This is a genomic window from Sphingobacterium chuzhouense (genome assembly GCF_014692525.1).
GTDB classification, from domain to species: Bacteria; Bacteroidota; Bacteroidia; order Sphingobacteriales; family Sphingobacteriaceae; genus Sphingobacterium; species Sphingobacterium chuzhouense.
Window position 1 is genome coordinate 173,015 of sequence record NZ_JACNYL010000006.1, and the last position, 57,671, is coordinate 230,685.

48 protein-coding genes (1 of these 48 cut by a window edge) are annotated in these 57,671 nt (G+C 41.5%); 15 read left to right on the forward strand and 33 right to left on the reverse strand.

Going from position 1 to position 57,671, the window contains the following annotated elements:
* The 18 genes from H8B21_RS19725 to H8B21_RS19810 form a co-directional block, all read right to left on the reverse strand.
* On the reverse strand, positions 1–83 hold the 5' end (the start) of the coding sequence (locus tag H8B21_RS19725) for a prenyltransferase/squalene oxidase repeat-containing protein (RefSeq protein WP_190315573.1). Its footprint begins 1,102 nt before the window's first position; 83 of the gene's 1,185 nt are visible here — the first part of the coding sequence; the start codon lies at positions 81–83; its stop codon lies beyond the left edge, outside the window.
* Positions 76–1,131 (reverse strand): glycosyltransferase family 4 protein, encoded by a 1,056-nt coding sequence (locus H8B21_RS19730; protein WP_190315574.1) that lies wholly within the window; start codon positions 1,129–1,131, stop codon positions 76–78. The genes H8B21_RS19725 and H8B21_RS19730 overlap by 8 nt, the downstream gene beginning before the upstream one ends.
* Complete coding sequence (locus tag H8B21_RS19735; RefSeq protein WP_190315575.1) at positions 1,124–2,236, reverse strand: ATP-grasp domain-containing protein; 1,113 nt, start codon at positions 2,234–2,236, stop codon at positions 1,124–1,126. The genes H8B21_RS19730 and H8B21_RS19735 overlap by 8 nt, the downstream gene beginning before the upstream one ends.
* Positions 2,229–3,446, reverse strand: coding sequence for an O-antigen ligase family protein (locus tag H8B21_RS20845; protein ID WP_190315576.1), 1,218 nt, complete (start codon positions 3,444–3,446; stop codon positions 2,229–2,231). The genes H8B21_RS19735 and H8B21_RS20845 overlap by 8 nt, the downstream gene beginning before the upstream one ends.
* Before the next feature lie 7 nt (positions 3,447–3,453).
* Positions 3,454–4,590 carry a hypothetical protein gene (locus H8B21_RS19745; protein WP_190315577.1) on the reverse strand — a complete coding sequence of 379 codons (1,137 nt, stop codon included), beginning with the start codon at positions 4,588–4,590 and terminating at the stop codon, positions 3,454–3,456.
* A gap of 12 nt (positions 4,591–4,602) precedes the next feature.
* Positions 4,603–5,265 carry a hypothetical protein gene (locus H8B21_RS19750; RefSeq protein WP_190315578.1) on the reverse strand — a complete coding sequence of 221 codons (663 nt, stop codon included), beginning with the start codon at positions 5,263–5,265 and terminating at the stop codon, positions 4,603–4,605.
* 1 nt (position 5,266) lies between these two features.
* Complete coding sequence (locus tag H8B21_RS19755) at positions 5,267–6,355, reverse strand: GNAT family N-acetyltransferase (protein ID WP_190315579.1); 1,089 nt, start codon at positions 6,353–6,355, stop codon at positions 5,267–5,269.
* A gap of 4 nt (positions 6,356–6,359) precedes the next feature.
* A complete protein-coding gene (locus H8B21_RS19760) occupies positions 6,360–7,289 on the reverse strand; it encodes a glycosyltransferase family 2 protein (RefSeq protein ID WP_190315580.1) in 930 nt (309 codons plus the stop codon).
* A complete protein-coding gene (locus H8B21_RS19765) occupies positions 7,286–8,764 on the reverse strand; it encodes a lipopolysaccharide biosynthesis protein (protein WP_190315581.1) in 1,479 nt (492 codons plus the stop codon). Before H8B21_RS19765 ends, H8B21_RS19760 begins: the two co-directional genes overlap by 4 nt.
* Positions 8,740–10,935 (reverse strand): GumC family protein, encoded by a 2,196-nt coding sequence (locus tag H8B21_RS20850; protein WP_190315582.1) that lies wholly within the window; start codon positions 10,933–10,935, stop codon positions 8,740–8,742. Before H8B21_RS20850 ends, H8B21_RS19765 begins: the two co-directional genes overlap by 25 nt.
* A gap of 248 nt (positions 10,936–11,183) precedes the next feature.
* Positions 11,184–11,990, reverse strand: a complete 807-nt coding sequence (locus tag H8B21_RS19775; RefSeq protein WP_190315583.1) for a polysaccharide biosynthesis/export family protein — start codon at positions 11,988–11,990, stop codon at positions 11,184–11,186.
* Positions 11,991–12,040: 50 nt separating this feature from the next.
* Entirely contained in the window at positions 12,041–12,787 is a 747-nt protein-coding gene (locus H8B21_RS19780; protein ID WP_190315584.1) for a tyrosine-protein phosphatase, read from the reverse strand.
* A gap of 135 nt (positions 12,788–12,922) precedes the next feature.
* Entirely contained in the window at positions 12,923–14,542 is a 1,620-nt protein-coding gene (locus tag H8B21_RS19785) for a hypothetical protein (protein WP_190315585.1), read from the reverse strand.
* Between the two features lie 24 nt (positions 14,543–14,566).
* Positions 14,567–15,304, reverse strand: coding sequence for a hypothetical protein (locus H8B21_RS19790; protein WP_190315586.1), 738 nt, complete (start codon positions 15,302–15,304; stop codon positions 14,567–14,569).
* Positions 15,305–15,336: 32 nt separating this feature from the next.
* A complete protein-coding gene (locus tag H8B21_RS19795; RefSeq protein WP_190315587.1) occupies positions 15,337–16,755 on the reverse strand; it encodes an exopolysaccharide biosynthesis polyprenyl glycosylphosphotransferase in 1,419 nt (472 codons plus the stop codon).
* A 543-nt stretch (positions 16,756–17,298) separates the two neighbouring features.
* Positions 17,299–18,489, reverse strand: a complete 1,191-nt coding sequence (gene egtB, locus H8B21_RS19800) for an ergothioneine biosynthesis protein EgtB (RefSeq protein WP_190315588.1) — start codon at positions 18,487–18,489, stop codon at positions 17,299–17,301.
* A gap of 11 nt (positions 18,490–18,500) precedes the next feature.
* On the reverse strand, positions 18,501–19,448 hold the full coding sequence (locus H8B21_RS19805) for an L-histidine N(alpha)-methyltransferase (RefSeq protein ID WP_190315589.1): 948 nt from the start codon (positions 19,446–19,448) through the stop codon (positions 18,501–18,503).
* Between the two features lie 9 nt (positions 19,449–19,457).
* On the reverse strand, positions 19,458–19,634 hold the full coding sequence (locus tag H8B21_RS19810; RefSeq protein WP_190315590.1) for a hypothetical protein: 177 nt from the start codon (positions 19,632–19,634) through the stop codon (positions 19,458–19,460).
* Between the two features lie 173 nt (positions 19,635–19,807).
* On the opposite strand from H8B21_RS19810, the gene H8B21_RS19815 reads away from it, so the two are divergent.
* From H8B21_RS19815 to H8B21_RS19830, 4 genes are all read left to right on the forward strand, one after another.
* Complete coding sequence (locus tag H8B21_RS19815) at positions 19,808–20,380, forward strand: RNA polymerase sigma factor (protein ID WP_190315591.1); 573 nt, start codon at positions 19,808–19,810, stop codon at positions 20,378–20,380.
* 54 nt (positions 20,381–20,434) lie between these two features.
* Positions 20,435–21,655 carry a FecR family protein gene (locus H8B21_RS19820; protein WP_190315592.1) on the forward strand — a complete coding sequence of 407 codons (1,221 nt, stop codon included), beginning with the start codon at positions 20,435–20,437 and terminating at the stop codon, positions 21,653–21,655.
* A 66-nt stretch (positions 21,656–21,721) separates the two neighbouring features.
* The gene (locus H8B21_RS19825) at positions 21,722–25,069 is read left to right on the forward strand and encodes a TonB-dependent receptor (RefSeq protein ID WP_190315593.1); all 3,348 of its coding nucleotides are present in this window, start codon (positions 21,722–21,724) and stop codon (positions 25,067–25,069) included.
* A gap of 9 nt (positions 25,070–25,078) precedes the next feature.
* Positions 25,079–26,758: a RagB/SusD family nutrient uptake outer membrane protein gene (locus H8B21_RS19830; protein ID WP_190315594.1), complete on the forward strand. Its 1,680-nt coding sequence runs from the start codon at positions 25,079–25,081 to the stop codon at positions 26,756–26,758.
* A 53-nt stretch (positions 26,759–26,811) separates the two neighbouring features.
* On the opposite strand, the gene rfbA is transcribed toward H8B21_RS19830, so the two are convergent.
* From rfbA to rsgA, 13 genes are all read right to left on the reverse strand, one after another.
* Entirely contained in the window at positions 26,812–27,678 is an 867-nt protein-coding gene (gene rfbA, locus H8B21_RS19835; protein ID WP_190315595.1) for a glucose-1-phosphate thymidylyltransferase RfbA, read from the reverse strand.
* Positions 27,679–27,705: 27 nt separating this feature from the next.
* A complete protein-coding gene (gene rfbD, locus H8B21_RS19840; RefSeq protein ID WP_190315596.1) occupies positions 27,706–28,566 on the reverse strand; it encodes a dTDP-4-dehydrorhamnose reductase in 861 nt (286 codons plus the stop codon).
* Positions 28,567–28,568: 2 nt separating this feature from the next.
* Positions 28,569–29,114: a dTDP-4-dehydrorhamnose 3,5-epimerase gene (rfbC, locus tag H8B21_RS19845; RefSeq protein WP_190315597.1), complete on the reverse strand. Its 546-nt coding sequence runs from the start codon at positions 29,112–29,114 to the stop codon at positions 28,569–28,571.
* Positions 29,115–29,123: 9 nt separating this feature from the next.
* On the reverse strand, positions 29,124–30,176 hold the full coding sequence (gene rfbB, locus H8B21_RS19850; protein WP_190315598.1) for a dTDP-glucose 4,6-dehydratase: 1,053 nt from the start codon (positions 30,174–30,176) through the stop codon (positions 29,124–29,126).
* A gap of 374 nt (positions 30,177–30,550) precedes the next feature.
* Positions 30,551–31,330 carry a tyrosine-protein phosphatase gene (locus tag H8B21_RS19855; RefSeq protein WP_190315599.1) on the reverse strand — a complete coding sequence of 260 codons (780 nt, stop codon included), beginning with the start codon at positions 31,328–31,330 and terminating at the stop codon, positions 30,551–30,553.
* 144 nt (positions 31,331–31,474) lie between these two features.
* Positions 31,475–32,467: a mannose-1-phosphate guanylyltransferase gene (locus H8B21_RS19860; protein ID WP_190315600.1), complete on the reverse strand. Its 993-nt coding sequence runs from the start codon at positions 32,465–32,467 to the stop codon at positions 31,475–31,477.
* Positions 32,468–32,471: 4 nt separating this feature from the next.
* A complete protein-coding gene (locus H8B21_RS19865) occupies positions 32,472–33,020 on the reverse strand; it encodes an exonuclease domain-containing protein (protein WP_190315601.1) in 549 nt (182 codons plus the stop codon).
* Between the two features lie 472 nt (positions 33,021–33,492).
* Positions 33,493–34,773: a replication-associated recombination protein A gene (locus tag H8B21_RS19870; RefSeq protein ID WP_190315602.1), complete on the reverse strand. Its 1,281-nt coding sequence runs from the start codon at positions 34,771–34,773 to the stop codon at positions 33,493–33,495.
* 25 nt (positions 34,774–34,798) lie between these two features.
* Entirely contained in the window at positions 34,799–37,255 is a 2,457-nt protein-coding gene (locus tag H8B21_RS19875) for a YfhO family protein (RefSeq protein WP_190315603.1), read from the reverse strand.
* Positions 37,256–37,348: 93 nt separating this feature from the next.
* Positions 37,349–38,035 (reverse strand): potassium channel family protein, encoded by a 687-nt coding sequence (locus H8B21_RS19880; protein ID WP_190315604.1) that lies wholly within the window; start codon positions 38,033–38,035, stop codon positions 37,349–37,351.
* 88 nt (positions 38,036–38,123) lie between these two features.
* Complete coding sequence (locus tag H8B21_RS19885; protein ID WP_223815155.1) at positions 38,124–39,902, reverse strand: TrkH family potassium uptake protein; 1,779 nt, start codon at positions 39,900–39,902, stop codon at positions 38,124–38,126.
* Between the two features lie 36 nt (positions 39,903–39,938).
* The gene (locus H8B21_RS19890; protein ID WP_190315605.1) at positions 39,939–41,726 is read right to left on the reverse strand and encodes an AsmA family protein; all 1,788 of its coding nucleotides are present in this window, start codon (positions 41,724–41,726) and stop codon (positions 39,939–39,941) included.
* 91 nt (positions 41,727–41,817) lie between these two features.
* A complete protein-coding gene (gene rsgA, locus H8B21_RS19895) occupies positions 41,818–42,738 on the reverse strand; it encodes a ribosome small subunit-dependent GTPase A (RefSeq protein WP_190315606.1) in 921 nt (306 codons plus the stop codon).
* Between the two features lie 426 nt (positions 42,739–43,164).
* Here rsgA and polA point away from each other — a divergent pair, with 426 nt between their 5' ends.
* From polA to H8B21_RS19950, 11 genes are all read left to right on the forward strand, one after another.
* A complete protein-coding gene (gene polA, locus H8B21_RS19900) occupies positions 43,165–45,966 on the forward strand; it encodes a DNA polymerase I (protein ID WP_190315628.1) in 2,802 nt (933 codons plus the stop codon).
* Between the two features lie 4 nt (positions 45,967–45,970).
* A complete protein-coding gene (locus H8B21_RS19905) occupies positions 45,971–47,089 on the forward strand; it encodes a toxin-antitoxin system YwqK family antitoxin (RefSeq protein WP_190315607.1) in 1,119 nt (372 codons plus the stop codon).
* Between the two features lie 51 nt (positions 47,090–47,140).
* Entirely contained in the window at positions 47,141–47,794 is a 654-nt protein-coding gene (locus H8B21_RS19910; RefSeq protein WP_190315608.1) for a phosphatidylserine decarboxylase family protein, read from the forward strand.
* Positions 47,795–47,855: 61 nt separating this feature from the next.
* On the forward strand, positions 47,856–48,890 hold the full coding sequence (locus tag H8B21_RS19915; RefSeq protein WP_190315609.1) for a sensor histidine kinase: 1,035 nt from the start codon (positions 47,856–47,858) through the stop codon (positions 48,888–48,890).
* A 71-nt stretch (positions 48,891–48,961) separates the two neighbouring features.
* Positions 48,962–49,609 carry a DUF47 domain-containing protein gene (locus H8B21_RS19920; protein WP_190315610.1) on the forward strand — a complete coding sequence of 216 codons (648 nt, stop codon included), beginning with the start codon at positions 48,962–48,964 and terminating at the stop codon, positions 49,607–49,609.
* Positions 49,610–49,642: 33 nt separating this feature from the next.
* Complete coding sequence (locus H8B21_RS19925) at positions 49,643–50,653, forward strand: inorganic phosphate transporter (RefSeq protein ID WP_190315629.1); 1,011 nt, start codon at positions 49,643–49,645, stop codon at positions 50,651–50,653.
* A 245-nt stretch (positions 50,654–50,898) separates the two neighbouring features.
* Positions 50,899–52,299, forward strand: a complete 1,401-nt coding sequence (locus H8B21_RS19930; RefSeq protein WP_190315611.1) for an OmpA family protein — start codon at positions 50,899–50,901, stop codon at positions 52,297–52,299.
* A 215-nt stretch (positions 52,300–52,514) separates the two neighbouring features.
* Positions 52,515–53,924 carry a tetratricopeptide repeat protein gene (locus H8B21_RS19935; protein WP_190315612.1) on the forward strand — a complete coding sequence of 470 codons (1,410 nt, stop codon included), beginning with the start codon at positions 52,515–52,517 and terminating at the stop codon, positions 53,922–53,924.
* On the forward strand, positions 53,921–54,670 hold the full coding sequence (locus H8B21_RS19940) for a shikimate dehydrogenase family protein (RefSeq protein WP_190315613.1): 750 nt from the start codon (positions 53,921–53,923) through the stop codon (positions 54,668–54,670). The genes H8B21_RS19935 and H8B21_RS19940 overlap by 4 nt, the downstream gene beginning before the upstream one ends.
* 24 nt (positions 54,671–54,694) lie before the next feature.
* On the forward strand, positions 54,695–55,336 hold the full coding sequence (locus H8B21_RS19945; protein WP_190315614.1) for an MBL fold metallo-hydrolase: 642 nt from the start codon (positions 54,695–54,697) through the stop codon (positions 55,334–55,336).
* 5 nt (positions 55,337–55,341) lie between these two features.
* Positions 55,342–56,580 carry an FtsX-like permease family protein gene (locus tag H8B21_RS19950; RefSeq protein ID WP_190315615.1) on the forward strand — a complete coding sequence of 413 codons (1,239 nt, stop codon included), beginning with the start codon at positions 55,342–55,344 and terminating at the stop codon, positions 56,578–56,580.
* Here H8B21_RS19950 and H8B21_RS19955 read toward each other — a convergent pair whose 3' ends face one another.
* Together H8B21_RS19955 and H8B21_RS19960 are read right to left on the reverse strand one after the other, a co-directional pair.
* On the reverse strand, positions 56,581–57,228 hold the full coding sequence (locus H8B21_RS19955) for a peptidase associated/transthyretin-like domain-containing protein (protein ID WP_190315616.1): 648 nt from the start codon (positions 57,226–57,228) through the stop codon (positions 56,581–56,583).
* Between the two features lie 58 nt (positions 57,229–57,286).
* Entirely contained in the window at positions 57,287–57,556 is a 270-nt protein-coding gene (locus H8B21_RS19960) for a NifU family protein (protein ID WP_130142817.1), read from the reverse strand.
* Between the last annotated feature and the right edge of the window lie 115 nt (positions 57,557–57,671).

Consider the following 57,671-nt stretch of genomic DNA (forward strand, 5'->3'; position numbering starts at 1 on the left):
TACGGATCCCATCCTCTAAACTGCTGTGATTCGCAATACGATTTAAGCCTTAAAAAGGCATCCACAATTATCAACTTATTCATGGAAAATTTTTTCTAACTTTTTAATCGTTTTTGACGCACGGAAATATTCATTGGCATATATTTTATTGAATTCGCTTATTTCGTTTCTTAGCTTTGGGTCATTCAATAAACAAAGGCAAGCATCTTTCAGCGTATGTGGAGACACTGGATGTTCAAACACATAACCCATTTTCTGATTTTCAAAGAAATCACCTATAGCTCCCACATTTGTTCCTACAATTGGCAATCCATTCGCCATTGCCTCAAGAACACTATTTGGCATCCCCTCACTGTAAGATGGGAACACATAGCAATACGCACTTTTATATACCTCTTTCTTTTTACTTCCTGATACATACCCCAGAAATTTCACATTGTTAATACGGTGGGTAATTACGTATTCTTTCACCCTATCAAGTTCACAACCAGTACCTGCTATATGAAGCTCAACATCCTTCCTCTCCTTTAATTGCTCGAACATTTTCAACGTTTCATATATGCCCTTATATTTTTCAATCCGGGTCAAAAAAAGAATAATTTTTTTTGACCCGAGAATACTTTTTTCGTCCTCAAAATAACTGTCATCCACAATTGTATTTGAGGTAAGGATTGCCTGAGGTCGTATATCAAGGAATTCCAGTTTTTCCCTCACATATCGGTTTAACACAATATGTTTGTGTGCTTTAAGAAAAGTATGTCTAAAAAATCGGATTCCAAACCAACCTGTAAAAAGACATTCATTATTCGGGTTCCAACCTCTCCAAAAAATGAAAACTTTTTTCCCTCTAAATTTTCCGATCCAAGCTAACACCCCATCCCGCCAATAAGCATTTTTCGTTAAGGAAGGATTTAGTACTAACGTCGGATGCCGTGTAAAACAAATCTTTAATATGTTCCTTATTAATAACAGACCATTCAAGAACGTTTTGATAACTGGGGTTTTAATAGAAGAACTCACGTATATATACTTGATGCTGGATGAAAAATATTTTCTTCCCTCTTTGTAAAAGTTAGCCACTCCTCCTGGTAACCGTAAATGAGGTGTCATAACTAAAATTGTTTTATTCATAACAACTCCCGTTATCTACGTCTTCTACTAGCGAACGACTCTTGTATTCCTTAATAAATTCGCTAATACGCAAATTGCATAAGTTATTTTGACAAAATTGTCCTTCTTCAAATTTCCACTCGCCTGTATTGTAAAATAAACGTCCACTGCGCCCCTCCACTAATAAAAGTTCTCGGTCGTCTTTTTGCCCGAAATACGGCTGTATCTCGTTTACATATAGCTTATTATGCTGATCAATAAAGATATCAATCGCGACATATTTAAAGTCATAGGTATTACCAAGATCTCGAACCAATTCCAAACAATCCAACGGAGGCATCCCATACCCAAATTTTTGTGACCCACTATGGTATTCACCTTCTGCTATTTTTTGAAAAGCAAAATAATAATCTCCGATACGGATAATACGCCATTCTCGAACTTTAGGAATGAATTCTTGTAATATGATGTAACCGTGTTCTTTATCCAGTAGATTCTTTTTATATGTCCTTATTCCCTTCGAAAAGGATTTATCAATCATTTTCGAAAGCGAATGTCTATTTTTAAGAATCTTTACCCCCGAAGCCCCTGACCCCATACTAGATTTATAAACAATTGGGAAAGAAATTTCACCGATATTATTCAACAGTTCATTTTTGTCATAATATATATACGTCGTAGGATAAGAAACCTTGTGAATAGCTAGCCATTCTAATGTTCTCAACTTATTTTCCCATAACCATGTGGAAGTTGGTGAGGGGAAGACGGGAGTTGTTTTGTTAGAGGCAAATAAACGAATACGGTTATCGAACATATCCTTCCAAGGTGAATATTGTACCGAGGGACGATAAACGATAAAGTCGAGCTCTTTGTCGTATATCCCCTCTCTCCAGTTCACTGAGAAAATATCGATAACCTTGAAAGAGATTCTCTGCTCTAAACAAGCTTTAACGTATAAAGCATGAAGCCCCCACTTCTCTTTTAGTATCCCGATCATTACAGGTGATTCATCAAAATGTTGCTCTTTATAAGCAAGGACGTCTCTATACTTCTGTATATTTTTCTTCTCCCGAAGTGAGAAAAAACTAAAATAATAACCCAAAAATATTTTTAACGATTTATTCATATACGTTTGTTTGATTGTTTTTTTGCCGGCGTGATGCGCCGTTGTTTCTACTATGAGATTTTATTTTACTACCTTGTTGGAGCATTTGGAATGAGAAAAAAGCCAAACCAATCCCAAGTAATATGGCTTTAGGAGTATTTAGGATAAAGGAATAGATCGTGGTAAACGAAAAAATAACATAGAACATTAAAAAAACGGGAAAAAACCCGCTCTTCTCTTTATAAAGAAAGTATAGAAGACGTAGTTGGAGGATATGTAAAAATATCATAAACAATATGCCGAAAATCCCAAAGTCATATGCGTATTGCAACCACTCACTGTGAGCCGTAACTCCAATGCTGTGACGGTCGTTAGAAAGATAAATAGCGGTAAATTTTTGTACTGAATTGATTCCGTTTCCGAAAACAAAATTTTCAAAATCACTGTTGAGATAACTATTAACAATTCCCTCGTACATTACATCTCTACCCGAAGCTCCGGTGTCCTGTAAACGATTTTCTATAATGTCCCATCGCGCATACATCGCCAGAACCACAAATAGCGCGATTAATAGCCCTGGTAATATAAGCTGTCCCTTATTTTTCGTTTTAGATGAGGTTAAACTCGCGAAATAAAATGCGAAAAAAGAAGCTAGCATAGCAATAATAGCTCCTCTTTTTATAGTGAAAATAATTGCTATGACACAAATCGCTAACACAACTTGAATTCTTCTGTCTTTTCTAAACATCATGAGCAACGGAATACACCATAAGAGCAAATAAGCACTGGCTGTGTTATAGTCTCCCTCTTCTAGCTGTCGGACGCGCAAAAAAGTAAATGCTGCTGCGATAATCACCGTTAGAATCAACATCTTTTTCAATTGCTCAGGTTTAATTAATCCATATTGAAAAAAAGAATAAAACACCAGCGTTCCCAATATCCAATAAGCGACACGAACGCTGAAATAGAGATTAATAAGAACAGAATCCGAGAATAAAGAATAAATTAGAAACAGACCTAAAAAGTAAAGCAAGATTGTCTTAAACAAAAACCTACTAGATTTTAAGGTTAGTAAGACATAGAGAAATAGCCCCAAGCTAGCCCCTTTCATATATAAACCTGCTTGGAAATTTGTAATTTCAAATTCAAACAACCAATCTGCCAGTACCGTCGCAGGAATGGAAAAAACAATAATGTTTACGAGATTTTTATAGTCTGATCTTTGTTCCACTCTACTATTAGTCTTGATAAATCATATCTCCCAATTGTGTACTATTGAGATAGATTATATTTGGCCATTTGCGTTCTATTTCTGTTAATAGTTTATTGAGCTGTTTCAAGCTATTTTCACGCATTTCTGCTTTTATCGAACCAACATAATTTACTCTGTGCGTCGAAATAATTGCAGGTATATTGAGTTGTAAAGCTCTTTCAACCTCGTTAAAAGTTGAATGCCAATAGTTTTCCTTTGTAGACTTAGCTGGTTCAAACGTACAGTTTCTGACCAAATAAAGCATTTGTCCGTTTTTAGATTTTTCACCTAAAAAGTGAGGAATATACTTAACTCTGTCTTCCCAATGGTGTTCTTGTAGAAAGCCCCCCTGAATGTATTTTACGCCGAGGCTAGCCCAAATCTTTTCGGTAGTATCCGTCCATCCACAGTTAGGTGCGATGGAAGATTTAGACTTAAATCCTAAAAGTTTTTCGAAAAGCTCAAAAGCCTCCGTAATTAATAAATTTTGATCTATACCTCGTTTCATCAGCTCCTCGTGATCCATATATATAGGGCTGTAATAACTAGTTCCTCTCTTTGATACCAATTTTGGTACCCCACACATTCCCAAAGCGTATGTTTCTAATGCCTCTTTTACTTCGCTACGTAAATCTTGCATCCATTTCCAATATTTTACATGCTCCCGAGCATGCACTTGAGGAATAAATAACCGTTCGTTATAGCCTAATTTCCATAGATCCAATAGCCGCGCACTGTCAACATGTTTTAACAGAGTCTTTTCTAAAGTTTCATAGTGATATTCTCCGTATTCACTTTCCTTTATTAAATCAAAATTAGGATTTGCGAGAATAACGTTAGCTGTAAAACATGGGGCATTTCCCAGAGAATCTCTATGAGACTGTAATACGTTAAATAACTCTTCTAGGTCTTGATTAGACTCTAGTGCATCAAAAGAGTAGGGGGATTGACCTAGGTCATAACCTTTCCGTTCTAAGTAATTGATAGCTGTCCGATTAGAACTTCGTATCGCTCCCCAATCGTCACTTTCAAAAACAACAATTTTAGGTTGCAATCGGCGCGCTCGATAATACATCAACATTCTCGCCCTAACCGAATTTAAATTTCTCCTTAATTTATTCACGTTATAGAATGTTTAATTTATAAGTTGTTTTTGACTAAAGCCTAGCATTATCATATCAGTAACTTCCCTTTTGCGTATTAGCTTAATCTTCCTATTGGACCATTTACCAAACCACGTAGCGTGTCGTACCAGCAGGGCTTCTTCAAAGCCGTACATCTTTAGATTTCTTATAGCATATCGGTTTTCGCGAATAACAAAAACTATAGCAAGATGTCCTAAAGGAATTTCTGCGATTCTAACTTGGTTAATTATCTTACCTAACGATTCTCCTCTATATTCGGATTTCACAAATAAATTTTTAAGTATATGCACCCCATTTGGCAGTAAATACTCATAATCGCTATAAGTATACGTTCCATTGGTTTGGGTAAAGCCCCAAGCGGCTAGTTTCTGATTTCTTTCAATATAATAGCCCTTTGTATTGCTCTCCAGAAATTTCTTGAAAACTGTGAACTCTTTGCTTGTTATATCTCCATTTGCTTTCCATTTCTGTAAATCGTCTTCGTTAAATCTCTTTACATCTTCATGATTATCAATAGCTTTATCTCGTTTTGGCAAAGCGAGGATGATATATTTTTGAGATCGATATACAAAGCCCACTAGTTTTTTTATGCCCGATTTTAATGTCTGCAATAGTCCAAATTGTTTGACATGGTCGACAATTTTATTTCCCATACTATTTTCTTCCCTTTTTGTAGTATTTGTGATAATATGTTTTTAACATTTCTCTATACTTTACACGATACAACAAGTAAATATTAGCTAGGGGGGAGCTTGAGGAAGCAAAAAATTCGTAATTTGGTTTGACCCGATTATCTAGTGTCCAATCCCTCTTATAGGAGTAATCTCCGGCTCCATGATTAATCATGCTAAACCCCATCGGTATGAGTATTTCGATTAACTTTCCTGTCATAATAGAACCGAGACCAAATTTTGCAAAATCAACATCAAAACATATTTTCCAATCGTAATAACATTGTTGATGTAAAAAACCAATTCTATATCCTATTATTCTACCATCTAAACGAAGAATCGCCATCAGGGCTTTCTTCTTTTCTAAACAAGCAGTATATGCTTCCTCTCGGCACCTATATACCAATTCATCGGGCAGCTTCGTGTCAACATTTTGCCATCTCCGTTCATATATTTCTCTGAACAGAGATTGATTATGCTTATAAAATTCCGGGTCCTGACTAACTTCAAAAGACAAGCTTCCCAATTCCTCTAATCGCCGTTGTCTTCTACGATAATCACTTCTGACCTTACCATCAATACGTTTTAAATATGTATCGAAATTTACATTTGAAAAGTCGGAGAGAGGACATCCTATTAAGTATTTATCGCGATAATTGATACTTTTTAAAAAGTAATATAATTCAGACTCTTTTTGTACGTTGGTAATCTTTACAAAATTAAAATCCTGGAATTTGCTAATATGTTTAAACATAATTTGCAAAATTTCACGTTGAGAATAAGCCCCGTCAATTATTATTTCAAATTTGTCTCCATAGTGAATCGGAATAGATGCTAATACTGTTATTCCCAATCGTTTTTCCAAACAAAAGGGAGCAATTGCAATCGCCCTATTTTCATCATACAGCACGATTACATGTAATTTTTTTCCCTCTACTCGAAGACGCCACCAAGGTTCAATCCATTCATAATACATTTGAGGGAATACATCAGATTCCTCTCCTAACCTTATCCAAGCTTCCTTTAATTCCCGATTATGGATATCTTTAAATATTTTTATTTCCATACTCATCTCATTATCCAATTTTTATCTGTTTTATAATCTTTATTAAAACCGGAAATGTGGTAATTAACAACAGTAAACTACGATATTCGATGCCAAGAACATTTAAATACCCTCGTCTTATTGCGTGTAAAGCTTCAGTATCGTCATGTGTAATCGAGGTTCTTATTCGTCTCTCTAACCAAAATCTAATACGTGGTTGAGCTCTTTTTACATATAAATCTCCTAACTTTCTAGCTGTGTCTTGACATTGCTCAATCCACCGAATAAATCTATTGAAATCTCTCTTTTTTGTGAATGAAATCGATTTGTCTCTTCGATATATTTTCGCGCCCGCGGCGTGCGTGTAACCAACTTCAGGATAATGCAATCCTATTCGGAACCACATGTCCAGATCCTGTCCGTTCTTCATGCTTTCATCAAACAGACCGACTTTTTCAAATACTTGTCTGTGAATAATAAACGTATCTGTTGTAAAAAAACCGTAAGGAGGAACAGTGTTCAAATAATCGCTGAAATAACAATTATCAATTAGCAGGTCTTTAGAGCATTTTTTATATTTATGAATTAGTTTTCCTGAACGTTCATTGTAGCTGTCAGCAGGTGCTCCATACCACATCAAGGTTTGCCTTTTTGCTATTGTTAATACAAAGTTTTCCAAATGTCCTTCTATCCATTCATCATCCGAATCTAAAAAAGCGACCCAATCGCCTTTTGCCTGAGTAACACCCAAGTTTCTAGCACTACTTGCTCCTCCATTTTTCTTATGTAGATAGATTACATTATCTCCATAAGCTTGAATAAGCTCGGCCGTATTATCTGTCGAACCATCATCGACAACTATAATCTCATATGGTTTAAAGGTTTGACTAAGTACACTATTGATGCTGCGATTAATATATTTTTCTACATTATATGCTGTAATTATTGTCGTTATTTTCATATTGTTCTATTTTTTATTAGCTTTTCAAGCATTATATCTTTGATATATAAATATCCTCTTACTCTAAAGATTGCTGATAATAACACTGTAAACGCTAAAGAAATAAAAATGCCCGCAACAAGATATTCCCATCTGTTAACAGATAATATTTGAACGTATCCCCAAACTCCAATTCCTACGCTTAACGCTAAACAAATATTAGGGAAAATATCTTTCAACAATTCTGAAATACTATAGGATATATATTTGCCAGAAAAATAACTGTTTATGAAAAACTCGAATGTGGTTAACAGTATTAAACTGATTAACAATTCTTTTACTCCTAAATACACACCAACTATGATAATCGGGACTGATATAATTCTTTTTGCAATTTCTAACTTTAGGATTACAGAAGGTTTATTCAAAATTTTTAGTATAGTGAGATTATAATCACATAATGGATATAACAAACCAATAATACTCAGCAGCTGCAGAAGTTCAATAGATGGTCTCCATTTTTCCCCGATTAAAATAATGATTAAAGGTTCAGCAAGGGCTGCCAAAATCAACATACAAACAGACGTGATATAAACTAACGTGACCAATATTTTTCGGTAAGCTTTTTTCAGTTCGCTGATATCGTTCTGTAATTCACTTAATACCGGATAACTGACGCTATTGATTATCTTATTAATTTTAGTTGATGGGAGATTGGAGTATTGTTCTGCTCTTGTATAATACCCTAATTGAGAAGTGGAAAAGTATTTACCTATCACTACATAATAAATATTATTAAATACAGTGTAAATCAATCCTCTTAACATAAGTTTATATCCAAAACCGAATAATTCATTAAAAGACGTTTTTGAAAACATTAACGCTGGTCTCCACTTACTGGAAAACCAGAGTAATACTGAGTTAATTAAACTTTCTATCAGCACTTTAAATATCAAACTCCATACTCCCAATCCCTCGTAAGCCATAACTATCGCAGCAATACCAGCTAGTAAGGAAGCTATTATTGAAATCTTACTTTGCAATTTAAAATTCAGGTTTTTTGTTCTTTGAGTTCTTTGAACTATCGTTAGCGCGGTAATGATAATACTTAACCCTAAAACCTTAATCAGCTGCTCCAATATTGGCTCATCAAAGAAGTTACCGATTAATGGTGATGCCAAAAATATTATAAAATATAAAATACAACCAGATACAACGTTAAATATAAAAACAGTCGAATAATCTTCTTTTGTACAGTTCTGTTTCCTGATAAGAGCTTGTCCGAACCCACTACTTACAAACCATTGCGAAATAGAGATAAAAACAGTCATCATACCGATCAAACCAAAATCTCGAGGAGTCAATAGTCTAGCTAATATAATTCCTACGACAAAAGACGTACCTTGGGAGGCAAAACTGTCTATAAAGCTCCACAAAAGACCAGAAACAGCACGATGTTTAAGATCCTTACCTAAGATTTCTTTCTTCTTTTCCAAAATTTGCTTCTCTGTGTATTACTTTGTTGCTCGTAACTTCCATAGCCATAACCGTAACCATAACCATAACCGTATTTTCCGTAATAGCTTTTCTTAATTTTAACATCGTTTACGATTAATTGAATCGATTTAATCTTATCATTATTGATGAGGTCATTTGGAATGGCAAGTTGTTCCTTAAATGTAAAATCTTGCCTTACGAGATACAAGCAGATATCAGAATAACGAGATAACAATTGAGCATCCGTTACCATGCCAATAGGCGGTGCATCTATCAAAATATAATCATATCGATTTTTCAATTCTCTCATGAGATCTTGGGCTCTCGGTGATACCAATAATTCTGCAGGATTTGGCGGAAGAGCACCGGCTTGCACTAAATCTACATTTTCATGTACTCCTGACGGTAAGATGATTTCGTCTATTTTCATCTCCGGTCGCACAATGTAATGTGAAAATCCTTTACCAGCAGGTAATCCTAATTTAGCGGTGATAGAAGGTTTTCTTAGGTCTAGTTCCATTAGCAGGACATTCTTGTTTAACAATGCTAAGGATGTCGCTAGGTTCAAAGCTACAAATGATTTCCCCTCACTTGACATAGAGGACGTAAACAATATGGAATTTCCTCCTTGTAAAGAGAATTCCAAATTAGTCCTCATCGCCCTAAATTGTTCCGCAATACCTGATCGAGAAGTTTTAGTAACAACTATCTGAGCATCGTCCTCTGAATGCATTACTGTTCCGAGAATAGGAAGGCTTGTACGTTGTTCTATATCACCTAAACTACGAACTCTGACGTTTAATAAGTCACGGATATACAATGTTATTAAAGGCAATAAAAATCCAATGAATAAACCCAAGGTATATATCATTTTTCGCTTCGGCGAAAAAGGACTGGTTTCCGCTTTTGGTGTATCAATTACTTTTGAATTCGAAACGTTAGCTGTGCGTCCAATTGCTGTCTCCTCCCATTTCTCTTGTAGAAAAATATACTGTGCTTGTTTGATTTGCTGTAAACGAGCTAAATCGATGTATCCGCGTTCTATTGTAGGAACCCGTTGAATCTGAGACGTCAACTGATTTGCGGCTTGATTTTGTTGTTGCTTAGCCAAGCTTAACTGACGTCGAGAAGACGCGACATTACTTATCATATCTCCTCTAAGTCCTGCAATTTGCGCCTCTATATTTTGTACTAATGGATTTTCTTTCGTATTAGCCAATAGCAATCGTTCGCGTTGAATAATCAATTCATTGTACTTGTCTACGAGCGAATTAAAAGCAATATCATTTGGAATTACGGAGGAAGGAACAACCCGGGGATTACCTACGTCCTCTAGATATTTTGAAATGGCTTCCATGGCGAGCAGCTGCGTTTCAGTCTCTGCCAAGGTTCTAGAGTAATCAGCCGAATGTTGCAACAAAATCTTACTTTGTTCGGAGATATCTGCGAGCTTAGTACTCTGTTTGTAACCAGAAATCCGGTCTTCAACACCGGCCAATTCATCCGTAATTTTTTGTAGTCTATTATTGATGAACGATAGAGTAGAATCAGCAACTACATTTTTTTCATGTAAGTTCCGTTCAACATACTTCTCTATCAAACTTGTTAATAGCTGTTCTCCACGTTTAGCTAATGGGTGCGCTAGAGTAAGATCTATCGTTGATACATTTTTATTTGTAACTTCTACTGTGAAGGCTCCCATTAAAGCATTTACAGCTTGCGAAACTGTTCTTATTTCTACCCCAAACTCTGCTGGTTTATCAATACTACCTTTTTTCAGCATTATTAGACCAATTTTTGGCATATAAAACGCTTCTTCCACCTTTACTGTAAAGACAGTATCAGAGGTAGATATTTCTAACCTGTCTACAGAAATATACCTTACATTTAACGAAAGAGGTTGTCTTATGGAGTCCGGATTACTTAGAAGTTTAACGCGATATGCCGGTTCTAATAATGGTGCATCGCGGACATTTCCCGGCTTGGAATAACTAACGTAAGCTTCCTCTGCTATAACCATTTCGTACATCAAATCAGCTGTTCTTAATATCTCTACTTCATTATCGACCGAACTTCGAGCACCCATTAAACCCGAAAGATCACCAAATGCAGAAGAAGCCAACATTCCTCCACCCTTTTTTTCATCGGAAACCAATAGCTTTGAATGCACTTTGTATGTTGGAATAGAATAACGTAAGTGAATGAATGCAACCAAGCCTCCTAACATTATACATAACACGAACCAATACCAATTATTAATAATTCGACCCAAAAAATTTAATAGCCCTCCACTATCGCTTCGTTTATTTTCGATTTCTAATTCCTTTTCCCAATCTATATATACTTTTTTCATATATTCTGTACAATAACCTATTCATATGGAATAGAATAAGCAATAAAATTTTCCAAAATTGATATTTACAATCTCGTGATTGCAACAACTAAAAATGATAGTATTGTACCTACAATGGCAAATGTTTGTGTCCTAGCAGCATTGTTTGCTGCGGCCTTGCCTCTATTAGGCTCAACATAGAGAATATCATTTTGACGTAAATAAAAATAAGGCGATTTCAATATCTCACTATTATTCAAATTAAGACGTACTAGTTCTTTGGCGGTATTTTGTTCTCGAATTAATAAAACATTCTCTCTCTTTCCATGTATGGTAAGGTCTCCTGCTAAACCTAAAGCGTCAAATAGCGTTACTTTTTCATTAGGAATCGAATAAGTAGCGGGCCGATTTACTTCACCTAATACTGTAATCTTGAAATTGGCAAAACGCACTTGAACCGATGGATCCTTATAATATTGTTCAGCTAACACAATAATTCTTTCTCTCGCCTGATAAGTAGTCAAACCGGCCACCTTTATCCTCCCTAACAGAGTCATATGAATATATCCGTCCTTATCTACCAAAAACCCAGTTATAATTTGGTTTCCAGTAGAAGTAGCAGAGCTGGCACCTATTGCTTGTACAACCTCGGATTGATTCACAAGCGAACTTGTTCCTGGATCTAAGGTCTGGATGGTAATGCTTAAGATATCATCCGATTGGATGACCGGCTCGGTAAAGGCTGCAGCCTGTTTGAGTATACGTGTCGTATCGGCTGGCAAATCGTTGAAGTATACAATTTTCTTGACCGAACAGCTGCTGATGAGCAGCAAAAATACGAGCGGGAAAAATACCCACCGAGAAAAGGTTGGGTTTTTACTTAATTTTTTCATCGTTTAAACTTGTAAATTGTAGTTGTGTTGTAGTTTGTTTTTGTATCATTTTATGTGGTTACCCCACTAAAAAGTTCTTCATTCAATATCGTGCAATGTTTAAAGTAAGCGCGGACATCTTCTTGTAGAATACCGATTTCCAAAGCGCGGACATGCCGCTCATGATGGACGTCGGTACCCACGAGGCTAATCATGCCATTTTCCAACAGATATTTAGCCACCCGGCGCTCGTTGCGTCCATAATACCCCATAAGCGACAGCAGGTTAAGCTGCAACAGGCAACCGATATCCTGAAAACGCTCGATTTTCTTGGGATCGCGCTGGTAGAAAAGATACCGTTCCGGATGCGCCAAAATGGGAATATACCCCTCCATCTGGAGATCAAACGCTATTTTCTCAATCAACTTACTCTCCTCCATATAGGACATTTCGATTAATACGTGCCCACCGGGTAAACAGAGTAAATTGCGCGGGTTGACTGCAAAGTGCTGATCAAAGGCTGTATCCACCATGTATTCGGCTGCATATCCTGCCGCAAGTTGCTCGACGCCTTTTTGACGTAAGCGATCGAATGCGTTACTGATCGTTTCTGACGTATTGGGATACATATCCTGTATGATATGCGGTGTAAAATAGAATTTCTTTAAACCGAGTGCTTCGAGGCGTTGTAACAAGGCAACGCTCTGCTCCACATTTTCGCAACCATCATCGATCCCGGGTAATATATGTGAATGAATATCCGCGTACATCCACTGTAGATCTGGATATTGGCGCTTTCGGTTAAAAATAGTCCACATGACTTTCTCTATATGATGTTTGGTATCCCTCGGTTTATTTGTGAAAAATAGAAATACCCGGCCAGCTCGCCCGGCCGGAGTATTTCCCTACAATCACAAGCTTACACTTGAGCTCTTCAACATCTTTATGCTTTTCTATAAGTTATTACATTCTTGCGTTAGTATCGCCAAGTTCGTCATGCCAGCGTGTTCACCGATGATATCGCCCGGTGCGGTACCTACTGTGGCGGTATTGTCTTCACTAACCGTATGGTTGTTCACGATTTTCACACGTTCACCCCAAATCGCTTTGAAGTCGTATTCGGTACCATCTGTTTTCAATAGACTGGTGCGCAAGTAACCGTTGTTTACCTCGCCCAAGTATTTGAATTCTGTTGTCCCCGATTCACGGTAGAACAGTTGGAACGTAGGCAAGAGCGTAATAACATTCGTCTGCCCTGGACAGCGTACATACAATTGTAAAGTCGAGGTGGTTCCGGTAGCATCTCCAGGGTTTGGCAACTGCATAGTCGTTGTTTGACCACAGGCTGCCAAGGGTCCCTGCTCAAGGATATTGCCTGCACTGTTACGGACAACGATTGTTACTCCCGAGGCGGGTACGTTCATGACGCTGACAGCATTGTTGCTGGCGTTGATCGAATATTCTCCTGTAGCAATGACTTTTCCTCCCCACACGGCATCTACTAGAATCGGATACGTAGCGCCAGCGCTCATCCAATCACCCGAGAAGTTGATGACACGTGCCGATGAACAAGCTTCTGCAAATTCGCCGGCCATATAGAACGTTAAGTGGGTCACCGGAAAGCTTACCCGGAAGCCGGTAGCTGCCGAACCGGTAACCGTGCTGTTTCGCTCAAAGCGCCAAACACCGTCGCCACTGTTACTGAATATCTGAAATACAGTTCCGGCCGTTAAAGCCTGTCCCGTAATAGGACTCACATAGTTCGCAGGAACCGGCATGCTCACCACTAAAGGCTGGCTAAACTGTCTTACTTGCGTGCCATTTACCAACATTCTAATATCGGCTACGGCAGCTGGGCTGAATGTTCCAGCAGCCGTACTACCGCCTTCCAATATAACTTCATCGCTGCGCAGGTCGCCTCCTGGTAAAAGTACCACCGCATCTTCATTATTGGCATCGATACTCGTGACCACAATTTGGACATTCGTGCCGGTGATAACCGTTCCATTAGCATCTTTAAATTGTGTTCCGCTAGGAACCGTTAAGGTCATATCCCCTTCACCTACCGCAGACGGTAGTTCCACAACAGTCTCGGTTGTCGTCGAGCCTTCTGTATCCAGCTCTACATTCTCTACCACTTCTTCCGCACCATCAGGCACTTCGATAGGTCTGGTAAGTACGACAGTTTGGATACCTGCTGATGCATCGGTAATCGCTACCGGTATGGTTTGCGTATTATAACCACTTGCGGAAAACTGCACGCGAAACCGAATGGGGTTATTTGCAGTAGGTGTACGTTTTGGATCAACGCCCAACGTGATCAGGTTATCGGTCAGTTTGAAATCTTTGTATCCGTTCATATTGTAGATATCCTGTGTATCACCGGATACAAGTGCCACCGAGACACCATTGATGTTGTTCCCCTCGGTATCCACAACCCGTAACGTAACATAGTGTTCGATAACCTCTGTACTGATCTGCAGGTTAAAGTCTTTTAACGGGTTTTCACAGGAAGAGACGCCTAAAAGTGCAACGACCCATGTATATATTGCTAATTTTCTAAATATTTTCATCTTGATTATATTTTACTTATTGCCCTACCAAAACCGATAACTGAAACCAAACTCCAAGCGTGGTAGATAGCGGTAATTCTTCATATTACGCTCGATCGTCGCGGCATTGTTGACATTCTCTTCCAAAAGTCCTGTTGCCTCCATGGATACACTGGGCTTGGAAAGGTAGTAGCAACCCAAATCGATATGCATGGAGAAACGGCTATCGATAACAATATTGCTCCAGCCGATACCCGCATACGGATTGACCGTTTTTTTCCACTCCACCTCGGTTTTAATTGTTCCCACATGATCGGGATGTACGTCGATTTCGCCAAATTTGTAAGGATCGCGCAAACGCGTGCTCAGCTCTCCGTCCAACTTATAGAAGTATGCGCCGCCCAATTGGACATTGAAGCTCCTAAAAAATCCACCCTGTTGTGAAAAGGGTGTCCAACCGAACGCAAGCGATACATTACCCGACTTCGCTTTTACGTCACTACGGGTCGCATAATTGTTGTAAGTGCCTGCAATATGCGTACTGAAAGGCATATAACTGGCGCCTACCCGCAACCCAAATTTTGGACCAAGTGGTTGATAAAGGTGTAAGCCTACCCCCGTGGTTCCCATATGGACGCCCAGCGCAAAAGGATAAGGATAGCCATTTGAATAGGCCGACTCAGGGATGCTATCGCGCTGTTCACTAGCCTGTGCTCCGGAGAGTACACCTAATGTCAAGAAACTGATCAGCATCACAAAAACTTGGATAAATCTGGTTTTCATAATTTTATAGTATTCTATAGTAAAAACATTCATTAATAGGCATTCTTTTCGCCCCGTATCATATTCAGGGCAGTCATAAATATAATTTTGAAATCCAACATGCTAGACCAATTGCTCATGTATTCTAAATCGTGCTCGACACGTTTTGCCATCAGTTTTGGATCCTTTGTTTCTCCCCGATAACCATTGACCTGAGCCCAACCTGTGATACCCGGTTTTACAAAATGGCGAACCATGTAATGCTGGATCAGCTTGCTATAGTGCTCCGTATGTGACAGCATGTGGGGGCGTGGCCCGACAACACTCATCTGCCCAAGAAACACATTGATAAATTGTGGGAATTCATCCAGATTAGTCCTGCGGAGGAACTTACCGATGGGCGTAATACGCTTATCATCCTTGGTAGCTTGTGCCTTATCCGAATCCTTATTTACCACCATACTGCGAAACTTATAACAACCGAAGGTTTGGTTATTGCGGCCAGAACGAGGCTGCTTGAAGAAAATAGGCCCGGGGCTCTGTAGCTTGATAATCAAACCGATGATCGGTACAAGCCAGCTCAAAACAAAAACAAGGACCAAACCCGAGATGAATAGATCCACCATACGCTTCTTTATCCGGTTTTCCATAGTCGAAAGGGAGTCCTCATGCGAACGTACAACAGGAAGGTCTAGCCTAACTGCATCGCTCTTTGTACTTCCATAGGATAGCGTAGCGGTAACCGCGGGTACAAAATTCAGTTGCACGCACTGGTGATTCGCCGCCATAATCAACTCCTTGCTGTAGGTGTTGATGTCGGGCGTACTGACCAAAAATACATCGTGTATCCCCAGTTTGGAAACTTCCTCAAAATAACGGCGGAATTGCGCGACTTTCTCTTCTTTGCTTCGCTGCTCTACTTCGTCATAATATTTAATGGTATTGACGTGGTAAAAGGCGTGATTGATCGCGAAACTTCCTTCCACCGCCGCCAGATAGTCGTTATGGCCAATTAATGCGACGTTTTTGCTCCAGCGGAAGCGCTTCGGCAGCACCGTATACACATAGGTGAGCGCAAATCGGGAAAGTCCGACGTAGAGAGACACCAGCACAACAATAGCCGCCAGAAAATACCATACTCCGGTGAAATGATGACCGATCAATACACATACGGAAAAGGCGACAAGCAATGTCAGCAGGGTACGAAACGTCTGGCGGAAAACATATTCGAGACGCTCTATCGTACTGTTTTCATATAACCGGAAATATAAAGAGGAGACTAATGCGACGAGGTTAAACATCATCCACAGGGAGTAATAATTACTCGAGATAATCTCTTGGGCATTAACTAGACCAAACGTCGTAACAGCGAAAAATGCCCCTACAAAAATGAGGTTTAAACACAGCGTGTCTGTCAATACAAGAAGCATTTTTAAATACACCAATACACGATTTTGAACATACCTATGCATATCTTTTTGATTTAATTTTTCATCGTAGATACCTAAAAGGGATTATTTTAAACTAAAAAGACTAAGCAATAACATATCATGCCATATTTATCCTAAAACGATAAATTTCGGTCAAAAAAATCCCCATGCAGTGTTTATTACACTATTTTCAAGATGTGGATTGCCAAAAAATACAAGTGTTAGCCTGCGGCTGATAGTTAACGATTAGTTCACTTATTCTTTAATTTTTTTAAGTTAATACCTTTTGTTTTTCATCCTAAGTACAAACAGCTTCTTCACAATTTATTCGATTAATAATCAAAAAACTGTTTGTTTGAGTGGCAAAACCACCCCTCAGTGCATAGATTGTAGATTGTAGACCACAAATGTAGGCATTTTTTATAAAATAGGAATACATTTGGGTTAATTTTATATTAATTTTTATTTTTTAACTTTTCATAGCTTTTTTTTCAATAAACTCATCTGCTATTATTTAGCATCGCAAAACTAAACAGATCTAGTTATTTTCAAAATACCCACTATTGGGTATTTTGAAAAAAGCTTTCATGAGTAAGATGCACACAGACGAATCCCAGTAAACTGCCATTGATGCTCGGCATGGAAGAAATTTCGATAAGTAGGCCGGCTATGACCGGGCGACGTACCCACGGAAGCACCACGCAATACCATTTGGTTTACCATAAATTTTCCATTGTATTCTCCCACCGCACCCGCTGCTTTCTTAAAACCGGGATATGGAAGATAGGCGCTGCCGGTCCATTCCCAACGCTCACCCCATTCAAATCGACTGGAAGCAACTTCCCATTCGGCTTCGGTTGGAAGCCGCATCCCCTTCCAAGCAGCGTAGGCAGAAGCTTCATAGAAATTTACGTGGCAGACGGGTGCAGCCAGATCGATTTGCTGTAATCCCCGCAACGTATAGTACATATGCTGGCCATCGATCAAATACCAATACAATGGGGCTTCAGCCTGCTGCGTTTTTACCCAATCCCAGCCTTCGGAATGCCAGTACCTAAAATCCCGATAACCACCGTCTTCTATGAAATCCAGATATTCTCCGTTCGTCACCAAACGGTTAGCGATAGCAAATTCCTGGAGATAAGTGGTATGCCGGCCGAGTTCATTATCATAACAAAACCCGCTGCCTCGGAAACCAATTTCATATTGCCCTTCCGGTATCTGGAGCATCACGAGTTCTTCCATAGGAATTTTCTCGGGCTTCAGCTCATCTGTATAACGCGGAAAAAGAGGATTGTGTCCTAAGATATACTTGATATCGGTAAGCAAAAGCTCCTGATGCTGCTGTTCATGGTGCAGCCCCAACACCAACAGTTCCGCAACTGCCTCCGTAAGCACCCCTTGATTTAGAAAAGCCTCCATTTGCTCGTCCACATACGTCCGGTAGTGATATACGTCAGCTACCGATGGCCGGCTCAAGTTACCTCTATCCGTCCGAACGACCCGCGCACCAACCGTTTCATAATAACTATTAAACACATAATTGTATTGGTTGTTAAAGACGCTATAACCGGCTGCATATGGCTTAAGGATAAACGTCTCGAAAAACCAGGTGGTATGCCCTAAATGCCATTTGGGTGGACTGACATGGGCAACGGGCTGTACAACGTAATCCTCAACCTCGAGCGGTTCACATAGGGATTCGGTGTAACGCCGTATCGTCGTATACTGCGTTAACAAAGCCTGAGATGTAGATGTAAACGTCTTTTGTTCCATATGTGCTTCTTTTAATTGACCTGCCAGATAGCATCTACAAACCAATTTTTACTGTCAGCGATTTGTGCTAAGGGGGCAAAGCCGGTTTCGATAGCCATCTGATCAATTTCAAGTGGGGTATATTTTCGGGAAACCTCTACGGCAATGGGCTCATTGGCCTCGAAAGAGATAACTTCCCCCCCAATATTGACCTTTTGAGCCGTCCCGCTCACCAAATAGCTCCGGCAGCCGCCATCGATAGGATCATATGTTTGATAATGCTGGAACGCGCTGATGTTGAAATCAGCATCCAACTCCCGGTTGATCCGTTCCAGCAAATTCAGGTTAAATGCCGCAGTAATCCCTTCCTTGTCGTTGTATGCTTCGAGAATGGTGTGTGGATTTTTCTGTAGATCGAAGCCAGTCAGCATCGTATCGCCTCTTTTCAAGCGCCTATTTACCGTTCTGCAGAAACCATGCGCATCCTCCAATTCCATGTTGCCGATATTGCTCCCGAGAAATAAAACGATTTTCCGTCGGTCTGATTGTTCGGTCGCTTCGCGAAGCATATCCAGATATTCGCCGTGTAACGGAACAACTTCCAAATTGGGGAGGTCTCGGTTCAGGCGATCGCGAAGCGTTAGCAGTACTTCTCCACAGATATCGATGGGCATATAGGTGAAGTCGGCCTGTTCGCGAAGAAGATGTTCGAGCAGAAAACTGGATTTCATTGCATCTCCCGCTCCTAGTTCAATTAAATCGAAAGGTTCCTGCTGAACATGCAATACTTCCGCCAGCTCTACTGTTTTGTCGCGAAAAATCTCCAACTCACAAGCGGTAAGATAGTAGGCCGGCATTTCCATAATACGCTGGAACAAGGCCGCGCCGTTATCGTCATAGAAATATTTTGGCTGTAACCACTTAGGATGATCTTTGAGCCCTCGCAAAACATCTTGATGGAAGCTTTCTAATTTATCCATACGCGCCCTTTACCGTCTGCCTCCGCCTACTAATTTTACTATAATCCATATAACAAGGGCGATGACAACGCCCACGATGAGAAAGCCTGTCCACATACCGGCTTTGAAAATTCCTTCGATGGCAGCACAGCTGTTAAACAGCAACATACTGATAGATAACAATAAAATGTGTGAAAATCTTTCCATAATAGTCGTTTTATACAAGAACAACTGGTGTATTAAAAAGTTTTCCGCATCCATGGATGCAGATCGTGAAAAACTATTGCTGCTTTATTTGTTTATATAAAGTTAATGGACTAAAAAAATGTAAGACTATGCTGAATTTCTTAGTTTTGTATCCGTGCAATCGGTAGGAGAAGATGAAAATAAGAGGAGATGATTTACGGCGGCAAATAGCGCGGGGCGATGAAAGAGCTTTTGCCCAGTTTTACTATCGATATCAAGATATCGTTGCAAAGCATGCTTTCCGCATATTGAAGGATCGGGAGCAAACGAGGGAAATTGTGCAGGACGTCTTTGTCGGATTATGGCAAAAACACCATCTGTTCGTCGACATCACCGATTTGGACGCTTATGTCTTTATAGCAACGAAAAACAGTTGCCTCGCCTATATTCGAACGAGGATACGGGAAAAAGGCAAAATAGAAGCCTGGAAGGAAGAACAAACCGACTTGCATCTCGTACCCGACGAGCATCCGTCCACGGTATATGCATTGTTAGATCGCGCCATTGACGAACTGCCACCGCAGCAACGAAAAGTCTATTTGCTGAGCCGGCACGATCGCAAAAAATACGCTGAAATTGCGAAAGACTTGAATATCTCCAGGGAAACCGTAAAAAAATATCTACAATTGGCCAATCAATCTATCCAATCGTACATCAAAAAGCATAAAGACGTAGTCATTTCTTTTTTTCTCATTTTTTTCTCTTAACCATACCCCCTTTTTTGAACCGTCGGCATCTTTATAGGTAAAGCTAGCGCCGACATGGATAATAACGCATATCGTATTTCGTATTTTCTACAAAAGTACTTGGATGGGGACATCTCCAAAGAGGAGTTATCGCTACTCCATCGTTTATTGGAAGAAAGCGGCGAGGACGAGATACAGGCTGCCTTTGATCTTATTTGGCACAACACACCGCCATCAGATCATACCGCTCCTTTATTTTCCGACAGGGAGGCCGATGTATTGCTTCAGGATATCATGGCGCAAGTTCCAATTACACCGCGCAAAGCAAGGTGGAAGGTGACGGCAACCTATGCATTGGCAGCCTGCGCCGTGGGAACACTGCTAACATTCGCCTGGATATATATGAACCGCCAAACAACGGCTCCGGAAGAGACAGCATCCATAGCTTCGCAAGTAGAACACGACGTAGACCCTGCGCAAGAAGAAGCAATCCTTACGCTAGAAGGGGGAGAAACGTTGTCCTTGCAAGATATCAAAGCTGGAGACAGTATAAAGATGGGAGATGTAAGGCTCGTCAATAACAACGGGGAGTTATCTTATGAACCGGTACAGGAAGACGAACCGGGGACGCAGCATGTCGTCAAGACGCCCAAAGGGGGACAGATCAATATGCGTTTGCCCGATGGTACAAAGGTGTGGCTTAATGCCGATTCACGTATCGCTTTCCTATCCAATCTGGGTGCACAGCACCGCGAGGTAACGGTAAGCGGAGAAGTATATTTTGAGGTAGCAAAATTAGATGGAAAACGATTTACGGTGAAGAGTACTTCAGGCGAAATCGAGGTATTGGGCACAAAATTTAATGTGCGGGCTTATCCAGAAGATAAATCCATGCAAACCGCGTTGGTAGAGGGCAGCTTAGCCATGAAAACCAATATGGACCGCGTAGTCCTTAAACCCAACCAGGTTGGTGTTGCATCAACCTCTCAACGGATCACGGTATCCGAGCATGAGCATATCATGGATGTGATTGCCTGGAAAAATGGGTTGTTCTTATTTGAAAATACGACACTCGCCGATGTAGGTCGACAATTAGGCCGTTGGTATAATATCCAGGTGCAGCTGGGCGAAGGTTTGGCCAACCGGAGGATCACCGGAAAAATTGCCCGGGACGTTAAGCTTTCGCAAGTAATGAAAATGCTGCATTATTTAGGAATACAAACAAACTTAAACGATAACAATTTGATGATGATACCCCAAAAAGAACATGCCTATGGAGAAACAACTAAAATGTAACGACCAATAGAAGGATAACCGCATTATGAAAGACAAGTTAAAACAAGAAAAAGCTAGATCTAAAAAATGATGTATTTAAAAAAAGTGATGAAACTGATAGTCATGCTACTGTTTTTTACGCTTTCTACCGCGACTGCGAGTAGTTACGGCCAACAAAATATTACGTTAAGGGCAAACCACACACCACTAGGTAATGTGCTCAAAAACCTAGAGAACCAGGTGGATTACTATTTTGTATATCACGAATCCGAAATCCAGGGAATATCGATAGACCGCGTTCAATTAAAAAATGTCCCCCTTACGGACGCACTGGAAAAGATATTGAGCGGAACGGATATCGTATACAATATCGTCGGTAAAAATATTGTATTAAAGAAAGTTACTTCGGCATCTGCTCCTGCCGTACAGCAACAAGTATCAGGTACGGTAACCAACGATCAGGGAGAGGCCCTGATTGGCGCCACGGTAGTGGTTCGAGGGAAAACCTTACAGACACAAACGGACGTGAACGGAGAATTCCAACTGACGGGACTGGAGAAAGGCGATGTTTTGGTGGCTTCTTATATCGGCCATTCGCCTGGTGAACTGGTATATGATGCGCAACCCAAACTAGCGATTACCCTAAACGCTATCGCGGGTGATCTGGACGAAGTAGTCGTGGTAGGTTATGGTACACAAAAGAAAATCAATCTAACGGGTGCCGTAGGTTCTATTTCGGGTGAAGATCTGGAAAACCGGCCAATTACCAACGTTGGACGTGGATTGCAAGGTCAGATTCCGGGATTGACGGTTCGCGGCGAAAATACCGCGCCTGGAGCTCAAGCACCTAAGATTCGTATTCGCGGTGTTGGTACTTGGGGCGATGCCAATCCGCTTATTGTCATCGATGGCGTACCTGGCGGCGACATGAATATCTTGAATCCGGACGATATCGAGAGTATCTCGGTATTGAAGGACGCTGCCTCCTCTTCTATTTATGGGGTACGGGGTGCAAATGGGGTAGTACTGATAACCACCAAAAAAGGTGCCTCGGGCAGTCCAGCTATAAATGTAAGCAGTTACTTCGGTTGGCAAACCCCTACGGCATTACCGAAGTTCTTGGGCTCGGTCGACTATATGATATTACAGAATGAAGCGAACGTTAACGCAGGGCAAAATCCAACCTATACGGAAGAACAGATTGAAATTGCACGTAACGGGTCGGATCCAAATTATTTTGCAAATACCAATTGGATTGACGAGGTGTACCGTAAGAGTGCCCCACAACAAAACTATAACGTGAGCTTGCAAGGTGGTAAAGATCAGACAACCTACTACGCTTCATACGGGTATCTCGGCGAAGGAGGGCTAGTGGTTGGAGACAATTTTAAAGCCGGAAGGCATAACGCCCGCTTACGGTTAAACACGGAAGTTTTCGATCGCATTAAATTAGATGGTAACTTGGGATACGTGGATCGTGCGTATGACGGTTCGGCTTCCGGAACGAGTCCGCTATCGGCGGCGACATCTATCCGCCCACTGGTTCCCGTACGTTTCACCAACGGTAGCTGGGGCTACCATGGTGGACAAAGTAACCCCGTGGCTTGGGCGCAAGATGGTGGAACAAATAGCTTTACATCGCAAGAAATCACTGCCAACATCGCCGCAACAATCAATCTTTTTGAAGGATTGGATCTGAAAGGCCAATACGGCTTGGTAAAGTACAATTCGAAACGCAACACGTTACTGAAGACCATCAACTATTTCAGTCCAGACGATGATGAACTGATATACCGCACCAATTATCCGAATAGCATGAAAATGGAACATTATGCACAGACCTATCAGACGTTTATCGGTACGGCCAACTATACCAAGACGTTTCAGGAAAAGCATAACCTAACAGGTTTATTAGGCTATTCACTGGAAGAAACGGTAGGAAATGATTTTTGGGCGTCGAGACAACGTTTGGCTTCGCAGGACTTGCCTTCTTTGGAAATTGGAACGGAGAACCAATTGAACGGGAGCTCAAGTGGGCAGAACGCGCTTATGTCTTTCTTTGGACGGGTGAACTATGACTATCAAAGTAAATATCTATTGGAAGGTAATTTCCGTTATGACGGCTCTTCGAGGTTCCACCCGGATGTACGCTGGGACTGGTTCGGCTCGTTCTCCGCAGGATGGGTATTTAGTGAAGAGACTTTCTTTGAAGGATTGAAGGATTTCTGGAATCTGGGTAAGGTACGGTTCTCGTATGGTACACAAGGGAACGATAAGGTAATGGATCCCAACAATAATTCCGTGCGCGATTTCCCTTATCTGCTCACCTTGGCACCTTCTGGTGTGACATCAAACAACCCTATTGGCGACCGGGAACAGGTGGGCTTCCGCCAGAGTTACATTCCTAATCCGCTCCTATCTTGGGAATCATCTGAAAAAACAAATATCGGTTTGGACTTAGCTTTCTTATCCAATAGATTAAGCGTAACAGCCGATTACTTTGTCAATAACACGAATAATATATTGCTTCCACGGCTTCTCCCTGATGTGATCGGAGTCGGAACAAATTATATGTCGTATAATGCCGGATCGGTAGAAAATAGGGGATGGGAACTGACTCTCGGCTGGCAGGACAATATTGGCGAACTGAGCTATGGCGCGAATTTCAACCTATCTGACGTGAAAAATAAAGTCACGCATTTAGAAGACCGCAGTGAAGTCCTTGGTGATCGCGTACGTTTGGTAGGCTACCCACTGGATGCTTTTTATGGCTTCATCGCCGACCGCATTGCACAAGAATCGGATTTTGATATCGTTGACGGGCAATATGTGCCGAAATTTCCATTTCAAAGTGGCGACTTGGTGGCCCCAGGCGACTTAATCTATAAACCGACGGATCCTGATGCAACAGCTATCACGGTACAAAACGACAGACATATCCTGGGAAGCGATATTCCGCGATACACCTATGGTTTCCGAGGTGACCTGGCTTATAAAGGATTCGATTTTAGCTTCTTCTTGCAAGGCGTTGGGAAGGCCGACGGCTATCTCGCCGGCTCTGCCAGACATGCATTCATTGACAACAGCGCGATGCCACAGGAGATACATTTAGATCGCTGGACACCGGATAACACCGATGCTTCGTACCCACGTTTTGTATACCTACGGACGCATAACACGCGCATGTCGTCTAAATGGATTGAGGACGCCTCCTATTTAAGGTTGAAAAATGTACAGTTGGGCTATACGTTCCCTGCCCCCTGGATGGAGCGCATGCGTGTCAGTAAATTAAGACTATATGTGTCGGGAGAAAACTTATTTACCAAAACGGATTTCTTCTATGGATATGATCCGGAAGTACCGGTAGGTAATACGGGCGGTTATTATCCGCAAGTGAAAACGTTTACAGTAGGTCTCAATTTAAATCTTAAATAATTGATAGTCATGATCTTTCATAAAAAATATATACATAACTTTAAATTAGCGGTGTTGCTGCTAGGCTTAGGAACCATGAGCAGCTGTAGCGATTTTTTGGATCGTTATCCGCAGGATGAGCTCGTCGACGAAACATTCTGGCAAACGCAAGAGCAACTTGAAATGGCGGCAACAGCCATTTATTCGCGTGTAAAAGCCAAAAACTTTGTCGACATGGAAAATATGGGTGAAAATACGATGTGGCCCCAAACAAACCAGTACAAAGATATTGGATCGGGGGTGTTTCCTGTAACACAACCTACCGTGAACGACGAATGGCGAAATATGTTCCGTGATGTACGGGAATGTAATGCGTTTTTAGAGAACTATGAAGGAGCGGAAGAAATAGATCCGGGCGCAACGGAAAGACTTGCCGCGGAAGTGCGTGTGATCCGCGTACTAAATTATAGCTTTATGACTTCGTTTTTTGGTGATGTGCCGCTTATCACCACTACACTTGATCCCGATGATCCGGAAGTATATGGAGAAAGAGATCCACAGGAGAAAGTGGTGGATTTCCTCTTGAATGAACTTGATTTGGCCGCGGAACATCTTTCCGAGGAAATTCCTACGGGTGATAACCTGGGTAGGGTAAACAAAGGCACAGCATTGGCTTTAAAGGCTCGAATTGCCCTGACTTATGGGCGCTTTGATGTGGCCGAAGAAGCTGCGAAGGCAGTCATGGATATGGGCGTATATTCCTTATATAGTACCGGTGATCCTGAAACATCCTACTACGACTTATTCACCAGAAACGGTAAACTAGCAGAAGGACGAAACAAGGAAACAATTTTTGCCCGCATGCACAAAATGGATATCATTATGCACAACTTAAGCCGGGAAATCCAGGTACCGGATCAATTTGCCCGCTTTGTGCCTACGCGATCGTTAGTGGAGTCATATCTTTGCAGCGATGGTTTGCCGATTGATAAATCGCCTCTCTACAACGACGATACCTATGAGGACGCGTTCAAAAACAGGGATCCACGCATGACGCAAACAATCCTCGTACCGGGCGATACCTGGGGAGGCCGTTATGATGGTAGACCGGTAGCGGATAATCCCAACCCCAATATCTTCATGGTGCCTAAGTTTAGCCAGGATGGTCGTGGATCGGTGACGACAACAGGTTACTATTATAAGAAATATGTGGAACCTAGCGCCGTCCCTAATTACAACCGAGATGACAATGATATTCATCATATCCGCTATGCAGAGGTGCTGCTGACTTATGCAGAGGCTCGTTTCGAACAGGGCAAGCTAACGCAGGATGACCTCGATATATCTATCAACCTACTCCGTGACCGGGTTGGTATGACCAGAATGAACCTTGCTTTCTTGGCACAGCACGGCATGGATGTCCGCGAAGAGATCCGCCGGGAACGCCGGGTGGAATTGGTACTTGAAGGCCATCGTTATTTCGACGTGCGAAGATGGAAAGAGGGTGAGCGCCTTGGCAAAGATATCGAAGGCGTAAAAGCGGAGTGGTTTCCGGCATTGAGCTCGAGTGCTTTCCGAAAAAACGCGGAGGGGTACTTAGTCGTTCAATGGAACAGAAGGTTTGAATCTCCTAAAAATTACCTGTGGCCTGTTCCACAAGTACAACGGGAGCGGAATTCAAATCTATCACAAAATCCGGGATGGGAATAATAGTTACCATCCGATGAATATAGAAGCGGTATCTTTTAGGTACCGCTTTTTCGTTATTTTCCTTTTGCGATGCGCTTTAGGTATTCTCCGTAGCCGGATTTTATCAACGGTTCGGCAAGTTGCAGCAGTTGGTCCTTATCAATAAAGCCCATCCGGTAGGCTACCTCTTCGATTGCACCGATTTTCATCCCTTGCCGTTCTTCGATCACTTGGATAAACTGTCCTGCCTGCATCAGTGATTTTATTGTTCCGGTATCTAACCAAGCTGTCCCTCGGTCGAACACGCCTACTTTGAGTTTACCCTGACGGAGATATTCCTTGTTAATATCCGTGATTTCTAACTCTCCGCGCGCAGAAGGCTTTATATTTTTGGCAATTCCAATTACTTCGTTGTCATAAAAATAGAGTCCAGGAACGGCATAGTTTGATTTAGCCACAGCCGGCTTCTCCTCGATGGATATCACATTTTTCTGCTCGTCAAATTCTACTACACCATACCGTTCGGGATCGTACACCGGGTAGGCGAATACCACCCCTCCGTCCGGATCGGAACAACTTTGCAGCAATTTGGACATCCCCGACCCATAGAAGATATTATCTCCCAAGATAAGCGCCACCTTATCCCCACCCATAAATTCTTCTCCCAAGAGAAACGCCTGTGCAAGCCCGTCTGGACTCGGCTGTTCTTTATAGGAGATCCGACAGCCAATTTGGGAACCGTCTCCTAAAAGTTTCTGGAAGTTTGGCAGATCTTGCGGCGTGGAGATGATTAAAATTTCGTTGATACCAGCCAACATCAGGGTAGAGAGGGGATAGTATATCATGGGCTTATCATATACCGGCATGAGTTGCTTAGATACGGCTAGTGTTAATGGGTGCAAACGCGTACCGGAACCTCCGGCCAATATAATACCTTTCATGTCGTTAATTTGTTAAGTAGTAAACTTTCACCTTGACCCTAGCATCGTTTTTAAGCTATCCAACCAAAACGGCACTCGAACGTTAAAAATACGCTTTATCTTACTTTTATCCAATAGAGAGTAGGCTGGGCGCTTGGCAGGGGTGGGGTATTCCGATGTCGGAATGGGAATGATTCGGCATGTTGCACCAATCAGCTCCCGGATGGTGACTGCAAAATCGTACCATGAAAGCTGACCTTCATTGGAATAGTGGTAAATGCCCGGAAGCCAATCCGCTTTTATAATATCGATAATGGCTTGGGCGAGGTCTCTGGCATAGGTAGGTGAACCGATCTGATCATGGACTACCGACAATTCTTCTCGTTCGTTCAAGAGGCGGATCATTGTTTTGACAAAGTTATTGCCATAGGTAGAGTAAACCCAAGAAGTACGTATGATAATGCTTTCGGGTGCCCATTTTTGTATTGCTTGTTCACCTCTCCACTTCGTGAGCCCATATATGTTCAATGGTGCCGTGGGGGCATCTTCCGTTAGGGGCTCACTGGAAAGGCCGTCAAAAACATAGTCGGTAGAAACCGCGAGCAGTTTTGCATCGTGCAGGCGGCAATATTGTGCTATTTCTTCCGTGGCCAGATGATTTACGGCATCTGCTAGTTCCGGCTCACTTTCCGCTTTATCCACGGCTGTATATGCTGCTGCATGGATAATGATATCGGGCTCATACATGCCCAGAATATCTTGGATAATCATCGTTTGTTCAAGGGGAAGCTGTTTTCTGTCCAAAAAGAAGGTTTCAAAGCCTTCCTCTTTTCCCAACAGTTCTTTTAGCTCAGAGCCTACCTGCCCATTAGACCCTGTTATGAGGATTCGTTTAAATTGTGAAGGCATCTTTACATCTTTACATTTTCAAAAAAAGGCAAAACTTTATCTTTGTCGGATATAATCAACTCTTCTTCCGGGAGCTGCCAATCGATTGCCAATGTCGGATCGTTGTAGCGCACACCCCATTCGGAATCTTTATGGTAAAAATTGTCACATTTATAAAAAAACGTAGCGGTATCGGAAAGTACGACAAAGCCGTGTAAAAAGCCTCTCGGAATGAACACTTGTAGATTATTCTCGTCGGAGAGCTCGATCGCTTCATACTGTCCGAAGGTCGCTGAATCAGGACGTGCATCTACCATGATATCAAGGACACGCCCCTGCAATACGCGTACTAACTTTGCTTGTGCATGTTGGCCACCTTGGGCGTGTAAACCACGAAGTACACCTTTTGTGGAAAAAGACTGGTTGTCCTGTACAAAACGTGTTTTCGTTCCGGTCAGTTCCTGAAAGGTTCTTTCGTTAAAGCTCTCAAAGAAATAACCCCGTTTATCGCCCAGCTTTAAAGGTTCCAAAATAAAGCATCCCTTGAGTTTCGTTTCTATAATTTTCATCACTACCCTCTATTTACCGTATTGATCTTCATAATATTTCTGATAGTCTCCCGACGTTACATGCGCTAACCACTCCCGGTTGTTCAAAAACCAATCTATAGTATAGGAAAGCCCTTCTTCAAACGTAACGGATGGTGAATAACCTAATTCCCTATTGATCTTGGTGGCATCAATCGCGTAACGTAGATCGTGTCCTGGACGGTCTTTTACATAGGTAATCAATTGTTCCGACGTCTCCGGTGTTCTCCCGAGCTTTTCGTCCATCTGTCTGCACAGTTCTCTGACAAGATCAATATTTTGCCATTCATTGAAGCCGCCAATATTGTACGATTCACCGTTTTTCCCTTGATGGAAAACCAGATCGATGGCCCGCGCATGGTCTACTACAAACAGCCAGTCGCGCGTGTATTTCCCGTCACCGTATATAGGTAGCGGTTTGTTGTTCAATATATTAAGGATACAAAGAGGTATAAGTTTTTCAGGAAAGTGATTGGGGCCGTAGTTATTCGAACAGTTAGTAATCACGACCGGCAATCCGTATGTATCTTGATAAGCTCGTACAAAATGGTCGGAAGCAGCTTTTGATGCTGAATAAGGGGAATGTGGATCATATGGGGTATCTTCGGTAAACAGCCCTGTTTCTCCTAAAGTACCATAGACCTCGTCTGTCGATACATGGTGAAAACGCTTACCTTCAAGATTGTCTTTCCACGTTTCACGTGCCGCATTCAAAAGGTTCACGGTACCCAATACATTGGTCGTCACGAAATCGGTAGGCGCGGCAATAGATCGGTCTACGTGAGATTCGGCAGCCAAATGGATAACACCATCAGGCTGATGTGTTTTGAATAACGCCAATAGGCCTTCTGCATCCCGGATATCTTGCTTGATAAAGGTATAATTAGGTTTTCTCTCGACATCTTTCAGGTTTTCCAAATTACCCGCGTAGGTCAAAGCATCAATATTAACTATATGGTAATTGGCATACTTATTTACAAATTCACGAACGACATGGGATCCTATAAAGCCGGCTCCGCCTGTAACGAAAATCTTTTTGTCCATAATTCAAAGATAATTCTTTTCCCCTTTTTCTTGATAAAAAGGGGACAAAAATCAAGGCTGAATATGGTTTTGCTATTTTTATTTATCTATTCCTAAACAGAATAAAACTCACTTCGTTCAGACATTATTCTGTTTTTTACGGAATAGCCTGCATAAAAATGGTCGCAAAACAATATAAGGCCGATTAAACCCGCATGACGCGAAGCGTTATTGAACGCTTTTATTTACGCATTGCACTATCCCCAAATTAACAGATTATGTCGCATCAAAAATTTTGAAATTTGTAGAAACAACATTTTTGCATTATCCAACCCATCAAAATTTTTAAGCGACGATTTTTTTTGTTTCTTTTTTTGAGGAAAAAAAAGAAAAAACTATATTGCTAATTTCTGGCTATCTTCAAACATAGTAGCGTTTTTTATGGGATTGTCTTTCAACAGATCGAAGGTATCATATTTCGCTGCGACCATTTTAAGCGCATGAAGGTGTTTGTCGTGATGCATATCAGTTCCAACCAGGTCATACATCCCTGATTTTATCAACGTCAGTGCTATGGATTTAACGGGCTCTCCGTAGTATCGGGAGATGGACAGTAGATTAAGTTGCAACAAGCAACCTGCATCTTTAATCTCTTTATATACTTTAAAATTCTGGTGATAGTAATTGTATCGTTCTGGGTGTGCTAAAATTGGTTGGTAGCCTTTTTCCTGAATATCTTTGATAATCTGAAAAAGTGCTCTGGATTCTGCCAAATAGGACATTTCGATAAGTATATGTCTATTTGGTAACGGACAGAGATTTTCGCTTTGGATCCACGTTTCTATCTGATCGTCAATCATATACTCTGCAGAATATTGCAGATCAAACTTGATTCCCTGATCGGTAAGTGCTTGTTTTAGTTTCGTGTGGGCGTCCTTAATAGTGGCCGGTGTATTGTCGTGCACGCCATGCATCACGTGCGGTGTTGATATACATTTTTTAATTCCTAATTCCTTTAATCCTTTAATAAGCTTCAGGGATTGTTCGATATCCGGACTACCGTCGTCGATGCCGGGTAGGACATGGTTATGCATATCTACCCCGATCCATGCTAATTTTCCGACAGCCTCATTTTGCTTTGTATTACGTTTAAATAAGTTTTTCCAAAAAGACATTATTAATAATTTTATTTTAGCTATTCTCTCCTTTAGTCTCTGTCTATAATCTTCGTCTATAATATTACGCAACAATAATGCAGCCAATATTTATATAATGAAACGAAGATTGTCGCCAAAACGCTACTATTAATTAAATAATTGTTAAATTAACGGAGAATTTTCCTTTTCTAATAGCTCGTAAACGTGTTTTACATCCTGTGCAAAAGCTTTGTCCATGACCAAAACAGCATCTGCTGTATTAACTACAACACAGTTTTGTAGACCAAGGAATACAGTGTGCTTCCCGGTTTCGCCGATAACGATATTCCCATGTTCATCCTTCGGATGTCCCTTAGCAACAAGGTAATCGTACAACGAATCAAACGATCCCATATCCGACCAATGGAAGAATGAAGGTACGACCTTAATGCTGTCGCTACGTTCCATAATGGCATAATCAACGCTTTTTGACGGTATTTTGCGCGAAAGATCTTCATCCAAAACGCCTTCTTTTGCCGCATCGAAAGTTGCTTTTGATGCCGTATATACCTTCGGATCGAAACGTTCTAGCTCCTGCAGATAGGTCGATGCCTTAAAACAGAATATCCCCGAGTTCCACAGGAAGTTACCACTTTTTAAGAAATCTTTTGCCGTCTCGAAATTGGGTTTCTCCCGAAAGGATAGGACGTCATTTCCTTCGGATTCAATATAACCATACCCTGTCTCCGGCCGTGTAGGGTTTATTCCGAAAGTGACAAGACTACCATCTTTTGCAAACTCTATCCCTCGCTTGATGGCTTGTAAATATTGCTCCTCCCCTTCGATGAGGTGGTCGGAGGGTGTAACGATTAAAATATCATCCGGATCACGCGATAGTGCGGCAAACGCTATCGCTGCTGCCGTATTTCGGGGGACTGCTTCGACGATAATATCGTGCGAAACGGCTTTTAAATCTTCGTCTGCTAAATCGATATTCTGCACGGAGCCCACCAAAACCACATGGTCACACACCGGTTGATTTCTCTCAATCGTAAGCTTAAATAACGATTTTTCGTTAAAAATCGGTAAATATTGCTTTGGCTTTGACTTACGCGACAGAGGCCATAACCTAGAGCCTACTCCTCCCGATAAGATGACATTTACTATTTTTCCCATAATTTTAAATCTCGGTTTGTTCCTGTGTTTGAAAGTGTTTTTCTATTAGAGCGGTCGTAATCTGATCACGCTTAAGATAAAGTTGGGCACTTGCCATGGCATCCGACAGGGGATCGTGGTGATTCAGGTCGATGTCCATAATATGACAACAGATGCTCAGTTTGGTCCGCTTAAACCCTTTTGATCTGTATATTTCACTCGTACATTCCCAGGTTGGCGAAAGCTGTAGTATATTATAATCCAGATTGTACAATCTCATTGTCTTTATAAGAACCTCCCTATCAAACTTCTCATTATGTGCCACCATTCGGCTACCTTTGAGGTAGCTCTCTATCGTTGGAAAAAGCTCCAAAAACGTCGGTGCGGCCAATGTGTCTTTCGGCTTGATACCGTGTACGCGGGTTGTTTGCCACATGTATTGGTTTTTGGGAGGGCGCACTAGACTATGGAATTGATCCACGATCTTACTGTTTTCCACCTTTACAATACCTACGGCACACACACTGGTATAAGCTGCGGTAGCGAGTTCAAAATCTATTGCCGTAAAGGTCATTAATTCTATATTAACTTTATTTTAAAAAACTCTACAAAGATAACTATTCTCTTTTCTTTTTTTCTTGACAAAAAAAGAAACAAAAAAGTCAAGACTTGCATGGTTCCGCTACCTTTACTTGTCTATTCCTAAACAGAATGGAACTCGCTGCGCTCAGACAACATTCTGTTTTTAACGGAATATCCTACGTAAAGCTGGCCGCGGAACAATGCTAGGTCCTTTTAACCCGCGTAATCACAGAGCAATATTGGACACTTTTATTTACGCTTTGTACTATCCAATATTAACAGTTATGTTTAACTATCAAACAAAGGAATTAACACGCCTCACAGGATTGTATTATCCCTATTTTACCTTAAATGTCCATCCGGATGTTTGACAATTGTAGAAATTCATCCTTAGCACTATCCCCGCTGTCAAATATCCGAAGGACGAGCTTTTTTGTTTCTTTTTTTGCGGGAAAAAAAGAAAACTAATAGCGATAGCGCTCCCGCCATTTGGAGCGAAGTGATTCCCTTATTTTATTCTCTGAAGGGTTGTTTCCGGGATCGTACAGCAAGGTACCGCTTAACTTATCGGGTAAAAACTCTTGTTCTACAAAATTACCGGGGTAGCTGTGTGCGTATTTGTATTCTGTGCCGTAGTCCAGCTCTTTCATGAGCTTGGTGGGTGCATTCCGCAGGTGTAGCGGTACGGGCAGATCGCCGGTTTGCCGCACTAATGCCTGGGCCTTACCAATCGCTTCATAGGACGCATTGCTCTTTGCTGAAGATGCCAGATAGGTGACCGTTTGCGCCAAGATGATACGGGATTCCGGCCAACCGATAACGTTGACTGCCTGAAAGCAGTTGTTTGCTAATAACAACGCATTCGGATTGGCGTTGCCTATATCTTCGGAAGCCAAAATGAGTAATCGCCTGGCAATAAAAGAGGGATCTTCTCCACCCTCTACCATACGTGCCAGCCAATATACCGCAGCATTGGGATCGCTCCCACGGATAGACTTGATAAAGGCAGAAATAATATCATAATGTTGTTCACCCGTCTTATCATATAGCGCCATATTCTGTTGCACCTGTTTAAGTACAAACGCATTGGTAATAGGTTGTTTTTGGGCATGGGCTGCATGGACGACAAGCTCGAAAACGTTCAGCAACTTGCGGGCATCCCCACCTGAAAGCCGAAACAATGCTTCATATTCTTCTATTTGGACAGGATGTTCCCGTAGATAACTATCTCGTTCGATGGCCTGTTCCAAAATAGCGGTCAATTCCTGTTCGGAGAGATGTTCTAGGACATACACTTGGCAACGGGAAAGCAAGGCGGAGATGACTTCAAACGAAGGGTTTTCGGTTGTCGCGCCAATAAGGGTTACCAGCCCGCGCTCCACTGCTCCTAAAAGGGAGTCCTGTTGAGATTTAGAAAACCGATGAATCTCATCGATAAATAGGATTGGCTGTTCTTGATTAAACTGATATAATTTATCTGCCTTGTCAATCACTTCGCGGATATCTTTGACACCTGATTGAATAGCACTTAGCGAAAAAAACGGTCGTCCGAGTTCACGGGCAATAAGTAGCGCCAAACTCGTTTTGCCGACGCCCGGCGGCCCCCAAAAAATCATGGAAGGTATATTCTTCTGCTCAACGGCGTTACGAAGTACAGCGCCTTCGCCTATAATATGACGCTGACCAATATAATCGGTAAGCCCCTTGGGGCGCATCCGCTCTGCTAAAGGTATCGATGTTGCCATAAGGCAAAGATACTAATTTTTTTAGTTACCGTCTCCGAGCACCTCTCCAAATAGCAAAACCAAGTCCTAAAACCAATATAATAGACGCTATCAGGGAAATGACACTGCTGATCTGCACTGTTTTTGGAGCAAAAATAAACTCGACCGTATGATTTCCGCCGGGCACCTGCAATGCCCGAAGGATATAGTCAGCCCGGATGATTGGCACTTCTTCTCCATCAATATAGGCTTTCCATCCCTTATCGTAAAACACTTCGGAAAAGACCGCAAAAGCATCCGTAGGCGAAGTATACTCGTACTTAAGTGTGTCGGGATGATAAGATACTAACTTGATTTCCGCATTTTCTGACTTTCCAAGACGGGCGGTATTCAATACGTTCTTAAACTCTTCGTGCACGAATGCCTCCTTTTGTGGATCGAAGCTGCTGATAGCCTGCATTTCCTGCGCGTTGCTGTTTACGAAAGTTACTCTGTCGACAAACCAAGCATTGCCGGCAGCGGTGCTTCTCCGTTTAATCTGCTCCGCGTTGTTTTCTGGATTTTTAGTAATCAAATAACGCACGTTGAACATATCCAGTACGTCCTCATTAAGTGCTCCATTGAATTGGTGTTCCAGCACTTCTTGAAACCGCATCAGTTTAGCTGCGTGGTATCCACCTAAACTTTTATGATAATAGGATGCACGAGCATCGGAAAACGGATTGGTTGTTAAATCTAACACCCGGTAACTCAAACCTTTATCCAACCGGATCAGCTGATCGACTTCCCGCTCAGGGATTCGGGTATTGGAGGTACGCTCATCTACAAAGGAATCGTTATTTAGGTAGCGTTTATCCACCGACCATAAATCGGCGAGGATAACAACACCCAATATGCCAATAAACAGCGGCATACTTAGTTTCTTCTTGATATAGAACCATATCAATCCAAATGTAATCAACACAATAAAAAATGAGCGATACGCATCCGCCGTCGCGAGCGAAGCCCGGTCTTTGACCAATGCGCTAGCCACCTGTCCGGCCGCAGCCTTATCACCAAATGCTTGCTCTAAAGAGGAGACTAGTTGTTGGTGTTGGGAATTTCTGAAGTCCAAGAATAGACTAGGCATGAAAGCAATCAGCAAACAGAATCCGCCTACGCCGACAAAGGTATATAATACTTTCTTATCCAGCTTTGGAATCCGGTCGGCATTTGTGAACAATTCGTTTACCGCCAAAATGGCCAATATAGGGATTAGGATAGCCGGGATAACCAAAATAGACTCAACCGCCCTAAACTTATTGTACATCGGGAAATAGTCGAAAAACAAGTCCGAAACCAACGGAAAGTGACGCCCGAATGCCAAAAGAATAGTCAATATCGTTGCAGTAAGAATCCACCATTTGATTTTATCTTTGACAATAACCAACCCTAAAATGAAGAGGAATATAACCGCAGCTCCAAAATACCATGGCCCCGAGGTAAACATTTTCTCTCCCCAATAGGTGGGCAACTGGTTGGCAAACTGCGCCGCTTGCATCTCCGGGACACCAAGTCCCGTCATGGTTTTTGCTACTTCGGATTTTCCGTCCAACACACCTCCTGTACGACCGCCATAAGCATTCGGAATCAAGAAAGTGATGTTTTCACCGACGCCCTGGCTCCAGTCATAAGCATACTGCTTGTCAAGACCGCTGCTTTTCCCTCCGTTGTCATCCACTTTCTGGATATTCGCCTTTCCACGAATCGTTAGCTGGCTATATTCGTAGGTAGGGAACAAGACCGATGCATTCACCAACACGGCCACCAGTACAGCGCCTATCTGCAAAACTGATGCTTGCAAAAAAGGCTTCCATTGTTTGCTCCGAATAGCATAATAGAGTTCAAAACCTACCAGCACCAATAGCGCAATAAACAGATAGTAGGTCATCTGGATATGGTTCGACCGAATTTCCAAAGCGAGAAAGAGGGTGAGCAAAACGGGCCCCCAAAGCCTGCTTCCGCGATAGCACAATAATATAGCTCCGATAATTGGCGGTAGATACGCAATAGCGTATGCTTTATTGAGATGGCCTGCCTCAATATAAATAAAGTTATAGGAGGTAAATGCCAACGCGACCGCTCCCACGGCCGCCAGCCATGGCTTTAGGCGTAGTACCGAAAACAGAAAATAACCGCCCAAAAGATACAACAGGACAATGTCGGTAGGCGCAGGGAAAATGGTATTAATCCCTTTGTTAATGTAGGACGTTATGTTGTTGGCATGTTCGTACCAGATCTGATAGGTAGGCATACCGCCGAACATCGAGTTTGTCCAGTTGGGAGCACTCCCATCCTTTGCTTTGTAAGCAAAAAGTTCTTTTTGACTGCCCATTGCCTGAACCACATCGGATTGAACCAACGTTTTACCTCCAAAAATTGGTGAGAAATAAAAAAACACCAATGCGATGAATATCGCAATGATGATAAGGTGCGTTGAATTCTCCTTAAACCACTGTTTCATATAATATTGTTATCTTTTGTCTAACCTTTAGTCTTTGACCCAATAAATGGCATCAACGCCAAAAATATATAAATAATTGGAATCCTAAGGCTATTAATCGGTTTTTTGTATTAAACGCTGAATGTTGGAAAGTTCTCCGAACAGTACAAGCAGATCCCCTTCATCCAGTCTCGTTTCGGATCTGGCGATTCCGGACGCTTCATTGCGAAGCATGGTCTTGCCATCTATCTTCTCTTCATAGGATTTCACTGTAGTCAGGACAATCACTTTATATTGATTGGTGAGATCGGCTTCTTTTAAGGTCATCCCCACATACTTAGAAGGGACACGTGTCTCCACTATGCTGTATCGATCTGATATCTTAAAGGAATCAATAATATCCACATTATCCAGACGCATAGCTAATCGCTCCGCCGCTTCTTCTTCGGGCATGATATATTCGTCTATTTGCATAGCCTCAAGCACGGTTTTCTGCAATTCAGAAACTACTCGTCCGATAATCCGTTTTACATTCAGCTGCTTCAGCAAAGCTGTCGTCAGTAAAGATGCACCCTCATCTTCGCCTATTGCCACAATCACGGCGTGGGAATCTTTTAGCGGAAGTGAGGTCATGGCTTCTCTATCGGTTGTATCCATACATACGGTATGGGTAATTCTCTCTTTAAGCTGTTCGACAATGGACAACTTTTTATCGACTGCAATAACTTCGTGACCTAACTCTGTCAAGTGTACTGCCAAAGATTTTCCAAAGTGTCCGAGTCCTAAAACGATGTATTTCATATGTATATAACTTGTCTTTAAAAGGCCATATGGAATATCCAGAATATATATTCATCCGTATTTGTGGCCTGAAATCATGGATATTTCATTAAAACAATATCTTTTCAGTAGGATAAATATAGCTTTTGTTTCTGGTGTTCTTAATAAAAGCAACCAATAATGTTAGTGTGCCCACGCGTCCGACAAACATCGTGACCGCCACAATAATCTTGCCTGTTGCCGATAACGAGGGCGTGATACCCAAACTTAGGCCGCAGGTAGAATAGGCTGACACGACTTCAAAAAGGAGTGCTTTCATTTCCTGCTGGGGATCTGAGAAGTTCATCAACACAAAACTCAACGTAATGGTCAGTACAGAAAGCACAATGATTGCAAAGGCCTTATTGACGGATTCTACCGCTATCCGGCGTTTATAAATTTCAATGGATTCTTTGCCTCGTGCCAAGGCAATGATATTCATGATGGCTAAAGCTACTGTTGTGATCTTTACGCCTCCCCCTGTGGAGCCCGGAGAGGCGCCCATCCACATCAGCGTAACCATCATAATTAATGTAGGAGTAGCCACAAAATTAATGTTTACGTTGTCAAACCCAGCGGATCGTGCGGAATTCGCCATAAAAAAAGAAGTAACCCAGTCCCCCAGGAAGGAGGAGTCTTCCGCAAGTGTATGCCGTTGTTCCAAGATATAATAAGATAACGTAGCTAATACCAAAACGATGCCATTACACAATAAAATAAAGCGTGTATTGAACGAAAATGCGCGTGGTTTATGGATGTATGGCCGGCGAAGAAACAACCTATTCACCAGCTGTTTCGTTTTCTGTTTTAAGAAAGTATAAAAATTGAATACGGTTCCAAAGCCTAATCCGCCCAATATAAAGGAGCAGGTGAGGGCTAATTGAAACCCGTAATTAAACTGATAGACATCGTGCCCCATCTCTTCCGGCAGAATGGTGAAACCGGCGTTACAGAACGACGATATGGCATGGAACGCCGAAAAGAATATACGATCACCCATTGATTCAAACTGCACCGTATCTAAAGAAAAGAAAATAAAAACACCCCCAACTAACTCAAAAAAGAGGGTTATAAAGATAATGGTAAGCAGGGTAGAAATGACGGAATTAAGCTTATTCTCTCCTAATATTTCGCCAAACATCAGTTGGTTTTTATAGGAAAAGCCTCCCGAAAAAAAATAACCGAAAAAACCTGTAAACGTCATAATGCCCAACCCACCGATCTGGATGAGCAGCATAATGACGCTCTGTCCGAAAACAGAGAAGTTCGTGGATATATCCGTTACCGTAAGCCCAGTTATACAAACGGCACTTGTGGCCATAAAAAGAGCGTCTACAAAACTTAACGGCGCAACGAGCGTTGTACGCGGTAGCATCAATAGTACCGTTCCTAATAGGATGAGTGCAAGGAAACTGATCACAAATAGGATGGTGGGATTGAAATAGAAGTTGTCGAAAAAGAGGCTGTTACGGGATAACTCGGATAAGAAAACCAACGCAATACCCAGGTACACCCATTCCATTTTAGCAAAATATCCCCAACCCGCCAGTCGGGAAACGCTGACAATCAGGAAGTAGACCAGCAGCACCAAGCCGGAGATATGGGATACGTTGATCTTTCGCTCGGCTAAGATAGCAGCTACTGTCCGGAGCGTACCTAGTATAAAGAGGAAGTAGAACATCCCGATGACGGTGTCTTCCGAAGTTTCTGCAAGCTGCTTGTCGGTGATGTAGCCAATATGGGCAAGGGTCATCAAAGCACATACCATGCTCAGATAGAACATGGTACGATCCACTAATTTGTTTCTATATTTCAGTAAAAATTTTAAAAACCCAATGATTGCATCCATTCTTGAAAGTTCTTCTCTTTCTAAGCCCTCTCCGCTCTATTTTTCTTTCTTTTTGAATAAACCTCTAAAGAATCCTTTTGTTTGTTGTGTTGTTTCTTTCGTACGTTCGACGGCTTCTTTTGCCACTTCCGCCCGCTCTTTCCATTTTTCCTCGCGTTCTTTGCTGATGCCGGCTGTTTGTTTGATTCCGTCCAACAAACTCTGCCACAAATTCTTGAAGAAGGTATGTTCTGGAACGCGGCGGTGATTCACTTTTCCGATATGGTATTTCTCATTTGCATCCGGATTACTATCGTTTATAATGAGCTGATTAACCAGAAACGATGCTATCTTCAACGAACTCTTTTTCTTCGGTTTACCTGGATCAGCTTTTAGATCGATCTTTAGATTATCGTAATCGAAGCAGAAGTCGCCACGGCTACGGTAATCTGTTCCGCTGATATTGAAACGGATACCACGTATATTGCCCGACCTGATACCGACATTCAACAATGGATCTAGAATACGGTTGAACGCGGTCGCGTTCATGCTCCCTAGCGTACCTTGGTAACTATGTTCTCCCGTTTTGCTCAGCATATCAAAAGCAAATTTGGCATGTAAGTTACCCCTTCCCATGATCTTCGCAGACAAATCAGCCCGCATGTATTTGTCTTGTGACAGGATAAGCGTATCATTTGTCACGTTGGTCAACGTGCCTGTTGCCCCGTCAAAGCTAATCTCTCCTTCTCGATGATACTTACCGCTCATTTCACCATACACCACATCTACATTTTTTACGAAAACGGTGTCTAAATGGATCAATTTCTTAACCCGCATCAACTTTTGATGAGGTGCTTGGCCAATTTGGTTAACAGGCTGCTTAGGGTATCGCTTGTCTCCATATAGTTTCGCGTACCCATTTTTTATGTATGCACGACGAGCTACGGTATTCTGCTTTTCGATCAATTGCTTAAAATCCAGCTTTTCCATGTAAAGCGTATCAAAATGCAGATCGGCACGTGTCACATTTTTTCCATGTTTCTTATAAAAAGTTGATTTATCCAACACGGGCTTGTAATCCACATTGGTTAACAAGAGGGTTTGTTCCTGCGTATTGATTTTCAGCGTGTCAAACTTGGCCATGTAAAACCCATTCGAAAATTCATATGCAAAGCCGGGTACAATAGCTTCAATCATCTTGGTGTAATAAAGACGGGAGGTATCGGTCTGGGCATTTTCATCTATCAGGATATCTTCCACACGGATTTGAACGCTATCTAAACCGAAGTCTGTCGACTCGCCATCTGCCAGTTTGGTATATTTAAATGCGGCATTCTCCATGTCAATTTTTCCGATATTCACCGCATTAAATACTTCCTTTACGCTTTCGTATAAGCTCTTTTTAGGTTTCTCCACGGAGGCCGTGTCGTTATAGGCGTGATATTTATTTGTCAGATGGATACGGGGGTCGGTTAAATCAATAGATTTAATGTTTAATTCTTTATTACGGAGCACATTCAGGATACCAAAGCGCTTTACTTTCAGTTCTTTGATTTCGATATGGTAAAGATTGTCTGGCGCGAGCTCCGCGGCTTCCATACGAGCATATACGTTTGTATCTGCCTTTAAGACTGCATTTTTTAAGGTAACGTTTCCCAAAGCAATGGTCATGTCAAGGTCGTCATACGTCAAACTGTAGAGGCTATCTGTCGAATTTTGAACCAGTTCTTTTAATTTTTCTTCAACTATAGGTTTCCAGTTACGCGAAAAATACCAGGATATTCCCGCTAAAGCCACGACAATCAATACAAGAATGCCAATGACCCATTTCCAAATTGGTTTCATATATGCTGTGATTCTTAAATTATGCTCGTTAATTCCTTCTTAACAACAATTTAATATCTGTTTATGTTTTGGTTAAGCTTCTCTTTTGTTTTTAATTCCTAGTGTCTTGATTATGGTATATACTTAAATAGCTATCGTAACGGGAGGATTCGATTTCGCCGTTTTCGACAGCTTCGAGAACAACACATCCTGGTTCATTGATATGCCGGCAATTATGAAAACGGCATTCATTTAAACGTGCACGCATTTCCGGAAAAAAATGGGCCAGTTCAGCTTTTTCAATATCAACGATACCCAATTCCCTTATACCGGGCGTGTCGATAAGCTTTCCGCCGAAAGAGAGATCAATCATTTCGGCAAAAGTCGTGGTATGTTTCCCCTTATCAGACCAGTCTGATATTTCACCTGTTTTTAACGCCACTGATGGTTCTATCGCATTGATAAGCGTCGATTTTCCGACACCGGAATGGCCAGATACCAACGTGATTTTATCTTGCAGCAAGAGACGTATTTCTTCGATGTTTGTCTTTTCCCTAGCGGACACAGCGTAGCAGGGGTAACCGATATGCTCGTAGATAGCCATATAGTCTTCCAGTATTTCCAAACCTTCCTCGGAAAACAGGTCTAGTTTGTTGAACACTAAAAAGGCGGGAATATCGTAGGCTTCTGCAGTTACTAAAAAACGATCTATAAAACCAAGGGAAGTAGGAGGTGACGCTAATGTAACGACGAGCATGGCTTGGTCGAGATTGGCGCCAATGACCTGGGCTTGCTTGGAAAGGTTAATCGATCGACGGATAATGTAGTTTTTACGAGGTTCGAGTGCCGTAATAACTGCGCTATCTTGATCTGGCTCCAATTCATAATGAACCCAATCGCCTACAGCAATGGGGTTGGTGGTCTTAATTCCCTTTGTACGGAACTTACCTTTGATGCGGCATTGTATACGCTTGCCCTCTTCGCCCTCCACCCAGTACCAACTTCCCGTTGATTTCGTTACCAAGCCGCGCATATTTATAAAATATGTTGTTTAGATATTGCCATAGAGCAAAAGTATGTTTTCTTTTTTTCCCCCAAAAAAAGAAACAAAAAAAATCGTCGCTGTTTTTTGTTGAATCCTCATGGGATAGTGCAAAAGCAGAATTCTACAGACTCAACAAAAAAGAGGCGACATCTAGGGTTAATTGAGGATTGTGCAAATGCGTATGATAATCAGGAATAATAAAATATGCGGATATGCGTTCTAAAACGACCTTGTACTGTTCTGCGGCCATTTTTATGCAGGTTATTCCTTTAAAAACAGAATGTTGTTTGAGCGCAGCGAGTTCCATTCTGTTTAGGAATAGCCAAGGAAAAATAGCAGAATCGTACTCAGTCTTGATTTTTTGTCCCCTTTTTTATCAAGAAAAAAGGGGAAGAAGATTATCTTTGTTAAATGGTGAAAAAATTATTTCTGCTAGATGGCATGGCCTTGATATATAGGGCTTACTTCGCGTTGAATAAAGTTCCTCGTCTGACATCTTATGGTCTCAATACAGGAGCTGTTATGGGTTTTACGAATACTTTATTGGAAGTTTTGAAGAACCAAAAGCCGACGCATATTGCCGTGGTATTCGACACAGAAGCGCCTACCAATCGACATCTTGAATTTGAGGCTTACAAAGCACAGCGGCAAGTTATGCCGGAAGATCTGGTAAAATCCATTCCTTATATTTTCCGTCTTATTGAGGGGTTTAACATTCCTATTATTACCAAAGACGGCTATGAAGCGGACGATATCATTGGAACACTTGCAAAAAAAGCGGAGAGCGAAGGTTTCACCGTTTATTGTATGACGCCTGATAAAGATTTCGGACAGCTGGTATCTGATCAAATATTTATTTACAAACCTGCCCGTATGGGCAATGGCGCAGAAGTGTTGGGAGTTCCTGAAATTTTGGAGAAATGGGAGATCACGGATGTGTCACAGGTCATTGATATTTTAGGGCTGTGGGGTGATGCCGTAGATAACATCCCCGGCATTCCGGGTATAGGTGAAAAAACGGCTAAGAAACTCATCCAACAATACGGCTCGATAGAAAAGCTCATTGAAAATAGCCATGAATTGAAAGGTAAACAACGGGAAAATGTAGAAAGTTTTGCCGAACAGGGACTTATTTCTAAAAAACTCGCGACCATCTTACTGGATGTTCCGGTAGAACTGGACGAGAAACTATTGGAACTAGAAGAGCCTGACCGCGCATTATTGGAACCTCTTTTTGCCGAACTGGAATTTCGTACGCTAGGCAAACGGGTATTTGGCGAGGACTACAATATTGTGGAAAGCGCTGCCAAAAACCCGTCCGGTCAGATGGATTTATTCGCACCAACGCCATCCGAACCGGCCGTAACTTCTGCCGTGGCACCTACGGAACCCGTTGTAGCTGGCTTAAATATTCACAATACACCACACGAGTATATATTGGTGGATACCGAAGAAAAGCTGCAGACACTAGCACAGCAATTGGCCACACTCCCAAAATTTTGCTTCGATACAGAAACAACTTCCGTCGATGCCTTAGCGGCCGATATTGTTGGTTTTTCCTTTGCTTTCGAAAAAGGTAAAGCTTATTATGTGCCCACGCCGGCCGACCGTACCGATGCTCAAGTGATCGTTGATATTTTTAAGGCTGTCTTCGAAGATCCTCGGATTGAAAAAGTAGGACAGAACCTAAAATACGATATTCTTCTGTTATCGCGCTACGGTGTCCGCGTACAGGGACCGCTATTTGACACGATGATCGCACATTACCTTATTGATCCGGATACACGCCATAACATGGATATTCTTGCGGAGAACTATTTGGGGTACACACCGGTTTCGATCACCGAGCTTATCGGCCCGAGGGGTAAAAAACAGGCTAACATGCGGGATGTAGAGGTAGAAAAGGTGGTGGAGTATGCTGGCGAAGATGCCGACATTACCTGGCAGCTACATGAAGTCCTAAAGCCTTTATTGGAGGAAACACACACCATGCGCTTAGCCGAGGAAGTTGAATTTCCACTGATCTACGTCCTTGCCGAAGTCGAAAAAAATGGGGTAAAAATCGACGTAAATACATTAAAAGCGTTCTCCTTATCACTTGATGAAGATATTAAACGACTCGAACAGGTTATATATGAAAAAGCGGGCGTCCAATTTAACATTGCTTCTCCAAAACAGTTGGGTGAAGTACTCTTTGATAAATTGCATCTCGATCCTAAAGCGAAGAAAACCAAAACAGGGCAATATAAGACGGGTGAGGACGTGCTGCTGGCATTGGCACACAAGTCGGATATCGTCAAGGACATACTCGATTTTCGACAGCTACAAAAGTTGAAATCAACTTATGTGGATGCATTGCCCGGACTAATCCATCCAGAAACGGGATTAATACATACATCTTACAACCAAGCGGTCGCTGCAACGGGAAGGTTGAGCTCTACAAACCCGAATTTACAGAATATTCCAATCCGGACGGAACGGGGACGTGAAGTTCGGAAAGCCTTTATCCCAAGAGAATCAGGGAATGCCCTCTTATCTGCCGATTATTCCCAGATCGAGCTTCGTCTTATGGCATCGCTCAGCCAGGACAAAAATATGTTGGATGCGTTTGCTGCCGGACATGATATCCATCGTGCTACCGCTGCACGTGTGTATGGGATACCGTTGGAAGAGGTGACCGCGGATCAGCGGAGAAATGCGAAAGCAGTAAACTTTGGAATTATATATGGCCAGTCTGCATTCGGCCTTTCGCAAAGCCTTGGCATTCCACGGAAAGATGCAGCCGCCATCATCGACCAATATTTTTCACAATATACGGGCATCCAGGAGTATATGCGAAAAGCCATCGAATTTGCGAAAGAACATGGCTATGTGGAAACTATTTTAAAACGTCGGCGTTATTTGAGAGATATTAATTCTGCGAACATGACCGTTCGAGGCTTTGCCGAGCGAAACGCAATTAATGCACCCATACAGGGTTCTGCAGCGGACTTGATTAAAATAGCCATGATCAATATTCAGGAGGACATCGTTGAGAAAGGGTTAACGGGCAAAATGATTATGCAGGTACATGACGAATTGGTATTTGATGTTCCAAAGGAAGAGGTGGAACAGTTATCTTCCATCATCACCGAACGCATGAAAAATGCCATTGAACTGCAGGTACCTATTGAAGTAGAGGCAGGCACTGGAAACAATTGGTTGGAAGCACATTAAAGATATGCAGCGAATAGGATTATTTCTTCTCTTATTATTTACTACGCTCTTCGCTAAAGGACAAGAGCCGGACACGACGGGAAATATAACGCTGTTCGAAAAAGCCCCCATGGGTCTTGTCCGGTTCTATTTTGATGATTACTATTACCTGGTAGACAAAAATTGTGCATTTAAATCTATTGAACGTGTATCTCAATTTCTTGTGGATAAGAATGTATTCCATGCTGACTTCCGAGATTTTGACCGAAACGGAACGGTGGTACTGACGGGGTATCATAACCAAGGGGTAAAAGAAGGTCTGTTTAAAGCCTATCATCCCGATGGTACATTGAAATGGGAAGTAACCTTTGAACAGGATAGACCTATTGGTGATTGGAAATATTATTATCCGGATGGAAAACCGATGCTAACTGTCAATTATGATGAAGCGGTAGTCAGAATTATGGCTTTTTGGGATAGAAGAGGCCGCCAACGAATAACGGACGGGAACGGCAGTTATGAATTCAGGATGCCTTTTACATTTTATAATGAATACGGTTATCCTTTTTTTGAGCGAAAGGGAAGAATAAGAAATGGTGTTCCTCGTGGATATTGGACAACCCACATGGTAGACCATAACGAGAGAAAGACATTATATACTGAAGAGATTTTCAATGATTCAGGTATGCTGAACGAAGGCTACAACCTCTTTTCGGATGCATCCTACCGGACTCCAATGGCATTTATTCCGACATCGTATTTCTATACTGCCGAGAGACTGTTGTCTAAACCTTGCAACTTCGATGATCACAGTGGATTTAATACCTATCTATCGGAGAAGTTCAGTGCTATGCTTAAAAGTAGTCCCACACTAACGAACATCGAAGATAAATTTAGCTACGAAGTGTCGTTGGATCGAGAAGGAAATCCGACTGCTGTTACATTAAAAGACGCGTTAGCAACAACAGAACTAAACCGTTACCTGGAAATGGCGCTTAACGAAATTCCCTTTTATTTTCCTTCTCTTGACCAGGAGGGCAACCCGATAGCGGATACATTGGTGGTTTATGGCAACTTAAGTGTAAACGGTGCGGGGCAGTTTCAATTTCATAGCTTTCGGATCGTAAGGGAAAAACAACCTTAGCTGATTTCGCCGAAGTATGCTATCTTTGTAAAAAAGTTTACTCATTACGAAATGAAATTCCATAAAGAAGGATATACCAGTTTGGCAATCGTTGTATTGTTTGTTTTTGTAATTAATGCACTAGCCGACTATTACGATGCATCCGTTTACCTCAAATGGTTTTTATATGCACTTTCGGCATTCCTGCTTATTGCCATTCTCCAGTTTTTCAGAAGCCCCATTAAGCGGATTACACCGGACGAACAAATTGTGCTATGTCCGGCGGATGGAAAAGTTGTTGTTATTGAGGAAACAGAAGAGACAGAATACTTTAAGGATCGGCGGATACAGGTTTCTATTTTTATGTCCCCGATCAATGTCCATGTTAACCGCAACCCAATCAGCGGTGTGGTATCCTATTTTAAATACCACCCCGGAAAATTTTTGGTGGCATGGCATCCGAAATCGTCTACCGATAATGAAAGGACAACCATCGTCGTAAAAAATCAATCTCATGTGGAAGTACTATTCCGGCAGATTGCAGGGGCTATGGCACGACGTATCGTATGGTACGTGAAAGAAAATGATGCCGTGGCACAAGGTGAGGAGTTTGGGTTCATCAAATTTGGCTCACGCGTGGATTTGTTTTTGCCATTAGGTACAGAAGTAACAGTAAATATCGGTGATAAAGTCGTTGGCGGAAAAACAGTAATCGCAAAAATATAATATTAGCTTATCATAAATCGCCTCAGGTTTCGTACTTTAGATACTCGTTAGAGGAAATTTCATGAATCTGAGTATCTTTACCCTCCTTATATCAAGCAGTATCGGACTCCTAGCTGCGTCGATTGACTATTTTCATAGGGGAAGCCTAGCTATATCGGTATTGATATTTGTTACGGTCGCCCTCCTCTGTTATATCATCTTACTCAACCTATTTGAACGATTTATATACAAAAGAATCCGAAATGTGTACAAGCTTATCCGTAATCTGAAGTTAGGGAAAGGTCTTAAAGATGCATTAGGCGAACAGATAACGGACGATCCAATCCGTGATGCAGAAAGGGAAGTACAAGATTGGGCTAAGCAGCGCATATCAGAACTTGATAAATTACGGGAACAGGCCAAATTTCGTAAAGAATTTCTTTCCAATATTTCCCATGAATTTAAAACTCCCTTGTTTGCAACCCAAGGTTATGTTGAAACATTACAGGATGGTTTATTGGACGATGATCCTGAAATAGCCAAAAACTTTCTAGAAAAAGCAGCCCGCAACCTTGACCGCCTTAGCTATTTAATACAGGATCTGGACGAGATATCCAAGTTAGAGACAGGCATTATATCCTTAACATTAGAAAATTTTGATATCGTAGCCCTTATTAAAGAATGCATGGAGGATTTAGAGGGCAAAGCGAAACAACATGACATCCGCATTCGATACACCGGCAAGTTAAATCATCCAGTCACCGTTAAAGGGGATCGCAAGCGCATCCAACAGGTACTTATCAACCTATTGGACAATTCCATTAAGTATGGTAAAAAAGGGGGCATGACCAGTATCTCGATTTTTCCATTATTCGAACAAGTTTTGGTAGAAGTGACGGATAATGGTATCGGGATTGATGAAAAAAACCTTTCGCGTGTATTTGAACGTTTTTATCGTACGGATGCTAGCCGTTCACGTGAAGCCGGCGGCTCGGGGCTCGGCCTAGCTATTGTAAAACATATTATTGAAGCACATGAACAAAATGTCAACGCACGTAGTACAGAGGGTATTGGAACAACATTTGGCTTTACATTGGAAACGCCCAAACATAATTAATATATGATAAACATTTTAAACTTAACATTAACTTAACATTTCATTCATATTTTTGCATAAACTAAAACACTATGTCTTTAAATAGCATTTTTCAGTATTTCGTTCCAAAGGACAAAAAGTTTTTTCCTTTGTTTGAACAAGCAGGTGCAAACCTTATCGTGATGGCAAAAGCATTGAAAGAATCGGTCTATACCACAGACTTGTCCAGACGCGCTGAACTGAATAAAAAGATCGAAGATCTTGAACACAAGGGAGACGACATTACCCACCAAATTCACCTGGAATTAGGAAAAAATTTCATCACCCCTTTTGATCGGGAAGATATACACTCATTAGCAAGTTCATTGGACGATGTAGCTGATTTTATACAAGGTGCATCCAACCGTATGGAGCTTTATAAGGTGGAAACGCCAAGCCAGGCAATGAAAGAAATAGCGGACTTAATTTTAGAAGCCACGGATCATGTTGCAAAGGCACTTAACGAATTAAGAGACCTTAAAAATATTCGTAACATTACCGATTCCTGTGTTAGGATCAACAGTGTGGAAAATAAAGCCGATTATATCTTTGATAAGGCCATGAGTGAGCTTTTCGAATATGAAAAAGATGCAATCACCTTAATTAAGACCAAAGAAGTGCTTTCGGCGATGGAAGATGCGACGGACAAATGTGAAGACGTAGCAAACGTATTAGAAAGTATATTAGTTAAAAACGCCTAGTATTCCAATATTAAGAAAGCATAATATATTATGATGATTTCCACCTTATTGATCGTCGTTGTCGTTTTGGCTATAGCATTCGACTACATCAATGGTTTCCATGATGCAGCCAACTCCATAGCAACGGTCGTATCAACTAAAGTATTAACACCTTTTATGGCCGTACTATGGGCAGCGATATGGAATTTTGCCGCTTATTTCTATTTTACCGACCATAAAGTAGCCAATACGATTGCCAAGACCGTCCTTGAAGAATACATCACCTTAGAAGTTATATTTGCCGGCTTAGTGGCTGCTATTTCCTGGAATCTTTTTACCTGGTACTATGGTATTCCTTCCAGTTCGTCACATACCCTCATAGGTGGGTTTGCGGGCTCGGGGATGGCTTATGCGTGGTTTATGGGCGCCAATCCGATTACAGCTGTTAATCAAGCTGCCATTTTAAAAATCGCCTCATTTATTGTCTTAGCCCCAATAATCGGTATGATCATCTCGGTTATCATCACCCTGATCATTATGAATATAGCGAAGAAGGCCCGGCCGGCAACCGCAGAGAAGTGGTTTAAGGTCGGACAATTGATCTCTTCGGCAGGATTAAGCTTTGCCCACGGGGGGAACGATGCACAGAAGGTAATGGGTATTATTGCAACAGCTTTGATCGCAGAACAGGTAATTCCAGATTTTGAAGCGATGCCCGCTTGGGTGCCGCTATCGTGTTATGCCGCTATCGCTGCGGGAACAATGAGCGGCGGATGGAAAATCGTGAAGACGATGGGTACTAAAATCACTAAAGTAACGCCCTTAGAAGGTGTTGCTGCGGAAACCGCCGGTGCTGCTACGCTTGGTATAACTGAGCATTTTGGAATCCCGGTATCTACTACGCATACGATTACAGGTTCGATTATCGGTGTAGGAGTGGTAAAACGGGTGTCCGCGGTGCGATGGGGAGTTACCATTAGTTTATTATGGGCGTGGATATTGACTATCCCCGTGAGTGCCGTATTAGGGGGAATAACCTTGGCCATTATCCATTTTATCCTATAGTGTGTAAGCATTACACTACAAACTGTACCCTTTTATTGATAATCGGATAAAAAAAGTCGAAAAATTTGGGTATTTTAAATAATATCTATACTTTTACGCGGGCAAATTCGCTGTATAACAACAAATTTAGCCCTTAACATAAAATTTTAACAGCCTCGCTTTTTTTGGCATCGTTATTGTTAATGTTATGTTAAATTTAAAAAGGGAAACAATTTAAAATTTTTAATAACCTTAAAAACAAGAGTATGAACTATTCTACAATTAAAAAAACAGCTGTTGCAGCGTCTTTAGTAGCCGCATTAGGTTTTGCTGAGCACGCACAAGCGCAAACTCCAACTGTATTTGGTGGAAGATCACAATACAGAACTTGGTCTATCGGTCTGCAAGGTGGTATCACTACACCTAACGTATTGGTTGGTGGATCAAACGCTTTCGGTCAGAAAGTGGGTTACTTCCAAAACAAAGTAGGTGAGTACTACGGTTTAACTATCCGTAAACAATTCTCGCACACATTCGGTTTGGAATTGGAAGGTAACCGTGGTAAGATCAAAACGTACAACCACAATTTATCTGGTACTGGTGGTAATGGTGCAATTGAAAACGGTGCTATTGGTGCTCGTTCTGCAGAAGTTGATGTAAACTGGGCTGCAAGTTTGAACGGGGTATTCCAATTAGGTACCATCGATTTCTTGAGAAGAGAAAATGCAGTTAACTTCTACGCTAAAGTAGGTTTAGGTGTTATGGCGAGTAACCCTGTGCAATATGCAAACAATGACTTTACAGGTACTGAAGTTTACAATAGAAAAGGTGAATGGGGTGAAGAAATCTTCGGAGATCGTGAAGCTACAGGAGACAGAGATTACAAATTGGGCGGTTATGTTCCAGTTGGTCTAGGTGTTAAATTCAAATTGTCTGAAGTTGTTGCCTTGAACTTAGGTTACACGATGAACTTCACAGACGACAACTTGTTGTACGGTCCTGCTAGAACTGACTACAAAGGTAGATTCTCCAATGTTTACGGTGGTCTAGAGTTTACTTTAGGTTCACGTGACAAAGAAAGCTTAACGTTTACAAACCCTGTTTCTACATTGTACGATGAGTTGAAAGATCCTTCATTGCGTAACGAAGTTGAAGCATTGAAACAACGTGTATCTACATTAGAAGGAACTGTTGATCAATTAAGCAAAGATTCTGATGGTGACGGTGTATCTGATAAATTCGATAAATGTCCTAACACACCTGCTGGTACTCCAGTTGATGGTTCAGGATGTCCTATCAAATTCCCAGAGCCAGTAGCACAAAATAACGCTACACAAGGTGGATACTATTCTCCTATTCAATTCGAGTTTGATAGCTCTGTATTGAAAACTGAATCTTATTCAACTTTAGATAAATTGGCTAAAGAATTGCGTGATAACAATTCTTCAGTAAACTTAGATGGTTACGCTTCTGCTGAAGGTAGCGAAGCTTACAACTTGAATTTATCTAACGACCGTGCGAACGCAGTTAAACAATACCTAGTTAACGCTGGTGTATCTGCTTCAAGCGTGACAGCAACTGGTTATGGTGAAGACAACCCTGTAGCATCTAATGCAACAGAAGAAGGTCGTATCCAAAACCGTCGTGTTGAGATCAAAGTAAGATAAGCAGCTTTTAACAGCGCATTATCATAATAAAAGCCGACCCCTTACACGGGGTCGGCTTTTCTATTTATTATCAATAATTTACGCTATCTTTGCAGTGCTATATGTGAAAATGTGGAAAACAAAATCATTAGTTCTCACATTTTCTTCATAAATTTCTTCTGTGGTGAGGAGTTATTGGATGTGAGAGAACACTATAGAAAAACGAAAGGAGTGATATGGAAGAAGATTTCGAATTTGGCTCACCGGAAGAACAAAGGCTGTCTGTAGACCGATACGAGGAGATGCTTCGCAATCAGGATCAATATTTCTTTGATGCCAAGGCCTTTGAAAGTATCATTGAATACTACACAGACAAAAATGATCCCATCAAGGCACTCCAGGTCGCAGAATACGCGAAAAGCCAACATCCTTACGAATCGAGCTTCCTATTAAAGAAAGCGCAGCTTTTCTTGCGGACGAGTCAATTAGACGAGGCATTGGAAGAGTTGGACAAAGCGACGATATTAGAGCCTAACAGTGGAGAAGCTTTTCTCTTAAAGGGAAATATCGCACTATTGCAAGGTGATGTGGAAGAGGGAGAACAGCTATTCCTGTATGCCATTGAATTAGGAGAGGATTCTGCGGAAGCCTATTTCCAAATAGCTGAGCTATATCAAATCAAGGGCGAATACGAAAAGGCGATAGCTTATCTTAAGAGATCGCTCGAAGCAAACATGGAAAATGACGATGCGCTCCATGCCCTGGCATTTTGTTATGAAATCGTAGACAGGCCGGAAGAAAGCGTAGCATTCTATAAATCGTATATCGATTCTGACCCGTACTCCTATGCTGCGTGGTTTAATTTGGGATTGGTATATGAACGAATGGACAACTTCGAGGATGCGATAGACGCTTATGATTACGCTATCCTAATCAATGAGTCTTTTGTTCCTGCTTACTTTAATAAGGGTAATGTGCTCGTCAACCTGCAAAAATATACCGAAGCCATCGGCGTTTATAAGCAGACTTTTGAATACGAACGCCCCACTGCCGATGTATATTGTGCTATAGGCGAATGTTATGAAAAACTAGAGCAGATGGATGAGGCCCGGGAAAATTATAAGAAGGCCGTTAAACTAGATCCGCTTTTGGCAGACGCCTGGTTTGGAATCGGAGTGACCTTAGATTTTGATGACCGATACTTCGAGTCGCTCCATTTTTACAAAAAAGCATTGGAGTTAGAAGATAGCAATCCGGATTACTGGTTTGCGATCGCAGATGCCCGGTATAAATTAAAGCAATTTGAAGAATCAGAATTTGCTTACAATAAAGTGGTACAGCTTAATCCCACGGATGTAGAGGCTTGGCTAGACTTTTCCTCCATCTACTTCGAGCAGGGCAAATACGCGGAAGCTATTGACGTTATAGGGGATGCTATCAAGCAGAACCCCGAAGCATCGGAGCTCTATTATAGACTAGTTGCTTATCTATTCGCTCAGGGGAAATACAACGAAGCGCTGAACTTTCTGGAATTGGGATTAGCTACGAATCCGGATAAATTTCACATCTTATTCGATTATTTGCCACAATTACAGGGTAACAAGATTATTGTCGACATCATCAACAAGTATAAAAGTAACTTATGAAGAAACTTGGACTAATCGGTTACCCTATTTCGCATTCCTTTTCAAAAAAGTTTTATTTGGAAAAGTTTGAACGCGAAAATATAACAGACATTCACTATGATCTGTATCCTATTGAGGATATTTCCAATTTCCCGTTGTTATATGAGCGAGACCCAGCTTTCTATGGTTTCAATGTCACGATTCCGCACAAACGTAATGTAATGCGGTTTTTGAATGAGTTTTCACCGGAAGCAGCAGAGATCAACGCGGTTAATTGTGTACAGGTACGTTGGCAGGGTGGAAAACCCTATCTAAAGGGTTTTAATACGGATGCATTCGGATTTGAACAATCATTACAACCGCTTTTAAAGCCTCAGCATACGAGTGCTCTAATCTTTGGAAATGGGGGGGCAGCACAGTCTGTATTTTATGTTTTGCGCAAACTTGGTATCGACTTTAAGATCGTCAGTCGAAGTAGAAATAACGGAGATCTCACATATCATGATCTTACCGAAGATATTATCGCATCGCATAAGTTACTCATTAACTGCTCTCCTGTTGGGACTTTTCCAAATGTACAAGATGCGCCCGATATTCCATACGACGGAATCGGTTCTGCGCATCTTTTATATGATTTGATATATAACCCGGAAGAAACAGCCTTCTTGAAAAAAGGAAAAGAGCGTGGCGCAGCTATCAAAAATGGTCACGAGATGCTTATTTTTCAAGCCGAGAAGAACTGGGAAATCTGGAATCAGGAAGGTTAGGGATTTATTTCTATTTTTGATGGTATGTTAAACGTACATTCTTTTGTATTCAACGCTTTTCAAGAAAACACTTACATCGTATTTGACGAGAACGGTTTATGTGCAATCTTCGACCCTGGCATGTCCAACTATGAAGAGGAAGCTACTTTTGCCTTCTTTATCGCGGAAAACAACTTGAAACCTATTGCACTGTACAATACACATTGTCATATAGATCATGTATTGGGAAACCATTTTATATTTGAGAAATATGGATTGATTCCACAGTTCCACGAAGGAGAAGTACCGGTTCTCGTTGCTGTTCAAAATATGGCTCCTATGTATGGCTTTCGATATGAAACCTCCCCCATTGCGGAGACTTTCTTAGAGGAAAGTCAGTCAATAGAAATTGGAGAACACGCGCTCCAAATCTTACTTGTTCCAGGCCATTCACCAGCTCATCTGTGTTTCTATTCTGCTCCGGACGGTTTTGTGATAGGAGGAGACGTACTTTTTCGTAATAGTATAGGCCGAACCGATTTACCTGGTGGCAACCATCAACAGTTGCTCGACAATATTCAACAGAAAATGTACACATTACCTGATGAAACAGTGGTCTACCCTGGACACGGCTCTTCCACAACAATAGGATTTGAGAAAGAAACCAACCCATTTGTAAGGGGATAAAAAACATGAAGCTATCTCTCTTTTTTGCAAAACGGTACTTATTCTCCAAGAAATCGGTAAACGCGATCAATATTATATCGGCAATCAGTGTCATCGGTGTGTTGGTGAGCAGTGCCGCGTTGGTTATCGTTCTATCTTTTTATAATGGCATGGAAAATCTCATCCTGTCTCTATATAGTACGTTTGCTCCCGAACTTCGTATAGAACCAGCACAAGGTAAAGTATTCGACGCTAGTCAGCAAGTTTTTGAAGATTTACGCAAAAACAATGATATACAGAGTTATTCAGAAATATTGGAAGACAAGGTACTTGTTCAGTACGATAATCAGCAATTTGTAGCTCAAATTAAAGGCGTTGAACCGCAAAGCCTGTTAGCTGTTGATCATCAAGGCATGCTATATGCAGGCAGCTTGGAGATTTCCGATAACACTCCCACAGCACTAATCGGTGCGCAAATACAGGCTAACCTACGTATTCCGATTGACGGTTTTAATAATGACATACAGCTTTTCTCTCCTCGAAAAGGTGCATCAGGAACAAGTATCAACCCGATGGATGACATCAATATTCGTCGGCTTTCTCCCGTTGGTGTGCTCCATTATGAACCGGGATTCAATGATCTTATTATTACCCCCATTGGATTTGCAAAGGAACTACTCAACGAACATGAACATGTTTCAGCTATAGAGATCTATACAAAAGATTCTAGCCGTGTAACAGGCCTACAAAAAGAAATACAGCGAAACCTAGGTGACAGCTTCATCGTAAAAAACAGGGAGCAGCAGAACCCTTTATTATATAAAACGGTTCGCTCTGAAAAATGGATAGTCTTTTTTATCTTGACGGTAATTGGCATCATTGCCATATTTAATATTATTGGCTCATTGACGATGTTAGTCATCGATAAGAAACAAGACATGACCATATTGGCAAGTCTTGGAGCAGATAAAACACTTATCCAACGGATCTTTTTTTTAGAGGGGATAATGATTGCTTTTATTGGTGGATTGATAGGTATTGGATTAGGATTTATCTTCTGTTTACTACAGGAAAAATTTGGCATTATTCGTACAGGTGAAGGAGTAAACCCCATCATGGATATCTATCCGGTTGATATACGTATATTGGATTTTATACTGGTATTTGTTACGGTAATGTTAGTTGCTCTTTTGGTTTCTTACATCTCTTCGTTACTGAGCGTACGAGAACTGAAAAGGGATACAAACATGCGCTCCATAGACTAACTAATATTCCAAGCGCTTTCTACTATAGTCTCCCTTGACAATTGAATTTATGAACGAACCCCACGCGAACGGACTAAATAAGGGATTGGCAAAACGTTGATTAATAGCTTTATTAGACATATTGATATGGCGCTGCATAGAGTTAAATGTCTGAATTTCTTCTGCACTTCTTGGTACCACTTGCGATAGTGCCGCAAGCGCATCGGGCGATAGGCTATTACGAATTCTGGATATATTGTCATCACTGACATCTAACGCCATAAATGCCATGTTGAATTCTTCTATACTAGCCCACGGGAAAGGCATAACCGCCGGCAATTCGATAACCAAGCTTTTCATATTTATCTTCGCCGTAAACTTATCAGAAGCCGTTTCAGGAATGACGAATTCGACGGGTTCAAAACCGACAGATGTAAACCTAATCGTGTCGCCCACATGAGCCACAAAGGAGAAAAACCCTTCGTTATTTGCGGCGTGTACTTGGTTGTTATAACTAACATTCGTAACGGTAACAAAAGGCACAGGAAGTTCCCCTCCCACAGAACTTATCAGCCCGCTGAATTGTACGATTTTCCTTTCTTGAGCTGATATGGTCCCCCACGAGAGAAAAAGAATCAAGGTGAATATATAATAAGATCTTCCCGCCATGTTTCAAATTTATACAATCTTCATCCAAGAAGGTTGTTAATTTTTGTTAACCCCCTCTTTACATCGGACTGATGGCATTCGGATCATTCATATCCGTCAAATTGATCGCTTCTACGCTAGTGATTTCGGGAACTGCTTTTTTTATGGCTTGTTCCAATCCTGCTTTAAATGTCATAATACTCATGGAACAATTTGCACAGGTTCCCAACAGCTTCAATTTAACGACATTGTCTGGAGTGATTTCTTCTACAACGACGTTTCCTCCATCGGTTTCCAAATAAGGACGGATGGTATCCAATGCCTGCTCTACGCGCTCTTGTAATGTCATTTCTGTTTTAAACCCTTTATTAAGATGTAAATATAGACATTTTATTAAAATTATCCTTATCATGGTCTAATAAAGCATTAGAATTCAACATTTCGTTGACAGAGAAGGAAACTGC

Coding starts and splice junctions, on each gene's coding strand:
- H8B21_RS19805 (WP_190315589.1), bottom strand. CDS start 19,448: ATGGATAAATTAGAAAGCTTCCATCAAGATGTTTTGCGAGGGCTCAAA.
- H8B21_RS19750 (WP_190315578.1), bottom strand. CDS start 5,265: ATGGGAAATAAAATTGTCGACCATGTCAAACAATTTGGACTATTGCAG.
- H8B21_RS19775 (WP_190315583.1), bottom strand. CDS start 11,990: ATGAAAAAATTAAGTAAAAACCCAACCTTTTCTCGGTGGGTATTTTTC.
- H8B21_RS19825 (WP_190315593.1), top strand. CDS start 21,722: ATGATGTATTTAAAAAAAGTGATGAAACTGATAGTCATGCTACTGTTT.
- H8B21_RS19960 (WP_130142817.1), bottom strand. CDS start 57,556: ATGACATTACAAGAGCGCGTAGAGCAGGCATTGGATACCATCCGTCCT.
- H8B21_RS19890 (WP_190315605.1), bottom strand. CDS start 41,726: ATGAAACCAATTTGGAAATGGGTCATTGGCATTCTTGTATTGATTGTC.
- rsgA (WP_190315606.1), bottom strand. CDS start 42,738: ATGCGCGGCTTGGTAACGAAATCAACGGGAAGTTGGTACTGGGTGGAG.
- H8B21_RS19830 (WP_190315594.1), top strand. CDS start 25,079: ATGATCTTTCATAAAAAATATATACATAACTTTAAATTAGCGGTGTTG.
- H8B21_RS19815 (WP_190315591.1), top strand. CDS start 19,808: ATGAAAATAAGAGGAGATGATTTACGGCGGCAAATAGCGCGGGGCGAT.
- H8B21_RS19860 (WP_190315600.1), bottom strand. CDS start 32,467: ATGGGAAAAATAGTAAATGTCATCTTATCGGGAGGAGTAGGCTCTAGG.
- H8B21_RS19785 (WP_190315585.1), bottom strand. CDS start 14,542: ATGAAAATATTTAGAAAATTAGCAATATATACATGGGTCGTTGCACTT.
- H8B21_RS19950 (WP_190315615.1), top strand. CDS start 55,342: ATGAAGCTATCTCTCTTTTTTGCAAAACGGTACTTATTCTCCAAGAAA.
- H8B21_RS19940 (WP_190315613.1), top strand. CDS start 53,921: ATGAAGAAACTTGGACTAATCGGTTACCCTATTTCGCATTCCTTTTCA.
- H8B21_RS19795 (WP_190315587.1), bottom strand. CDS start 16,755: ATGCATAGGTATGTTCAAAATCGTGTATTGGTGTATTTAAAAATGCTT.
- H8B21_RS19760 (WP_190315580.1), bottom strand. CDS start 7,289: ATGAAAATAACGACAATAATTACAGCATATAATGTAGAAAAATATATT.
- H8B21_RS19820 (WP_190315592.1), top strand. CDS start 20,435: ATGGATAATAACGCATATCGTATTTCGTATTTTCTACAAAAGTACTTG.
- H8B21_RS19780 (WP_190315584.1), bottom strand. CDS start 12,787: ATGTGGACTATTTTTAACCGAAAGCGCCAATATCCAGATCTACAGTGG.
- H8B21_RS19875 (WP_190315603.1), bottom strand. CDS start 37,255: ATGAAACAGTGGTTTAAGGAGAATTCAACGCACCTTATCATCATTGCG.
- H8B21_RS19855 (WP_190315599.1), bottom strand. CDS start 31,330: ATGTCTTTTTGGAAAAACTTATTTAAACGTAATACAAAGCAAAATGAG.
- H8B21_RS19880 (WP_190315604.1), bottom strand. CDS start 38,035: ATGAAATACATCGTTTTAGGACTCGGACACTTTGGAAAATCTTTGGCA.
- H8B21_RS19755 (WP_190315579.1), bottom strand. CDS start 6,355: ATGAGTATGGAAATAAAAATATTTAAAGATATCCATAATCGGGAATTA.
- H8B21_RS19915 (WP_190315609.1), top strand. CDS start 47,856: ATGAATCTGAGTATCTTTACCCTCCTTATATCAAGCAGTATCGGACTC.
- H8B21_RS19945 (WP_190315614.1), top strand. CDS start 54,695: ATGTTAAACGTACATTCTTTTGTATTCAACGCTTTTCAAGAAAACACT.
- H8B21_RS19930 (WP_190315611.1), top strand. CDS start 50,899: ATGAACTATTCTACAATTAAAAAAACAGCTGTTGCAGCGTCTTTAGTA.
- H8B21_RS19810 (WP_190315590.1), bottom strand. CDS start 19,634: ATGGAAAGATTTTCACACATTTTATTGTTATCTATCAGTATGTTGCTG.
- H8B21_RS19870 (WP_190315602.1), bottom strand. CDS start 34,773: ATGGCAACATCGATACCTTTAGCAGAGCGGATGCGCCCCAAGGGGCTT.
- egtB (WP_190315588.1), bottom strand. CDS start 18,489: ATGGAACAAAAGACGTTTACATCTACATCTCAGGCTTTGTTAACGCAG.
- H8B21_RS19790 (WP_190315586.1), bottom strand. CDS start 15,304: ATGAAAACCAGATTTATCCAAGTTTTTGTGATGCTGATCAGTTTCTTG.
- H8B21_RS19935 (WP_190315612.1), top strand. CDS start 52,515: ATGGAAGAAGATTTCGAATTTGGCTCACCGGAAGAACAAAGGCTGTCT.
- rfbC (WP_190315597.1), bottom strand. CDS start 29,114: ATGAAAATTATAGAAACGAAACTCAAGGGATGCTTTATTTTGGAACCT.
- H8B21_RS19885 (WP_223815155.1), bottom strand. CDS start 39,902: ATGGATGCAATCATTGGGTTTTTAAAATTTTTACTGAAATATAGAAAC.
- H8B21_RS19910 (WP_190315608.1), top strand. CDS start 47,141: ATGAAATTCCATAAAGAAGGATATACCAGTTTGGCAATCGTTGTATTG.
- rfbB (WP_190315598.1), bottom strand. CDS start 30,176: ATGGACAAAAAGATTTTCGTTACAGGCGGAGCCGGCTTTATAGGATCC.
- rfbD (WP_190315596.1), bottom strand. CDS start 28,566: ATGCCTTCACAATTTAAACGAATCCTCATAACAGGGTCTAATGGGCAG.
- H8B21_RS19865 (WP_190315601.1), bottom strand. CDS start 33,020: ATGACCTTTACGGCAATAGATTTTGAACTCGCTACCGCAGCTTATACC.
- H8B21_RS19735 (WP_190315575.1), bottom strand. CDS start 2,236: ATGAATAAATCGTTAAAAATATTTTTGGGTTATTATTTTAGTTTTTTC.
- rfbA (WP_190315595.1), bottom strand. CDS start 27,678: ATGAAAGGTATTATATTGGCCGGAGGTTCCGGTACGCGTTTGCACCCA.
- H8B21_RS19955 (WP_190315616.1), bottom strand. CDS start 57,228: ATGGCGGGAAGATCTTATTATATATTCACCTTGATTCTTTTTCTCTCG.
- H8B21_RS19730 (WP_190315574.1), bottom strand. CDS start 1,131: ATGAATAAAACAATTTTAGTTATGACACCTCATTTACGGTTACCAGGA.
- H8B21_RS19905 (WP_190315607.1), top strand. CDS start 45,971: ATGCAGCGAATAGGATTATTTCTTCTCTTATTATTTACTACGCTCTTC.
- H8B21_RS19920 (WP_190315610.1), top strand. CDS start 48,962: ATGTCTTTAAATAGCATTTTTCAGTATTTCGTTCCAAAGGACAAAAAG.
- H8B21_RS19925 (WP_190315629.1), top strand. CDS start 49,643: ATGATTTCCACCTTATTGATCGTCGTTGTCGTTTTGGCTATAGCATTC.